This window comes from Shewanella sp. ISS20 (genome assembly GCF_056522965.1).
Genome location: NZ_JAWRZK010000003.1, coordinates 1 through 57,339 on the forward strand (window position 1 = coordinate 1; position 57,339 = coordinate 57,339).

General features: G+C 43.6%; 56 protein-coding genes and 3 pseudogenes. 38 read left to right on the forward strand and 21 right to left on the reverse strand.

What is annotated here, in order from left to right:
* Nucleotides 1-282, forward strand: a pseudogene (locus AC1HDP_RS18170) (restriction endonuclease-like protein); the annotation flags it as partial.
* 307 nt (nt 283-589) lie between these two features.
* Here AC1HDP_RS18170 and AC1HDP_RS18175 read toward each other — a convergent pair.
* Nucleotides 590-1,000, reverse strand: a pseudogene (locus tag AC1HDP_RS18175) (Tn3 family transposase); the annotation flags it as partial.
* A 2-nt stretch (nt 1,001-1,002) separates the two neighbouring features.
* Here AC1HDP_RS18175 and AC1HDP_RS18180 point away from each other — a divergent pair.
* Nucleotides 1,003-1,254: a helix-turn-helix domain-containing protein gene (locus tag AC1HDP_RS18180; RefSeq protein ID WP_479639981.1), complete on the forward strand. Its 252-nt coding sequence runs from the start codon at nt 1,003-1,005 to the stop codon at nt 1,252-1,254.
* Between the two features lie 3 nt (nt 1,255-1,257).
* Complete coding sequence (locus AC1HDP_RS18185; RefSeq protein ID WP_479639982.1) at nt 1,258-1,827, forward strand: hypothetical protein; 570 nt, start codon at nt 1,258-1,260, stop codon at nt 1,825-1,827.
* Nucleotides 1,828-2,011: 184 nt separating this feature from the next.
* Here AC1HDP_RS18185 and AC1HDP_RS18190 read toward each other — a convergent pair whose 3' ends face one another.
* From AC1HDP_RS18190 to AC1HDP_RS18200, 3 genes are all read right to left on the reverse strand, one after another.
* Nucleotides 2,012-2,509, reverse strand: coding sequence for a GNAT family N-acetyltransferase (locus tag AC1HDP_RS18190; RefSeq protein ID WP_479639983.1), 498 nt, complete (start codon nt 2,507-2,509; stop codon nt 2,012-2,014).
* Complete coding sequence (locus tag AC1HDP_RS18195) at nt 2,506-2,778, reverse strand: type II toxin-antitoxin system TacA family antitoxin (RefSeq protein ID WP_140933051.1); 273 nt, start codon at nt 2,776-2,778, stop codon at nt 2,506-2,508. Before AC1HDP_RS18195 ends, AC1HDP_RS18190 begins: the two co-directional genes overlap by 4 nt.
* A 199-nt stretch (nt 2,779-2,977) precedes the next feature.
* Nucleotides 2,978-3,163, reverse strand: a complete 186-nt coding sequence (locus tag AC1HDP_RS18200; protein ID WP_479640026.1) for a type II toxin-antitoxin system RelB/DinJ family antitoxin — start codon at nt 3,161-3,163, stop codon at nt 2,978-2,980.
* Here AC1HDP_RS18200 and AC1HDP_RS18205 point away from each other — a divergent pair.
* Nucleotides 3,156-3,329: a DUF4113 domain-containing protein gene (locus tag AC1HDP_RS18205; RefSeq protein ID WP_479639984.1), complete on the forward strand. Its 174-nt coding sequence runs from the start codon at nt 3,156-3,158 to the stop codon at nt 3,327-3,329. The genes AC1HDP_RS18200 and AC1HDP_RS18205 overlap by 8 nt on opposite strands.
* A 607-nt stretch (nt 3,330-3,936) precedes the next feature.
* On the opposite strand, the gene AC1HDP_RS18210 is transcribed toward AC1HDP_RS18205, so the two are convergent.
* Both AC1HDP_RS18210 and AC1HDP_RS18215 read right to left on the reverse strand, forming a co-directional pair.
* The gene (locus AC1HDP_RS18210) at nt 3,937-4,689 is read right to left on the reverse strand and encodes a hypothetical protein (protein WP_479639985.1); all 753 of its coding nucleotides are present in this window, start codon (nt 4,687-4,689) and stop codon (nt 3,937-3,939) included.
* Nucleotides 4,690-5,126: 437 nt separating this feature from the next.
* Nucleotides 5,127-5,765, reverse strand: coding sequence for an XRE family transcriptional regulator (locus tag AC1HDP_RS18215; RefSeq protein ID WP_479639986.1), 639 nt, complete (start codon nt 5,763-5,765; stop codon nt 5,127-5,129).
* 94 nt (nt 5,766-5,859) lie between these two features.
* On the opposite strand from AC1HDP_RS18215, the gene AC1HDP_RS18220 reads away from it, so the two are divergent.
* The 22 genes from AC1HDP_RS18220 (at nt 5,860) to traI (ending at nt 32,920) form a co-directional block, all read left to right on the forward strand.
* The gene (locus tag AC1HDP_RS18220) at nt 5,860-6,033 is read left to right on the forward strand and encodes a TraY domain-containing protein (RefSeq protein ID WP_479639987.1); all 174 of its coding nucleotides are present in this window, start codon (nt 5,860-5,862) and stop codon (nt 6,031-6,033) included.
* 84 nt (nt 6,034-6,117) lie between these two features.
* A complete protein-coding gene (locus AC1HDP_RS18225) occupies nt 6,118-6,513 on the forward strand; it encodes a hypothetical protein (RefSeq protein ID WP_479639988.1) in 396 nt (131 codons plus the stop codon).
* Nucleotides 6,513-6,815, forward strand: coding sequence for a type IV conjugative transfer system protein TraL (gene traL / locus AC1HDP_RS18230; RefSeq protein ID WP_479639989.1), 303 nt, complete (start codon nt 6,513-6,515; stop codon nt 6,813-6,815). Before AC1HDP_RS18225 ends, traL begins: the two co-directional genes overlap by 1 nt.
* Nucleotides 6,816-6,863: 48 nt before the next feature.
* Nucleotides 6,864-7,433, forward strand: coding sequence for a type IV conjugative transfer system protein TraE (traE, locus tag AC1HDP_RS18235; protein ID WP_479639990.1), 570 nt, complete (start codon nt 6,864-6,866; stop codon nt 7,431-7,433).
* Nucleotides 7,430-8,269, forward strand: a complete 840-nt coding sequence (gene traK / locus AC1HDP_RS18240; RefSeq protein ID WP_479639991.1) for a type-F conjugative transfer system secretin TraK — start codon at nt 7,430-7,432, stop codon at nt 8,267-8,269. The genes traE and traK overlap by 4 nt, the downstream gene beginning before the upstream one ends.
* The gene (locus tag AC1HDP_RS18245) at nt 8,266-9,768 is read left to right on the forward strand and encodes a TraB/TrbI/VirB10 family type IV secretion system protein (protein ID WP_479639992.1); all 1,503 of its coding nucleotides are present in this window, start codon (nt 8,266-8,268) and stop codon (nt 9,766-9,768) included. The genes traK and AC1HDP_RS18245 overlap by 4 nt, the downstream gene beginning before the upstream one ends.
* 15 nt (nt 9,769-9,783) lie before the next feature.
* Nucleotides 9,784-10,203: a type IV conjugative transfer system lipoprotein TraV gene (gene traV, locus AC1HDP_RS18250; RefSeq protein WP_479639993.1), complete on the forward strand. Its 420-nt coding sequence runs from the start codon at nt 9,784-9,786 to the stop codon at nt 10,201-10,203.
* A gap of 98 nt (nt 10,204-10,301) precedes the next feature.
* Nucleotides 10,302-12,911, forward strand: coding sequence for a type IV secretion system protein TraC (gene traC / locus AC1HDP_RS18255; RefSeq protein ID WP_479639994.1), 2,610 nt, complete (start codon nt 10,302-10,304; stop codon nt 12,909-12,911).
* On the forward strand, nt 12,911-13,273 hold the full coding sequence (locus AC1HDP_RS18260; protein ID WP_479639995.1) for a TrbI F-type domain-containing protein: 363 nt from the start codon (nt 12,911-12,913) through the stop codon (nt 13,271-13,273). Before traC ends, AC1HDP_RS18260 begins: the two co-directional genes overlap by 1 nt.
* A gap of 1 nt (nt 13,274) precedes the next feature.
* On the forward strand, nt 13,275-13,982 hold the full coding sequence (gene traW / locus AC1HDP_RS18265; RefSeq protein ID WP_479639996.1) for a type-F conjugative transfer system protein TraW: 708 nt from the start codon (nt 13,275-13,277) through the stop codon (nt 13,980-13,982).
* Nucleotides 13,969-14,385, forward strand: coding sequence for a hypothetical protein (locus tag AC1HDP_RS18270; protein ID WP_479639997.1), 417 nt, complete (start codon nt 13,969-13,971; stop codon nt 14,383-14,385). The genes traW and AC1HDP_RS18270 overlap by 14 nt, the downstream gene beginning before the upstream one ends.
* Complete coding sequence (gene traU, locus AC1HDP_RS18275; RefSeq protein WP_479639998.1) at nt 14,372-15,382, forward strand: conjugal transfer pilus assembly protein TraU; 1,011 nt, start codon at nt 14,372-14,374, stop codon at nt 15,380-15,382. Before AC1HDP_RS18270 ends, traU begins: the two co-directional genes overlap by 14 nt.
* Nucleotides 15,383-15,391: 9 nt before the next feature.
* Complete coding sequence (trbC, locus tag AC1HDP_RS18280) at nt 15,392-16,117, forward strand: type-F conjugative transfer system pilin assembly protein TrbC (RefSeq protein ID WP_479639999.1); 726 nt, start codon at nt 15,392-15,394, stop codon at nt 16,115-16,117.
* Between the two features lie 3 nt (nt 16,118-16,120).
* Nucleotides 16,121-17,899 carry a type-F conjugative transfer system mating-pair stabilization protein TraN gene (traN, locus tag AC1HDP_RS18285; RefSeq protein ID WP_479640000.1) on the forward strand — a complete coding sequence of 593 codons (1,779 nt, stop codon included), beginning with the start codon at nt 16,121-16,123 and terminating at the stop codon, nt 17,897-17,899.
* Between the two features lie 71 nt (nt 17,900-17,970).
* Nucleotides 17,971-18,783: a type-F conjugative transfer system pilin assembly protein TraF gene (gene traF, locus AC1HDP_RS18290; RefSeq protein ID WP_479640001.1), complete on the forward strand. Its 813-nt coding sequence runs from the start codon at nt 17,971-17,973 to the stop codon at nt 18,781-18,783.
* Between the two features lie 25 nt (nt 18,784-18,808).
* Complete coding sequence (trbB, locus tag AC1HDP_RS18295) at nt 18,809-19,273, forward strand: type-F conjugative transfer system pilin assembly thiol-disulfide isomerase TrbB (RefSeq protein WP_479640002.1); 465 nt, start codon at nt 18,809-18,811, stop codon at nt 19,271-19,273.
* 163 nt (nt 19,274-19,436) lie between these two features.
* A complete protein-coding gene (locus AC1HDP_RS18300) occupies nt 19,437-20,828 on the forward strand; it encodes a conjugal transfer protein TraH (RefSeq protein ID WP_479640003.1) in 1,392 nt (463 codons plus the stop codon).
* 2 nt (nt 20,829-20,830) lie between these two features.
* Complete coding sequence (gene traG, locus AC1HDP_RS18305; RefSeq protein ID WP_479640004.1) at nt 20,831-23,689, forward strand: conjugal transfer mating-pair stabilization protein TraG; 2,859 nt, start codon at nt 20,831-20,833, stop codon at nt 23,687-23,689.
* A gap of 20 nt (nt 23,690-23,709) precedes the next feature.
* Entirely contained in the window at nt 23,710-24,303 is a 594-nt protein-coding gene (locus AC1HDP_RS18310; protein ID WP_479640005.1) for a hypothetical protein, read from the forward strand.
* Between the two features lie 9 nt (nt 24,304-24,312).
* Entirely contained in the window at nt 24,313-26,457 is a 2,145-nt protein-coding gene (gene traD, locus AC1HDP_RS18315; RefSeq protein ID WP_479640006.1) for a type IV conjugative transfer system coupling protein TraD, read from the forward strand.
* A 12-nt stretch (nt 26,458-26,469) separates the two neighbouring features.
* Complete coding sequence (locus tag AC1HDP_RS18320; protein ID WP_479640007.1) at nt 26,470-26,865, forward strand: hypothetical protein; 396 nt, start codon at nt 26,470-26,472, stop codon at nt 26,863-26,865.
* Nucleotides 26,866-26,926: 61 nt separating this feature from the next.
* The gene (gene traI / locus AC1HDP_RS18325; RefSeq protein ID WP_479640008.1) at nt 26,927-32,920 is read left to right on the forward strand and encodes a conjugative transfer relaxase/helicase TraI; all 5,994 of its coding nucleotides are present in this window, start codon (nt 26,927-26,929) and stop codon (nt 32,918-32,920) included.
* Between the two features lie 31 nt (nt 32,921-32,951).
* On the opposite strand, the gene AC1HDP_RS18330 is transcribed toward traI, so the two are convergent.
* From AC1HDP_RS18330 to AC1HDP_RS18350, 5 genes are all read right to left on the reverse strand, one after another.
* Nucleotides 32,952-33,314: a hypothetical protein gene (locus tag AC1HDP_RS18330; protein ID WP_479640009.1), complete on the reverse strand. Its 363-nt coding sequence runs from the start codon at nt 33,312-33,314 to the stop codon at nt 32,952-32,954.
* Between the two features lie 622 nt (nt 33,315-33,936).
* Complete coding sequence (locus tag AC1HDP_RS18335) at nt 33,937-34,248, reverse strand: hypothetical protein (protein WP_479640010.1); 312 nt, start codon at nt 34,246-34,248, stop codon at nt 33,937-33,939.
* A gap of 57 nt (nt 34,249-34,305) precedes the next feature.
* Nucleotides 34,306-35,313 (reverse strand): ArdC family protein, encoded by a 1,008-nt coding sequence (locus tag AC1HDP_RS18340; RefSeq protein WP_479640011.1) that lies wholly within the window; start codon nt 35,311-35,313, stop codon nt 34,306-34,308.
* Nucleotides 35,314-35,900: 587 nt separating this feature from the next.
* Nucleotides 35,901-36,185: a hypothetical protein gene (locus AC1HDP_RS18345; protein ID WP_479640012.1), complete on the reverse strand. Its 285-nt coding sequence runs from the start codon at nt 36,183-36,185 to the stop codon at nt 35,901-35,903.
* 103 nt (nt 36,186-36,288) lie between these two features.
* Nucleotides 36,289-36,714, reverse strand: a complete 426-nt coding sequence (locus AC1HDP_RS18350) for a hypothetical protein (protein WP_479640013.1) — start codon at nt 36,712-36,714, stop codon at nt 36,289-36,291.
* A gap of 640 nt (nt 36,715-37,354) precedes the next feature.
* Between AC1HDP_RS18350 and AC1HDP_RS18355 the strand changes: the two genes are divergently transcribed.
* From AC1HDP_RS18355 to istB, 6 genes are all read left to right on the forward strand, one after another.
* Nucleotides 37,355-37,630, forward strand: coding sequence for an HU family DNA-binding protein (locus AC1HDP_RS18355; protein ID WP_479640027.1), 276 nt, complete (start codon nt 37,355-37,357; stop codon nt 37,628-37,630).
* A gap of 205 nt (nt 37,631-37,835) precedes the next feature.
* Nucleotides 37,836-38,234: an H-NS histone family protein gene (locus AC1HDP_RS18360; RefSeq protein ID WP_479640014.1), complete on the forward strand. Its 399-nt coding sequence runs from the start codon at nt 37,836-37,838 to the stop codon at nt 38,232-38,234.
* A gap of 346 nt (nt 38,235-38,580) precedes the next feature.
* Nucleotides 38,581-39,141: a hypothetical protein gene (locus tag AC1HDP_RS18365; RefSeq protein ID WP_011787542.1), complete on the forward strand. Its 561-nt coding sequence runs from the start codon at nt 38,581-38,583 to the stop codon at nt 39,139-39,141.
* 151 nt (nt 39,142-39,292) lie between these two features.
* Nucleotides 39,293-40,237 (forward strand): hypothetical protein, encoded by a 945-nt coding sequence (locus AC1HDP_RS18370; RefSeq protein WP_479640015.1) that lies wholly within the window; start codon nt 39,293-39,295, stop codon nt 40,235-40,237.
* 108 nt (nt 40,238-40,345) lie between these two features.
* The gene (gene istA / locus AC1HDP_RS18375; protein WP_479640016.1) at nt 40,346-41,848 is read left to right on the forward strand and encodes an IS21-like element ISSba11 family transposase; all 1,503 of its coding nucleotides are present in this window, start codon (nt 40,346-40,348) and stop codon (nt 41,846-41,848) included.
* Nucleotides 41,838-42,584, forward strand: a complete 747-nt coding sequence (istB, locus tag AC1HDP_RS18380) for an IS21-like element ISSba11 family helper ATPase IstB (protein WP_479640017.1) — start codon at nt 41,838-41,840, stop codon at nt 42,582-42,584. Before istA ends, istB begins: the two co-directional genes overlap by 11 nt.
* A gap of 431 nt (nt 42,585-43,015) precedes the next feature.
* Here istB and AC1HDP_RS18385 read toward each other — a convergent pair whose 3' ends face one another.
* The 6 genes from AC1HDP_RS18385 to AC1HDP_RS18410 all read right to left on the reverse strand — a co-directional run bounded on the left by AC1HDP_RS18385 (nt 43,016) and on the right by AC1HDP_RS18410 (nt 46,748).
* Entirely contained in the window at nt 43,016-43,354 is a 339-nt protein-coding gene (locus AC1HDP_RS18385; RefSeq protein WP_479640018.1) for a type II toxin-antitoxin system HicB family antitoxin, read from the reverse strand.
* Complete coding sequence (locus AC1HDP_RS18390; protein WP_140934227.1) at nt 43,351-43,596, reverse strand: type II toxin-antitoxin system HicA family toxin; 246 nt, start codon at nt 43,594-43,596, stop codon at nt 43,351-43,353. The genes AC1HDP_RS18385 and AC1HDP_RS18390 overlap by 4 nt, the downstream gene beginning before the upstream one ends.
* Before the next feature lie 483 nt (nt 43,597-44,079).
* Nucleotides 44,080-44,337 carry a hypothetical protein gene (locus AC1HDP_RS18395; RefSeq protein WP_140934226.1) on the reverse strand — a complete coding sequence of 86 codons (258 nt, stop codon included), beginning with the start codon at nt 44,335-44,337 and terminating at the stop codon, nt 44,080-44,082.
* 274 nt (nt 44,338-44,611) lie between these two features.
* Nucleotides 44,612-44,734, reverse strand: a complete 123-nt coding sequence (locus AC1HDP_RS18400) for a hypothetical protein (RefSeq protein ID WP_276613173.1) — start codon at nt 44,732-44,734, stop codon at nt 44,612-44,614.
* A gap of 974 nt (nt 44,735-45,708) precedes the next feature.
* Nucleotides 45,709-46,065 (reverse strand): hypothetical protein, encoded by a 357-nt coding sequence (locus AC1HDP_RS18405; RefSeq protein WP_479640019.1) that lies wholly within the window; start codon nt 46,063-46,065, stop codon nt 45,709-45,711.
* Nucleotides 46,065-46,748: a ParA family protein gene (locus AC1HDP_RS18410; RefSeq protein ID WP_140934224.1), complete on the reverse strand. Its 684-nt coding sequence runs from the start codon at nt 46,746-46,748 to the stop codon at nt 46,065-46,067. The genes AC1HDP_RS18405 and AC1HDP_RS18410 overlap by 1 nt, the downstream gene beginning before the upstream one ends.
* Before the next feature lie 236 nt (nt 46,749-46,984).
* Between AC1HDP_RS18410 and AC1HDP_RS18415 the strand changes: the two genes are divergently transcribed.
* Complete coding sequence (locus tag AC1HDP_RS18415; protein ID WP_479640020.1) at nt 46,985-47,551, forward strand: recombinase family protein; 567 nt, start codon at nt 46,985-46,987, stop codon at nt 47,549-47,551.
* A gap of 68 nt (nt 47,552-47,619) precedes the next feature.
* Nucleotides 47,620-47,817 (forward strand): hypothetical protein, encoded by a 198-nt coding sequence (locus AC1HDP_RS18420; protein ID WP_479640021.1) that lies wholly within the window; start codon nt 47,620-47,622, stop codon nt 47,815-47,817.
* Nucleotides 47,818-48,111: 294 nt separating this feature from the next.
* Here AC1HDP_RS18420 and tnpC read toward each other — a convergent pair whose 3' ends face one another.
* The 4 genes and pseudogenes from tnpC to AC1HDP_RS18440 form a co-directional block, all read right to left on the reverse strand.
* Nucleotides 48,112-49,593 (reverse strand): IS66 family transposase, encoded by a 1,482-nt coding sequence (gene tnpC, locus AC1HDP_RS18425; protein WP_140929968.1) that lies wholly within the window; start codon nt 49,591-49,593, stop codon nt 48,112-48,114.
* 80 nt (nt 49,594-49,673) lie between these two features.
* Nucleotides 49,674-50,024, reverse strand: coding sequence for an IS66 family insertion sequence element accessory protein TnpB (tnpB, locus tag AC1HDP_RS18430; RefSeq protein WP_140929967.1), 351 nt, complete (start codon nt 50,022-50,024; stop codon nt 49,674-49,676).
* Nucleotides 50,021-50,365 (reverse strand): IS66 family insertion sequence element accessory protein TnpB, encoded by a 345-nt coding sequence (locus AC1HDP_RS18435; RefSeq protein ID WP_140929966.1) that lies wholly within the window; start codon nt 50,363-50,365, stop codon nt 50,021-50,023. Before AC1HDP_RS18435 ends, tnpB begins: the two co-directional genes overlap by 4 nt.
* A gap of 78 nt (nt 50,366-50,443) precedes the next feature.
* A pseudogene (locus AC1HDP_RS18440) lies at nt 50,444-51,114 on the reverse strand (IS6 family transposase).
* Nucleotides 51,115-51,592: 478 nt separating this feature from the next.
* On the opposite strand from AC1HDP_RS18440, the gene AC1HDP_RS18445 reads away from it, so the two are divergent.
* The 4 genes from AC1HDP_RS18445 to AC1HDP_RS18460 form a co-directional block, all read left to right on the forward strand.
* Nucleotides 51,593-51,925 (forward strand): HVO_A0114 family putative DNA-binding protein, encoded by a 333-nt coding sequence (locus tag AC1HDP_RS18445; RefSeq protein ID WP_479640022.1) that lies wholly within the window; start codon nt 51,593-51,595, stop codon nt 51,923-51,925.
* Nucleotides 51,915-52,940, forward strand: a complete 1,026-nt coding sequence (locus tag AC1HDP_RS18450) for a DNA cytosine methyltransferase (protein WP_479640023.1) — start codon at nt 51,915-51,917, stop codon at nt 52,938-52,940. Before AC1HDP_RS18445 ends, AC1HDP_RS18450 begins: the two co-directional genes overlap by 11 nt.
* A gap of 18 nt (nt 52,941-52,958) precedes the next feature.
* Nucleotides 52,959-54,977 (forward strand): McrB family protein, encoded by a 2,019-nt coding sequence (locus AC1HDP_RS18455; RefSeq protein WP_479640024.1) that lies wholly within the window; start codon nt 52,959-52,961, stop codon nt 54,975-54,977.
* 85 nt (nt 54,978-55,062) lie between these two features.
* Nucleotides 55,063-57,339: DUF2357 domain-containing protein (locus tag AC1HDP_RS18460; protein WP_479640025.1), on the forward strand; the 2,277-nt coding region annotated here is incomplete at its 3' end.

Sequence of the window (57,339 nt, forward strand, 5' to 3'; positions counted from 1 at the left end):
ATCCAAAGTTCAACCAAGCAAATTGACAAGCTTTGGCCGGTTAAACGGGTCACTGTGTTACCACGCTACGCCATTACCGAAGATCAAGCGGGTAAGCAATCAGGCTCTGTTGATTTGTATTATTTATTTGAGCTAGGTAAACCGCTCTCGCTGCAAACGCCAGTGACCAATGTTCCGCATCGCCCAATGAAAAACTCGATGAAAATCACAACATTAACTCGCCTAGAGAACGTCACTAAGTTTGCTGAGGTTGACAAAGTGTACGAAGAGGCAATGGTGTGATTGTAACGTTAAGAAAAGGGGTATGAACACCAACGGTACGAAAACGTACGCTAAGCCTCACCGTTGCTAACATTTTGTTTATGATACGGCTAAAGTTACAAATTTTATGCCTGAAAATATTTTTTGAGAAGCAACACATATGACCGTTTGTTTGACATTAATCATAAGCCATTGAAATAGCAATTAACGTACGTTTTCGGTCGAGTGGACTTCAAACCCCCACATGAGGCTCTAGCTCAACTTAACCATGTTTTTTAATAGCAGAAACAGTAAAGGGGGACGCTTGGAAAACGGAAAATATCCCACGCTAAGACTGTTTTTTGTACAATTCAGTATTGACTGTACGTAATGGCCGATATTTTCCGTACCCCAGCTTTACATTATGGCGCCAAACGTAATTGCCACTCAGATTAATATGTTCCCAGCCCAGGGGAGAAAGATGAGCAACTAGTTGTTCATTAATAGGGACACCTTTTCGTTTCAGTGACTCAATGGCTCTTTCTATATATACCGTGTTCCATAACGTGATCGCCGCTGTCAGTAACGTCAGTCCGCTGGCACGGTAACTCTGATTTTCCAGCCCCCGATCTCTGATTTCACCCAGACGATGCATAAAAACCGCACGCGCAAGGGCATTACGGGCCTCATCCTTATTCAGCCCAGCCTGTACCCGTTGCCGCAGACCCGGATCTCGAAACCAGTCCAGCAGGAAAAATGACGATGCAGGTGATTTCTGCGGTTGCTGAGTTTGAACGGGACCTGCTTCTTGAACGCACTCATTCTGGTATTGCAAGGGCAAAGGCAGCAGGAAAACGCTTCGGGCGTCCGCCGGTGTTAAATGAAGAACAAAAACAGAGGGTACTCGAACGAATTCAGTCTGGTGTAAGTATAAGTGCTATTGCCCGGGAATTCAGAACCACACGGCAAACAATTCTGAGAGTTAAAGTAAAACAGCAAATACCTGCTGTTTAAAAAATGGTCTTAGCGTGGGATATTTTCCGTTTTCCAAGCGGACCCCATCTAGGGCAGACTCTAGAAAATGATGGTTATGTTAAAAGAACGGGAGACTTACTGTTTATTCATTTTTCTGGAACTAATGCGCACATCCTAGGTTTCTTTAACCATGGGGCGTGGGTTGATCTAGACCTCATCGAAATTCTCCACGAGAACTGGCCTCAGGAACTGGCTGTTTTTAAATCTGGAAGCAATGCAGCCCCTCTGACTGAGTTAGAATATAAAACACTAAGAAAGATACATGCTAATGCGAACGTAACAGTAAAAGATGGAACTGAATATCTTTGTCCCGGTATGGGGGTGACAGCAAATGGTGCTCCTATATTTGCAGTATTGAATTCGGACAAGGTAATTTTCATGTTTAACAGGGCATTTGAATTAATACGTGAAAATGTTGCCTTGATACTTGAATCAGATCCAGAGCAACGAACGAGTGAGACCATTACGATTGGTATGGAGATTGTTGATACAACGCGTTCATTTGTATATCACATCAAGGAAACAGGTTTTAAATTCACGCTGCCAAGCTAACAAAGCATTGCAGCGGATAAGCAGCTGAATGCGGCGTTAAACCCATAGAAATTTTAATCCGAAACTGACGAGTTAAAGCAACTGGTCTATCACGCTTTTGTCCCAAAAATTAGTTTGAGCGATCTAGTAATGACAACATTTGATAACAAACTGTGGGCTTAGTTAGCTAAAGGCTAGTGGTTATTTAGCCTAAACTTGCTCTGATATCATCGATGGTGATGAAGAGTTTTTTCTCTGAATGTTGAAACGCTTGAAATCCATAGCGTTCATAGAAGTATTTTGCACCATCTTTGGCGTCAACGATAACTACAGGAAAGGCGACGCTGTCACTAGCCGCTAATAGCTTTCGGAGTGCGTCGATAAGCACCCACTCGCCAAAGCCTTTCCCTTTATATCGGTCATCGACAGCTAAACGAGCAATGAGACCACCTGAAGTAGACGATTGGTGCTTCTTCTGTAACTTATCGGGCAATGCCTTTAAGTCAATTGGTGTCATTGTTAGCGTGTAAAAACCAATAATATGTGAGTTGTCGTGATCATCTTCCAAAACGAAAGTTCTGGTGTTGTCTTTCTTTGCTTGCTGACTAGCCATTACTTTTAAATAATTATTGAGAGCTTCGACTCCACAGTTGAATCGGTTTCTATCGTGCTTATCTTTATCTAGAAGCACCGTATTCATCATTGAATTTTACTCTCGTAGCGGTCAGAAGCTATTTTCAATTTAGGATTAGGTGTTGCAGGGCGGTCTAAGGCTTCCATTAACAACATAGCGTCAGCTTGGCTCAGTTTTAGAGCTTGCTCACGATCGATTACTTGTTTGGCTTTTTCAATTGCAGCACTTAAAACAAATGAATTAATACTGGACATGCCAGCAATAGCAGCAGCTTTTGTAAGTAAATCTTGTGTGTCGACATCAACTCTAGCGGTGATGCGAGGCAAAGTAGTAGCCATAATGTTATCTCCTGTTGTGTCAAAATGTCACATGGATATTATGGTCTTAAAGTGTGTAATAAGCAATCGTTGTGTCACTTTGGCACGCGAGCTAAATATTTAAGGTTTCAAGATACTTTTACTAATCTATTACGGTTGAGTTAGTGCAATAGCACGAAGCTTGTTCCATTCCTTTAATGCGCGGGGATCAAATACTAACTTATAGATCATCGAGCGAAACCTCTATCCCCTTTCGAGGGCTCGCTAAACGCTCTTTAACCAAGGAGATCAAGGCTTCATCCTCTGCTGTTAGCAGTACGGGATTAAATGGCATAGCGCCGCTTGTGGCGACATATTCAAGCATTTGCCGCAATGCCTCAGAGGGACTATGGTAATTTATGTCCAGAGTTGGTTATGTTCGAGTTAGTTACAACCAACTGAATAATAAATATGGTCGGGATGCAATATTTGTTGCCGCTCAAGGGATAGCACCAAAATGGGGGATGCGCAGAGACAGATTAACCCCACAATACACAACCAAGTGGAGTGACTTACCAAAAATAAAATGCTGAGTTACGTTAGCAGCCAATCCCCCTAGTCTTTCTCCTGTTTACTCCAAACCTCTATAAAGTGGTTAACCATTTTACTTGCTATCACATCTTGAAAACGTTACACAATCAAAGTTTTTAGCTTCGATTTCGACTCCTTTCCCTGCCAGACAGTCACGAAGTGACAAGCGCCGCAGGCTAACCATCTACACAGAAACACCAATAGCCTAACGGTCGATTAGACAAAATATTCTGTCAGCGCGGCTTTGCTGTTATCTAGCCCCTAGCGATAGCTAGGAAGTGGCTAGGCATTGTTATCCCCTGCTGTTGATGCCTTTCAATAATATTCTTTTATAGTATTTATTTTTTAAGCTCGTAAGAGCTAAAAGAAGGACTCCCTATTCTTACTCCTTTTTCTTACTCCCACTTTGTGTAGGTAATACAAGGCTTATCCACAAGACCATCAGGCCACACTAGAAAACTACGAAAAAGGGGTTATCTACTAAGAGTTGTCGGTCAAAAACAGGGCTGGTGTGAGCGTTTTACTGGTGATGATTGACATAATATGTCAAAAATAATCTGCGGACGTGACAATGCCTCGCGAGTTAACGCGATTAATTAAACAGATAAGTTATTGATGGTGGGGTGAATGATGCCCGTGTGATGCGAACATGTCGCGAGTAGGTCTATGTCCGATAGGGGCGTTATGTTCGCGCCACACGAAGCTCAGGCCGTTTTTAATCGCCTTTTGATAAGATGCTTTAATGCTTCCCAAGATGCTATCGGCAAACACGCCAATCGTCCGTAGAAAGCCTTTAGATAACCACTTATATGAAGGCTCTGAGCGAACGGTAACACCATCTTCAGCGTAAAGCTTAATCTCTTTACTGGTGAATATTTCCATGTTTTCTAATATGGCAATATAGCGATACCAGGTGCTGCTTGATATTGAGTCCCCAAAGCGCCGCGCATATTGCAACATCAACGCATCGTGGCCGGTCGTATCCATGTGGTCAAGTTTAGGCTTGCCCACTTGACCAGACATAAAGTCGCAATTGGTCAATAGCACTAGCAAGACGTTGAATAGCTTACGCCGCCCACGCAATGACAAGGTACGTAACTGTCCATGCTTATCGGTATGGCTGTGCGTAGAGAACACGAGTCTCTTACTGTTATTAATCAGTATTTTGAAGTGAGGTGGTAAACGATTTTTTTTAGTAAAGCCTTCATCAGACGCAATGTAATCCGCTGAACCAACAGCTTTCTTGGTAGATTTTACCAGATTAGCAGCATAGCGGCGCTTTTCACGCAGTTCTCGGCGCTTAGTACGTGCTTTTTCACGTATCGCCTGAATGTGCTTATTGGGAGTGCTAGTGGTTTTCATTAGACACACTCACAATATTCACTAATGATCGGGTTAGGATCGCAGTGCTGTATTGGATGTATCTAGGATTACAAAAGAATAGGTGCCGTTTTACGCAACAATAGCGCTGTTGATTTTTCATTATTAGATTCTCATATGTTTTAGGTTGCTTGGGTCTCACGCCAAGCATTGAAATCTAATGTAATCGAAACTCCAAAAAAGATCAACCAGTGTAATCTACTGAAATTCAGATACAAAAAAGCCGACCCATATGAGTAAGTCGGCTTCTTTGTCGAGTGCTATATAGTTAGATTGAGAGTCCAACACACTCTATGTTTTGAATAGGTAAAAATACACTACATAAAAACTTATGCAGTAAAGGCTCTATGTAGAGCACTTTATACTAAATCAAAACCTAGTCATATTATCTATATCAAATTACAAATTATCAAGTAAATTTATATTTCCAAAGAAATCCAAAAAACTCGACCTAAAACCTCAAACCCTTTGAACTCCTTAATTGAATAGAACTTGTCTGCATAAAAGTTATTACAACTCTTTACTAGCACTCCATCAGGCTGCCTTATAACAAACTTAACAGTAACAAAGTCTTGTTTTTTTAACACATAGACCTTGCCGTCTACGATTTTCGTGTCAGACCTATCAACCCCAACTATCGCCCCATTGGGAATTAAAGGTTCCATACTATTACCAGAAATTTGTAAGCAATAAATATCATCCGCTTTTTTATTAAATAACACGTTATTAGGAATGTTTATCACAGATTGTAGCTCAGAATTAAGCACACCACCACTAAGCGAAATCACCGATAAATCAGGGAAATACGGGACTAAGCAACCAAAACCATCTAGCGTGGATTGACCTGTCGAAGACGACAGAGCTCCATCAGTAAGCCACTCCAACGAGACATCAAAACACTTACTTATCTTTATTAAATGCTTTGATTTTGGCTCAGAAAACCCCCTTTCCCACTGAGAAATGGACGAATGAGTAACCGAAATCATACTAGCGAACTCCCTTAAAGTTAGATTGGAGTCCGAGCGTATCTTTCTTATTTTATCAGCAATTTTTTTCATGCTTTAAAGTATAAGAAAGTGAGCGGATTCTTTACTTTCCTTGTTGGAAAGTTTAACATCCAAAAATAACCACCATGAACTCAGAATTCGCTAAATGCCCAAAGTCACCCACGTAAACATCATATTGAGTGAACAAGAAAACAAGGTGTTGACGGCATCGGCAAGGAAAAACCAGCGAAGCAAAAGCAAAGAAGCTCAAATGCGCATCTCTGACCACTTGAGACGTTTTGAAGAAGCGGGCTTTGTTGAGAAGAAAGTAAAAACCTAATTTTTTTACTCAGTGCGATCAAAAAGCATGATCACACTAAAAAACATAAACGCGCATTGCAGCGCTTTCTAATAGGAAATGATGATGACACAACAACTAACCCAACAAGAACGTGATGATATTCGCCTCAAGGCAGACCTTGAAACCATTCGTTTAGCGGCGCTCATACCAAAATGCTACACCCCTGAGAATCGCAATCTCGCATTCAAAATTCTAGTAACGCTAATCATTGGCGTAATCTTATTTATCCTGTTTTCTTATCCAGGACTGGCCTATGCAGCAGACCCGTTTGCAGAAGCAAAAGATGAAATCACCTCCACGGTAGGCACAGGCTCAACCGTTCAGTTTGGCATCTTAGCTGCAGGCTTAGTGATTGCTGTAGTGACTGGTTTTGTGTCTAAAAACTGGCCTGCCGCTATCGGTGCTTTCGTTGTTGGCATGATTTTCGTGAATGCTGGCCTGAAAGTCGTAGGCATGTAATGGATAACCCACGGCAATTTTTCTCCATCCCTAAGCACCTTAACAACCAAATGACGTTGATAGGGTTTCCGATGGACGAATTAGCGCCAGCTCTTGCCATGTTCGGCCTGCTTTTCACCGCCAACCAAGCGCTTATCGGCATGGCGCTGGCGGCGGTTTGGTTCACGGGAATACGCCGTCTAAAACGTCAGTTTGGCATGAGCGTATTGCGATTATCAGCGTATTGGTACGCTCCGACTGAGTTCAGCAAACCTTTCTTAAAACGCACTCCTGCTGCGTGTCGCAGATATTGGCTGCGTTAAACCTCCTATGTTCGGAGTGCCGCAGTTAGGCGCTCCAAGGAAAACCTTATGCTTAACAGCAACAAATTAGACCTTCTATCTATTACTAAATCCCTTAACTCGCTGCTGCTCATTGGCTTCTGCATTGCCATGTTAAGCAACGCAATATTAGCCACTGTTGTGCTAAAGGCTTACACCAACAAAAGCCGCACGATTACCCCGCCAACAATTAGCCAGGCGTTCACTATCTCAGACACTGGGGTTGATAGCGCGTACTTGCAACAAATGGCGACTTACTTTGCCTTGCTCAAATTGAACGTCACACCTGGCTCAGTTGATTATCAATACAATCAGCTTGAAGGCTATGTGAATGAGCAACGCTGGCACCAAGTCCAACCACAACTCCTAGAAGAAAAAATCGCTATCAAGCGCCAGAACATCAGCAGTCATTTCACGATTACCAAGGCGCAAGTAGCCCTAGGTGACAACATGGTCAAGCTCACAGGCAACCTCAACAAGTATGTGGGCAAGCGTGCGTTACCTACTGAAACCGCCAGTTACATCGTATCAATGGATTACGACAACGGGCAGCTATCGCTACTCGCCATTCAGAAATTAACACCAGAGGAAAAACCATGAACGGTATAAAACGTCACAGACGCCCCTTGCTAGCACTCACAAGCGGCGCTTTATTACTCACTATCACACCTCTGCAAGCATTCGCCAAAAACACACCACCAACGCACTACACATTTAATGACAGTGAAACCGTTCATATTGAGCTTTCAAGCGTGGACATTAACCGCCTCATTGTTGCCAACGACAAAATCACCTCAATAGATTGCCCTCAAGGGTTTTGCGTCATCACGGGAGCAAAAGCCGATAGCTCTGGTGCAGCCAAAATCAATCTCAACTTAGCAGTACCATTCACTGCCTACGTTTCCACGCAAAAAAATCGCCACTTCGGCCTATTCATCACTCCGAAAGCCAAGCCTGCGGTAACGTCTATCTTTACGCCTGAGCATTATCGTGAAGAACAACCCTCTGTATTTGATAAGCAAACGCCTTACACCACTCAAATGACAGAGTTCATTACGCAAATGATGCGCTATCACGCCACTGGCGCACCTGTGAATGGCTACCGCATTCATCACATTGACACCACCAAAGAAGAATTAGCCTACCTAGCCCGTCACCACGGCGCAAAAGGGTTTTCCACTCGTGCAACTTACAAAACCAAGGAGCCAATCGAGCGCCCGACAGGGCTAAGCCAAGAGCCTGCGGTCATGTTTACTGGCAAGCACTTTAACGGGATTATTTATCGCCTCACTAATCATTCACCTGAAAAAATGACGCTCACCACAGCGCAGTTCTACGCGCCAACAGTTCGAGCATCAGCTCTATCCACTCACACACTGCTAACCCAACAAACTGGCTACCTCTTTGTGGTTTCAGGCGGGGAGGCAGGATTATGAGCAACCCACTCACTCAGTTAATGAATTATTTTAAAACCGACCCAACAGGCGACTTTGAGTCAGGGAATGCACTGAACGAAGATAACAAAAAACGCAATTGGTACATTTTCGGTGTTTTCGCAATTATTGCAGGCATTGCCTACCTTGGCCTTGAAGTGTATTTAGCAAGCGGCTCAAAGGCTGATACGACAACAAGAGCCGCCATTGATTTCGGCTCTGTTATCGACAAGGAATTTACAGAGCGCGACAATCAATCAGCATTGACTACGCAACAAAACACTATCGACAAACAACAGCAAATCATTGATAAGCTGGAAAAGTCATTAGCCGCAATAGAAAAGAATAACGCCGATAACGCTAAACAACTGCAACGCTCATTTGAGTCACTGCAACAAAATATGACGGACAGAATTGAGGAGCAACTTGAACAGCAAAATCAATTAGGTGTCATTAACCAGCCAAACAACACGGTCATTGCGCACCCCAATACCGCAGGGACACCCTCAAACGGCAATTTTTTGGGGCAATACCAGTTACCGCCTCGCCCCAGCACGGGTGAACGCTACGATGACGAGTTTAACTTTAGCCCTGACGTTGCGACCCACGCCACCCAAAACGGCATAGATTCAGTATCCCTCAACTGGGACAGCCCAGAGCAAAACCTACCTAAAAAACGCACCCCTGAAAATTATGTTCCAGCGGGTTCATTTGTGACAGCCGTAGTGACAGGCGGCGCAGACGCAAACGCTGGGGTTAATGGTCAAGGCGATACTGTGCCAATGACATTCCAAACCATTAACGCAGGCATCTTACCCAACGGCACACCATCAAAACTCAACAACTGCACCATCATAGGCGCGGCCTACGGTGAAATATCATCAAGTCGCGGCATAGTACGAACGCAACGCCTGAGCTGTGTTAACGATGATGAAATCATTGATATTCCTGTCGAGGGAACCGTCTTTAATTACGGTCGCAACGGCATTCGCGGCACCGCGATTATGAAGAACGGCAAAATTGTGCAAATGGCGGGCATATCGGGATTACTGACAGGACTAGGCGAAACAGGTAAAGCATTAAGCGAAACGACTTCTACCTCTGCGCTTGGCTCAACCACCAGTATTAGCGGTGGTGATGCACTACTAAACCTCGCAGGCTCCGCTACTGCAAGCGTAGGCAGCAAATTGGCCGATTACTACATCAAACTGGCCGAACAATACCATCCGATTATTGAACTCAATCCTGGCAATGTCGTAAATATCGTATTTCTAAAAGGCTTCCCACTTGACCCTGTAGGCATTGCGGAATACGAAGAAGCACTCGCAAACCAACAGCAAGCCCCGCAATCAGCCACCGCGCAAATCCTAAATACCATTAGTAATCCACTCATGGAAAACCTGCCGCCACACATTGCGCCGCCGACTAGCCAAGCCACCCTGAACTTTAACCAGCAAGGGCAGCAGCAACCGACCGTTTCAGCCTTTGGTCGCACGAACTAATTTGAGGAAATCAAAATGAGCACACCACTAACAACTGCCCGTAACTTTCTGAGCCTAACCATCATGGCGCTAACGCTCTCAGGCTGTGCTGCGGGTTTAGATAGCCAATACTCCTGTGACACCGTAGGCGGGATTGGCTGTACCAACATGCTAGAAGTGAGGGAACTCATTGACACTGGCGCATTCAACCCCTCAAACGCAAGCTCAGTCATTCACGCCTTGCCACCATTGCCAGGAAAAGCCCCCTTTGATAGCCCTCTGCCTCGCCGTGACCGTGACGGCTTCCCCCTGCGCACATCAGAAGTCATACAAAAAATCACTGTATTCCCTTTCATCAATGACAGCGGCAATTACGTGGACACGACTGACGTTTACATAGTGTTAGACAAAAGTCGCTGGACAGGTCGCCCTGCGCGCTTAATTAAGAAGGACTAAGCCATGTTAAACAATCTCAAGCGGGACATGTTAGGTGTCATTACATTGATACTTGAGGGCGCTCTCACGCACTCCAACCCCGCGAAGGAGCCGCACGAATGAAGAACATCAAGACTGATTTAGCGGGCTTGTTTGCAGCGAGCAAACACTCGAACAACCACATGCACCAGGAGCTGCCTTATCGCGTTTTTGATGATATAGAGGCAGTGTTTGAAAATGCCAATTCTTTCGGGTTTGGCTTTTCCATATCACTCTTTGGAGGCGCGAACGAAGAACTGATTGAGTCGTTTAATGCCATTATCAAAACCTTCCCAGAAGGGGATAAATGGAATTATCAGTTTGTCTTGGTTGGCAACAATCAGGTGGGTGGCATATTAGAGCAAAATCAAAACTTGCTCAGTGGCCGCAGTCCAATTTGCGACAAGTTCGCCGCCAACGAGACCATTTACGCCAAATACAGCGCAACCAACGGCTTCGCTACTCGACTCAATCGCACCTACCGTTATGACCTGAAAAATTACAACGGCTATTTCTTTGTGTCTACGACTGACTCCAAAGCCGCACTGTTAGATATGCGCCTAGATATTGAGTCAGAACTCACACAAACAGGCATGAGCATCAGCCGCTTGTCTGCGGCTGAATTAATTGAACATTGCCGTGAGCACCTGAATTTCAATCCTGCGCAAGATAGACCAATTAGCGCTAACTACAACGAATATCAACCGATTAATACTCAGGTGCTTAGCCCTGACAGTGAGTTCATTATTAACCGTGATTGCGTTAATTCACGCCATACGCCACTCAATAACGACAACGACACCAACACAACATTGGTCAATCTTGGCCTAAAGTTGTTGCCTAACGACTTTAGGCTGTACGCCTTCCCTAACTGCATAGCATCACTGCAAGCCACCATGAACAACTTACAGTGTCCTCACCGTATAAGCGTGAATTTTTTCATCAACAATACAGGCGAGCAAGAAACCAAGAACGACAGCAAAATCACGTCATTGAACAAAACCGTTAATTCACCAATGCGTCTATTAATGCCCCGCGCAGTGGATGAATTAGCCGAACGAAAAGAAATCCAACTGGGCTTAACCGCCCACGAATTTAAAATTTGCACAATGACTATGAATGTCACGCTGTACACAACGCCAGAGCAACAGCGCGACCATACCAAAAAGGCATTAAACACATTCCGCACAGCGGGACTTGATTTAATCCGCACTAACATGCTGCAAGGCTTAAACACCTTGGCTACGTTGCCGTTTGCCATGAGTGAGGGGTTTATGGGCGACACATTAAAAGCAGGTCTTGGCTTTATGATGAAAACCTCCAACTTAGTGAATTTTCTACCTATCGTAACCGACCCGCAACGCCTCTCAGGGGGCTTATTACTCCCAACCATGCGCCACCAGTTGAGCTTTTTTGACCCGTTCAATTGCGGCAGTGATAACTACAACATCACAGTTACTGGTGGTTCAGGGGCGGGAAAATCCTTTTTTACTCAAGCACTGGTTAAGTCCATTTTTTCCCGTGGCGGTAAAGTGTGGATTTTAGACAAAGGCGAAAGCTACAAGAAACTCACTCAAACCCTCGGCGGCGTGTACTTAAACAAGTCAAAAATATTTCTAAACCCCTTCACTCATTTGGGGAATGTCGTAGAAGTCAAAGAGTCTGGGACGTTTGGCACCATCACCGATGATGACGGCAACACGGTTGACCCTATTACCGTAGTGTTAAGCAACATCACTGCGTTACTGGCAACGATGGCATCACCCAATGAAACACTGTCAGGATTCCAAAGTGCCATGTTAGGGGACGCCATTTTGAACGCTTGGCGAGCCTGCGGCAACAATACGCTCATTGATGATGTGCAAGCTCATTTGTACCAAATTGCGGCAGAAAAAGGGAATGACCGCCGCATTAGCGACATTGCGGCGCAACTTAACAAATATTGCACGACTGGGATTTTTGGCGACTTATTTAATAAGCCCTCAATGTTAGATCCTAATTGCCATATCACCACATTAGAGCTGGACGGCTTTAAAGGTGAAGAGTTGCGCCCAGTAGTGTTTGCTCTGATGGTGGCAATTAACCAGCAAATGTTTTTAGCAGGACAACGCTCTATACCAAAAATCTGCATTATCGAAGAAGCCTGGTCATTAATGAGTGGCTCTAACGAGCAAAGCAAAGAATTTATCAACGAAGGCTACCGCACCGTGCGTAAGTTTGGCGGCAGCTTTACCACTGTAACTCAAGGCGAAAAAGACTTTTTTGCCAACGCCGAATCTGAAGCCGCTATGAATAGCTCAGACATTCATTTCACGTTACGCCAAGGGGATGGATTTAATGATTTTATCGCCTCACACCCTGACCATTTCACCCCCTTTGAGCAGCAAATGATTAAGTCATTCCCACGTGCCAGCGATGCAGGGCATTCGTGCGTCATGCTTAAAGCTGGGGGGCGGGCGTCATTTCATCGAGTCTTTAGCGACCCATGGACTCGCGCCATGCTATCCACTGAACCCAAAGAATTTGAGTGTTGCGAAAAATTGATTAATCAAGGTGTTCCGTTGCTTGAAGCTATTGAGCAAACCGCGCAACAGTTTTATCCCGAGGACATGGCGAAATTCGATGCCGTTTTAGCCGATGCCGCAGCGCAAGAACGCGCAAAACAGTCACCGTTAGAGGACGTTGCTTAATGAAGCCTATCCCCTTACTGGTTATCTTCACCACCCTGCTAAGCATGATTATTGTGTCTGTTATCACGGTATCCGTCATGCCTCCGCGCATTGTGGAGTTCGATATCTACGACACTATCCATACCTTTCAATCTGACTTAGCGCAAACCGATTTATCTGATGAAAAACGTGAACAGGAAATTAAGCGTTTTACTCAAACCTTAGATGTTGTTGTCGCTGAATATGCCAAGCAACACAGTGTCGTAGTTCTCGTAAGTCCTGCGGTGATTAGCGGCGTTAAGGACGCCACTCGTGACATTCAAGACGCGCTGTTGCAGGCACTAAAAGCACAAAACAACAAGCACGCTGGGGCGGCTCAATAACATGAATAAATTCGCGTTCTTATTGTTAGCGCTGTGTCCTTTGCTGCCATTAACTGCCAAACCGTTAGGCGTAGTAGGGCAAGTATTCCCGATTGGTGAAGTAGATATGTTGCAGTGGATTGAAAACCGCCTGCGCACATTGGAGCAAACGGGTGAGCTGGACAGTATGCGCGAACAATTTCAGGAAAATGTCAGGCAGGGCGTAAAGCGTCCGCGCCCCGTGGGATTAACGACAACAACATCGCCCACTACTTTTAGCGTTGACCCAACGCTAACGCTAGCTGCCGATATTACCGACCACAACGGCAAGGTGATGTACCCCAAAGGCACTCAAATTAATCCCTTTGACACTAAAACGTGGCCGTCAATGTCACAAGCGAACCAAGCACAGTTTCAGTTTAATAAAACCTTAGTGTTTTTTGATGGTGATGATCCACAACAAATCGCGTGGGCAAAACAATATCAAACCGCACAAGGGGAGTCACAACTCAATATCAAATGGATTTTAACGGGTGGTGAGCCAGAAGCGGCGCACCATCAACTTAATTCTCGCACGTACTTTGACCAACAAGGCAACCTGACCCGCGCCCTTACCATTAAGCACGTTCCCTCAGTCGTTAAGCAAGAGGGCATAGCATGGCAAGTCACTGAAATTGATGTGTCTCATTTTCCAACATTCATCAAGGAGGCAGGCAATGCTGACCAATGATTTTGAGCAGTCATATATTAATTCTATTCAAGTGATCCATAAGTTTCTAAGCCTGTGGCCTACAGAAAGGCACATTAAGAAACGGGTTCTTCCCAAATTAACGCAACTAAAAGCCGTTGAGCTGCCCTCGAAATTTGATGAACACAATGACGTAATAGATTTAGTTGTCGAGTGCATTAACGCCTTTGTTTATATCGGCAGCTACCACTACCAAACCGCCTTTACGCGCAGTGAATGCAATCGCTTACGGGATACGTCACACCAAAAACATGAGAACCCGTATTTACGCGAACAAGACATTACTCCGCGCTTGGACTACCAAGCCGCCTGCATTGAGCTACTGGAACTCAACAAGCTTGTGACTGCTGCGTATATAGAGGAAATGGATTATGCGGAATTTTAAGCGCGCAACACTAGCACTAGCTCTTAGCGTAATGGGTTCATTGCCTAATGCGAATGCAGGGGCAGCGTGTACGGGGTCATTTGTTAATCCTATTTCTGATATTTGCTGGTCGTGTATTTTCCCAATGAGTATTGGCAGTGTACCGATAATCCCTGGGGGATTGCCAGATACGCGAAACCCCACGTTACCAATTTCTATCTGCCCTAAGCCGCCGCCGATTTTCGTGCAGGTGGGGCTGAATATTGGTTATTGGGAGCCAGACACATTAGTAGATATTACTCGCGTACCGTACTGCATGGTAAACATGGGGCTAAGCCTGGGCAGCAGTAATAACCCTAATATCGGTGGCCGAGTAACCAGCAGGGAAGGGGACAGTTCTGACGCAGGTTTTTATCATGCGCATTGGTACAAGTACCCTGTCATGTTCTGGCTACAGCTCATTATGAGCGCGGCGTGCATGTCTATTGATCAGTTTGACATTGCTTACCTCACAGAAATCGATCCACTTTGGGATGACGATGAACTGTCATTTATCCTCAATCCTGAATCCATACTGTTCGGCAATGTAGCCGCGCAATTGGCCTGCGCGACAGAAGCCGTTGCGACTTCAACCAATAAAGTGCTGCCTTTTGACGCGCTGTTTTGGTGCATGGGTTCTCAAGGAAGTGCTTACCCGTTAACAGGCACCACCAATTACCGCGACACCCCAATTCAGGCCGCGACATTAATCATGGAACGCCTGAATTACAAACTCCACCGCCAAGGGATTGTGTGGGAGTCTCACGGCACTGACGGCGCGATTTGTTATCAAACCCCAATGCCAATTATGCCTAAATCTCGTTACCGCTATCAAATGACCAATGCCATATCTTCGGCAGGATGGGCGCATCCCTACACCACCACAACCGCGATTTGGGAAAGCGGCCATGACAACCCCGTGACCGGCGACAACTTCGGTTTTATTAACTTCAAAAAACGCAACTGCGTGTTCCTGTAGGTGGCGACCATGACAATCAACATTACCGATATTAACAACAAGTTATGCACAAATTTTGTGCATAACTCTGTTTTTTCACACGCTATCAATAGCTTGCTGAATATAGCGCTATTAGTGAGTGTGGTCGCATCGTCATTCACTTATGCCGCAGGTTATAGCGTTGAGGAGCTAAAAGCGCTGAGCGAAAGGGAGCGGCAAGTTCAGCCGATGCCTGAGATTAACCAAGAAGCCTTATTACAAAAAGCGCGGCAGTTTGAACAGCAAAGCAAAAACCAACTCACCGAGGCGTTAGCGACTCTAAAACTTGAAGGTGGCAATCCGCAAGAGAATGCCGCTGGCGTGATTGTCTTTGTGTCCTTGAGTATGCCAAAAACCAGTCTAACGCAGTTGCTCATGCAAAGTGAGCAACTGCAAATACCGCTCATTGTGCGCGGCGTTCAGCCTCACGGTTTTACTGCCACGGTGAAGCAAATGAATGCGCTGATTGATAATAAAAACAAACCGATTAATAGCGGCTTTGGCATTAACCCAAAGTGGTTTACGCAATTTGGGATAACACAAGTTCCCGCATTTGTAGCGATTAAGCCTGGCAAGTGCCAAATGAATGACCCGTGCAGCCCTAATGATTTTGATGTGGTTTACGGCAACGTCTCTATGTATGACGCCCTATCAATCTTAGCGCAATACGGTGAAGTTCCCGATGTTGCTGCCAATGCGTTAGCAAAGCGAGGTTAACCAATGCGTTTATTAACACTGAGCTGGCTCATGGTTGCCATGACTACGCAAGCCAGCACTGAGACTGACTACCGCAACAATGTGCAGTGGGCGAAAGACTCCATAGGTAACACTCAGAATAAAAGCGAGTTTCGCAATTTTGATGTTTATAGTTTTTGCGCGGATGAAACCTGTAAGCAACAAGTCGCCAATCCAAATGAAAAGCGCTATCAGGACAACCCGTCAGCATTAAGTGGTGATGCTGCGCGTGAGGCGGCAAGCAATGAACAATCACAGGCGGTCACCGCATCATTTAATAAAGGGCGACCTGCAATTGACCCTAACGACCCAGCGTACCGCGCCGCCATTGGCTACCAAGACGATGCTTACAATATCAGTCATGGCATTTCATCAAAATATCACGACTGCGAAAAGGGGTTGCGCTGCGATGTAGGTACTGTGGTCAAAACCTGCACCGTGCCGACTAATAACCCCGTGCAATGCTATCTCACGCCAGACGTGAGCGCGATTACTTCATCAAGAGTTGAGCACTCATTCGTATTGTCTGGGGAGTCGCCATTTACTATCAACTTGCCCAACACTAGCGCGGTGGTCACAGGGCTTCGTTTCGCGGGTACGTTCACAACATTTGGCTATCCAACCGCATTAACGGTTGCATTGAACGGCGTAAAGCTTGGCAGCGTTCCTGTCAGTAGCGTGGACAACACCTGCGAATCATTCTTTTGCCAATCGTCAATCAATGGCACGCTCAATGTTGACCATCACCAAAGCGGTCAAGCGGTGATAGTGCATTTAGGTGCCCGTTATCTTGGTGCCGAAGGGGATCACGCTTACGTCATAGACCTGCCTATCACCGTCATTACCGCAGAAAAAAACATTGAGATTGGCACCAGCAACAGTTGCGGCACATTACTGCCTGAATGCCAACAAGTTGCCAGCCAATGCACGGAGGGCAAAGAAACTCGCGTCATTAATGGCGTCAGCGTCACGCTTGATTGCTGGAAGGAGCAACTGACTTACCAATGCAACACCCCTAACACCTGCGCATCCTTGCCTGAGTGCATCAAACAATCGAGTACCTGCGATACGTTGATTGAGGGCGTCTGCATCACCCAAAAAGAGCAACGACAGTGCGAAGTTCAGCAATGCCAAGACGTAGGCTTAGTCTGCGGTGAAGATTCATTTGCACTAAGCGGCGACTTTTACGACCCCGATATACAAAAAAGCACTGACTTTAATAGCGCGGCGGCTGGATTAGCGGCGGTGGGCGAAGCGGGTCAAGATGTAGCGAATGCGGCAAACGTAACGGACGACTCACCTATCATCTTCAAAGGCACGGCCATGTCATGCACCGACAAACCTATTGGTATGAGTAACTGCTGCCAAGATGGTGGCTGGGGTACTGATATTGGCATTACTAAATGCAGTGAAGAAGAAAAAGCGCTAGGGGACGCCAAAGATAAAAAAATCACGGTGAGCCTTGGTCAGTATTGCGCTGAAAAAGTGCTAGGTGTCTGCATTCGCAAGAAGAAATCGTATTGCGCGTTTGACAGTATGCTTGCGCGTATCGTGCAAGAAGATGGACGCCATCAGTTGGGGCTAAATTTCGGCACCCCAAAGCACCCTAATTGTAGCGCTCTATCTCCCAAGCAATTGCAGCAAATCAACATGGATAACATGGATTTTTCAGACTTCTACAACGATATGCTAGAAGGAACAAACATACCCGACCCCAAGGAAATCATCGACAGATTAACGGAAAGTGTAGGAGGTAAACGGTGAGCACACGACTAATAAATGGAGCCTTGATTAAGCGGGTTTTTCGATGGGGAACACAGGCGCTTTTTGCCTGTTTGCCCACAAAAACACGCTTGATTGAGGCCAACAAACGAAGTGCGTTAGTGGTGTTATCGCTATTGCTATTGCTTTTGCCTGCATCATTACCAGTAAATGCTGCCACCAGTGCCGCCCCTGGCTGGCGCTGGTACAACGAGCCTGCGCCCGTAAAAAAACAACCTAAACCCACGCAAGCACCTGCGCCTAGCGTAACGATTACTCGCACTCAAACGCTATCACCTACAGAGCAAATGCAGTCATTCAAACGCTATTATGACGACACAGTGAATGACGCCGTGATTAATCCAAAGGATGCAAAAAAGGTTGAGCGCTCGATGCTGCTTAATCAGTTTGTTACCGAGCAATCATCACAATACGGTATGACCTTTAAAAAGGTGCTACTCGACAACCCGTCATTGTCGTACACCAAAGACCACCCAACAGAGCAAGCGGCAAGAAGCAGCTACCTCGCGCTTGAGCGCAACAAGAAAATCCGCGCAGTCAGAAGCCTTGCCAATGAAGGCTGGGGCTTGTTCTTTGTCTACAAAGGCAATGAGCCGATAGACAAAGCTCTTGCTCCTAGCGTCCAACAATTTGCCACAGAGCACGGCATTGAATTACTAGGCATCACCTTAGACGGCCAGCGACTCACAGCAATCAACAACACCCGTGAAAACAATCAGCATATTACCGTGCCATTTAGCCCCGCCTTGGTGTTAGTCAATCCCGCAACAGGGGTAATGAAACCATTGGCCTACGGCTTTATCGCACAAGAGGACTTGCTCGGACGATTCCTCAATGTAGCGACTGATTTTGCCCCTGATTTTTAATAACTATTTTGTAAAGGACGTTACGATGACATTCATTAAATACACTCTACTGGCAGCAATGGCGCTATTGCTATCGACCAGCAGCCACGCTCAATCTCGCACCTCAACGCACAATCAGCAGGCCGTAAATCCCGCAGATTATGCGTTGGTGTTTTTCTTTCGCTCTGATTGCCCCTACTGCCACCAGTTCGCCCCTAAATTACAGCAACTAGCCGCGCAAACAGGAACATTCACCTACGCATTTTCACTCGACAGCAAAGGCATCCCAGGCTTTGAAGTCCCTATTCCGCCAACGCCCGACATAGCGAGCACCTTTTTTGAAAACCCGCGAAACATTACCGTGCCAGCTACGTTTTTAATTAACGTCAACACTCGCAAATTTGTACGACTCAGTGTTGGTGATGTATCGGCGGCGCAACTGCAACAAAGCTACCAGCAAAGTTTGAATGACCCGCTCGTTGTCGCCAGCCTGCAAGGAGCACAGCCATGATAGATTTTTCCTTGGTACTGAGCTTGTTAACCGTGCTGATTATCTTTGAGTGGGTACTAAAGCCCATTCACGCGCTGCTTAGCCGTCAAATCCATCGCCACTTAACGAGGTGGTGCCAAACTCGTGCAACACTTTCACGCGCACACAAAGAAGGTGAGCACACATGCAATTAATCCAACAACGCACATTATTAGCCACGCTGGTATCAATGAGCCTACTTGCCAGCCCTATGGCGCATAGCGCTGGCGTATCAAGCTCACTAGACCAATTCTTTGATGGTCTTGGCTACGGAACAAACGTCACCAATCCTGGGGCATTTAAAGGCCAAAGTGCCAACTATTACAGCGGCGGCAACCTCTTTGTTCGTAGCACCATCAGGGACGCGCAACTGATTAGTGTTCAAGCGCCAAGCATTGCCGCAGGCTGCGGCGGCATTGATATGTTTATGGGCGGTTTTAGCCATATCAGCTCAGACGCACTGGTTCAGCAAGGGAAGGCCATTATTAGTAACGCCGTACCATTTGCCGTAGAGCTAGCATTACAAACATGGGCGCCACAACTCAAAGCCATTAAAGATAACCTAATTTCAATTGCTGATAAGTACCTTAATCAGTCAATCAATTCATGCGAAGCCGCGCAAGCGGGCGTGTCTGCTTTAGCGGGGTTTACGGGGGCTGGTAGTCAGAAATTTATTTGTTCAACAATGGGGACGCAAAACAACGCATTCGCGGATTGGGTAGCAGGACAACAACAGTGCGGCGCAGGCGGTCAAGCGGATAACCAACTCAATAATGCCAAAAATGACCCTGCCCTTAAAGATATGGTGCGCAAAAATACCAATCTCGTGTGGGCAGCCATTATGAAAAACTCATTCCTGGCAAGCGACCCAACACTGGCCGAATTTCTAATGTCCATTTCAGGCACCTATATTTACGATGCCGCAGGAAACAGCAAGCGTTACGGCTCATTGCTGGCCGACAATAACAACCTCATTAATAGTTTGCTTGAAGGTGGAAAAGCAGAAACATACGTCTGTGACAACAAGGCAGCAGAGCTGTGTATTTCACCCACGCAAGGGAAAATAACCATTTCCAGCACCAAAGGATTGCAGTATCGCGTTGAGACAATGCTCACGTCTATTGCTCAAAAAATGCAAAATGATGTTGCACTGACCAATAATGACAAGGCATTGTTGGAATACACCACGCTTCCCGTCATGGTGTTTTTACGCACGGAGTTAGAGGCAGGATTAGCCCCAGAAACCAAGGCTTACGCAAAAATTATCAGCGTTCAATTTGTCACTATCTACCTGCAAAATATGCTCTCTATTGTGAGAACGTCAATCACTGCCACCAATAACGACCCGAAAGATATTGAACTGATTGAACGCGACATTCTACGCGCGAATAAATTCTTAGATGGACTCACTCAAAAAGCCCAAACAGAAGCGATTGCAGCGCACCAACTCATTATGCAAAGCCAGAAAATCAGAACGCAAATCACTGGGGCTATGAGCGCTAAAGCCAAAAGTAATTTATCGTTTGGGGAGCAATAATCATGGTTGTAGAGATTTTCACATATACCAATGGTGATGTAGCCAAACAAGTAATGAATGCTATCGCCGTGCTGTTCAAATCAGATGGGTTCGCTAGCATAATCCAAGTCGCGGCCATGTTCTCACTGGTAGCAACTAGCTTTCATTACTTTATGAAGCAAGACCACAAAGATATTGGGAAATGGGCAGCCGTTTACTTTGCGGTACCGTTTTTATTCAATATCACGGCCACAGTACAAATCACCGACCTAACCGACCCTACAGGCAACTACCGTGTGGACAATGTACCTATCATTGTCGCCCTCCCTTCTTCGTGGGCTTCGCGCTATATGTATGCCGTCACCAAAACCGTTGAGGACGTGTTTCACGTTCCCAACGATGAACAGTACAGTAAAACAGGCATGATGTTCGGCGCTAAACTGTACCGTTTATCGTCCCACAATGAGATTGAGAACTCACAGTTAAAAAGCTACTGGCAGCACTACATGAGTAGCTGTATTCGCGGTGACATTTTGCTCAACAACAAATACACCTGGAAGCAACTAGCCAATGCTCCCGACATTTGGCAGTTCTTAGCGGAGAATAACCCGTCACCACTGCGAGCAATAAAGATGGGTAACGATTATCCCGTTTGCAAAGATGCGCTACCACGACTGAAAAGAATGTTTGAAGCTGAAAGCGCCCAAAACATTAAACTATTAGGCAGTTGGGTCTATGGCAATAAGGCGACATCAAACGAAGCATTTTTAACATCAAGTATGCAAAACGGTTATCAGAAGTACGCCAATATCAGTAAAAGCGCGTCTCAAATCACATTGCAAAATATGACCATTAACGCACTGCGCAATGGCCTGGCCGATGACGCTGCTATGACCAATAACACAGCAGCGGCCTTTAACTACGCCTATACACAAAACAAAATGCAAACCACCTCAATGTGGGCAGGCATGGCACTGCAAGCCAGGGAGTTTTTGCCGATGCTGCAATCCATCTTGTTCTTATTGTTTAGCTGTGTGGCGTTCTTAGTCGTGGCATTGGCTATGATCCCTCAATTTACCGCGCTGGTGCTCGGTAACTATATTAAGGGCTTTATTTACTTAGGCACATGGCCTGTCATGTTTGCACTAATCAACTTCATTATGACGACACGCTTATCACTGAATACCTCCGCTGTTGCTGATATTTATCACGGCATTACATTAAGCAACACTGACGCCCTGCAAGAAATGCACTCTCGCTATGCGGCCATGACAGGCTTCTTAATGATGAGTGTGCCTGTTCTGATTGTGCCGTTGTTGATGAAAGGCGGCGCGGCAGTAATGAGCAGTATGTCGCACCAATTTGCGGGCATGATGAATAGCGTCAATTCACGCACGTCTGCCAGTGCCGCCAGTGGGGATATAAACCTTGGCAACGCGCAAGTGGATAACTACAGCTACAACAACACTCACGCCAACAAACTGGATACCACATCACTCGACCGCTCTTACGGCAACACGGTACAAAGTGCGAATGGTTATGAGACCACAACCTTCGACTCAGGCAAGCAAGTCATTAACGGCCAGAATGCGATAAGTAGTGGCCTTGAGGCCAATATCAGCGGCAGCAATGTTATGTCCCAATCGCTGTCACAATCAGCCAGCCAAATGACAACCGCCAGTTTAAATGCTGGGGAACAAACCAGCCAGAACATAAGAGCAGCAGCCAATAGCGCTATGTCACTCACGTCTGGAACAAACGAAAATCAAACTTACGGCAGTAACGCCTCAGCAGGTGATAGCGGCACAAGCAACAAAGGTGTGTCTGACTTATCAAGTGTCGTATCGTCTTATGCCAAAGAGTTCGGAGTGAGCAAAGAGGAAGCCATTAACGACCTAACCAGCAGATATGTGGGTGCTGAAGCGGGGATTAAGGTTGGCACACCAGGATCGGGCATACTTGGGTTTGGTGCGTCTGGCTCAGCGACTGTTGGAATGAAAGGCTCAACGGATGAATCAGATTCTACACGACTCAGTGACTCAGAACGTGAAAGCAAGCAGCAATCATACAGCGATCAATTTACCTCTGCGATAAACACCGTAAAATCATTTAACACGGGTGAGCAAGTCGGTGAAACGAATAACAAATCACAAGGTGAAACTACATCATTCTTACGCAGTCTTGACCAGAGTGTAGATAGCGCAAAGACACAGCAATCATTGCTAGCACAAGCGCAACAATACAGTGAAGCGGCTAACCGTGTTGAAAGTGGCGACTTGGCTGTCAATCGCAATCTTAACCAAGATTTCGTAGATCATGTGCAGAAGGATCGACAGAATAAAGGCAAGGGAGATTTTGAGGCCATCGTTCACGGTGATACCGCCGAAACACGCGCCATGCGTGAGCAATACATACAGGAATTTACCCAAAGCGACCAAGTTAAATCCTATGCGGCTCAATTAGTCAGTGGTGATTTACCGCAAAGTCACAACGATGTAAAAAACAGCTACCAAGCACCGCCGCCTGTGGATTTCAACAAAGTGCAGCAAGACAATATCAGTCACCAAGCGTCCATTGATATTTTAGGCCGAAACAGTAACGAACCTATCCAAGATTATTACGCCCAAGCCCAATATGACCGCATTAACGGCACAGCACAACAAGGCGTCAACGAGATAAGAACTGACGTTTACAAAGATGAACCGCAACACATTCACAGCCAAGTGACCAGCATTGACCGTGAGCAGGCACTTGCCGATGCGCAAAAAGAGTACGAATTAGTGCCTTCCGACCCAATACTAGGAAATGCCATGACAGAACAAGAAAAAATGGACAAAAACCAGCGTGTATCTAACCCGTTTAATCCAGGCTCAAAATTATGATTAACCAAATGAGAAACCCAATGAAAACATTAACAACCTTATTCTTATCTCTGTGCTTACTGAGCAGCAGCGCCTTTGCTGAGATTGATATTCTTGGTTTTACTACGGGAAAAACTACCCTTACAGAAATAAGAGAAAAATATACATTTAAAGACCCTGATGAACCAATCACAAGATTAGGTTATCCGAAAAACGGAGTTATAAATCGATTGTCTGGCAAACAACTCAACCAACCTGGATTATATTACGCCACCTTATTTTTTGACGACAAACAAAAGTTAGGCAAACTATTACTCTCATACCCGTCTAATAAAAATACATTTCATTCATTACTAAATGCTTTCAAAGAGCGGTATCCAGAACAAATCAAGATATTGTTTCAGTCTCCATTTTTCGATGATAAGGATTCCAGTGGGGCGATTTATATGAATACAAATAATTCCGCACAAATTATTTATATAAGTGAGAATCCAATGGCAACTATCACTACCGATAAGATGCTAATCAAAATTGAACAGACACCTCACGGCACCTACCTAACAAGTATAAGTGCTGATTACTACAACGCCATAGAACAGGCTCGTAATCCATTCAGAACAACCTCAGCGCAATAGGGGATGAACATGAATAAACGGGCAAAAGGCAGTAACTATACTCGCGGCGGTCAAATTCTATTTCATAACCTGCGCATGTTTGTACAGGTTAATGCCGTACTTATTCGCTGGACGTGTTACGGAGTATTAGCGTTAACAGCCCTGTTATGTTTCTTGTTTTTAGGACAAGAAACTTTAGCAGGAGCCTATCAATACTGGATTAACCAAGCGGTGAGTTTAGTTAAACCGTCAAGTCATGTGGTTCACACCGAATGGCAAGGGGTTACTTATACCAGTACGCTCGGTCAACAACTGCAAAATGCGGTATTAATCCAAGCAAATGAGCAGTTTTTACTGTGGACACAGATTTACTTCTTAATTAGCGCAACGATGGGCTTTATCTTTCTAATGCTCGCCATGTTCTACTTTAAGCGAACTGGTGACGAGCAGACCGAAGATTACTTTATTCGTGGCATGGAAAAAGGCACTCCCGAAGAACTGGCTAAGGCGCTCAAAAAAGCCAAGAAGCGATCAGAGTTCAAATTCGATGGACTCCATATTTTCAAAAAGAATTTTGAAGTCCAACACCTCTTGATTGACGGCACCACTGGCGCTGGAAAATCCGTTGCCCTGCGTAAATTGTTAACTCAAATTCGCGCAAAAGGTGACAAGGCCATTATTTATGACAAGGGTTGTACCTTTGTCAGTAAGTTTTATGACCCAAAGCGTGATGTGATCTTAAACCCCTTTGATGAACGCTGTGCTTTTTGGGATATTTGGTGTGATGCAAAAGAAGCTTCTGACTTTGAAAACATGGCCTCGGCATTAATCCCTATGCACGGGGAAGGTGATCCTTTTTGGGTGCAATCAGCCAGAACTATTTTATCTAGTACAGCCTTTAAGCTCATGGGTGAAAACGAGAAAACCCGCACAACTGAACGCCTGTTAGAACTCATGCTAACGTCTGAACTTGAGTCATTAAGCGAATATTTAAAAGGCACGGAGTCAGCTTCTTTAGTCTCTGACAAAATCCAAAAAACGGCGATTTCGATTAAGTCCGTGCTAGCGGCCTATATCAAATCATTGCGTTTTTTAGAAAATTTGGATGCCAGGAATGAAAACGGCAAGCTGGTACGCCGCAGGTTTTCTATTCGTGATTGGGTTAAGGATGACAGCCAAAAAGGGTTTCTATTCCTATCAAGCAATGCACAACAACATGCGTCATTGCGACCATTGATCTCAATGTGGTTATCCATTGCATCAACGGCCATTTTAGAAATGCAAGAAAACCCAGACCGCCGTATTTGGGTGATCATGGATGAAGCCGCGAGCTTGCATAAACTGCCAGAATTGGGTGAAACCATTGCGGAGGTTCGCAAGTTTGGCGGCTGTTATGTGATTGGTTTTCAGTCGTTTGCACAGCTCAAAAAAATCTATGGCGACAATGCCGCGAAAGAAATCTTCGACTTACTCAACACTCGCCTGTATTTCCGTTCACCGTCTAGGGAAATGGCAAAAATATCGTCTGCGGATTTAGGCGATCAAGAAGTTGATATTTCACGAGAGCAATATAGCTATGGCGCACATGAGCTAAGGGATGGTGTATCTCTTGGGCATAACACGATCACCCGTCCGATTGTGATGGATTCAGAAATCATGCAGCTTGAAGATTTACAATTCTGGTTACGCACACCTGGGAAATACCCAGTTGTGCAGGTTGATCTTGTTTTCGACAAGATGAAGTCACTTTGCCCACCCTTCATCAAACGCGACTACACCCAATCAGCTCGCATGAAACAGATTGAATGGAACCTTAATTATCATCAATACAGTGCAACAGCTAGCCTCGATAAAAATGATAAAACTTCGTTACAAGGGCTACATGAAAAAATGTATGAAGGTGATGATAACGATGATGAACGCAAGGCAGAAGTTCAGCGCATGACAGCGCTCAATGATAAAACCAATGCGGCAGCACAAGACTTATTGGATAAGCGTAAACAGGCCAACGCACAAGCTAATTTACCCACTGAAACAGCGAGCGAAACCAAGGCCAAGAAAAAAGAAAGTGATGTAAAAAAGAAAGCCAATCTTGAGGCGCAAAACCAAACTATCGAAGATGCGCAAAACCTAGAAGAACAGATCATTGGTCTGCATGATGACATTGAGCTGTAGGAGTACAAAACAATGAATTTAGTTAATTGCGAACCTCTAGCACTACGGATAGGTAAATTTTTTTTGGCATTTAGTTGTTTAGAACGAAACCTCAGATTTAAGGCTAATAATATATTGGCTCGTGAGGGCATTCATTATGATGAAGCAGAACGCTTGATACAGAAAATGCCGTTTTCAGAATTATTTTTCAAAGTAAAAATTGAATTAACCGATGAATATATAAAGGCTATATCAGAGCTTAAAACGACCCGCAATCTGCTTGCTCACGGCAGGATTGGATACGATAGAGCGAATGAATCGTTTCAATTTATGAACATGAGCGGCAGCGCTATAACATCTTATTCATTGTGTGAATTGAATGCTTTAACTACGAAAACAATTAAGTATTCTAACTTAGAGTACAAGTAACCCCTCCTATCAATTTATCAACCATTAACGAATAGCCATAGGGCTATTCGAGAGGCAACCTATGCTTTCCATTAGCCCTATCGCATCAAGTGCAAGCGGCGCAGCCGCTTACTATTTGAGTGAAGAAAAAGACCTTAACTTGCCTGACGTTTCACTAGAAAAAGACGAAGCAGACCAAAACGGCAATACCAATTATTACCTCAAAGAACAAAGCGCAGAACCTAATACCCAGTGGTTTGGCAAATTAGCGCAGCAAGAAGGAATGCTCGGCAAGCCAGTAGAAGAACAGCAGCTTACGAATGTTTTAGCTGGCGAATTAAATGGTGATTCACTAAAGGTCAAAAACGACAACGCGAGAAACGGCTTTGATTTTACGTTTTCCGCGCCAAAGTCTGTTAGCTTGTTAGCGCTGGTTGGGGGCGATAAACGCTTAATTACCGCACATGATGAAGCGGTAAAGTTTGCGCTAACGCACATAGAAAAAGATGCTGCCCAGGCGAGACAAACCGACCCCACCACTAAAGCGACATCATTTGAAAATACGGGTAACTTACTGTTTGCAATGGTGCGACATAAAACCAGCCGCGAAAGCGACCCGCAACTACATACCCACTCATTAACCGCTAACATGACCCGTGATAGCCAGGGCGCATTAAGGGCGCTTGCTAGTAGCTTCAAGCAAAAGGGCGGCATCATTAACGGGACGGGTGAGCGGGTTTATAACCATCAAAAATATTACACGTCACTGTATCAAAGCGCCCTAGCTCGTAGTGTTGAACAAATGGGCTACCAGACTCGCCCAATGGGTAATAATTTGTTTGAGGTGCAAGGTGTACCGCAAGACTTAATAGATTCGTTCTCAACCCGCAGCCAGCAAATCAAAGAACAAACCCAAAGCATGGGGTTGGACTCCCAAGCGGCCAAAGATGTGGCGGCGAAAGATACGCGCAAAGCCAAGGAATATACCGCTGAATCCACACTTATTAGCCAGTGGACAAGTAAGGCCACGCAAGGCGATTTTAGCCTAACTGAGTTTGCTGCAAACAGCATGAGTAAGGCACAATCAGAGCCGCAACACGATACCGTATTACCAGCAGCCCTAGATGCGGTTAATCGCGCCATTAGCCACAGCAGTAACACACAAAATATATTAAGTTACGCCAAGCTTATTGAAGCGGCCACCACCCACTTTACCCAAGGGGAAAAGCTCGATGCAATCAGTATTAAGCTTGCTCTTGATTTACAAATTCAACAAGGCGCACTCATACCGCTAGATAAAGAGGCGTCCATATTTACCACGCAAGCGCAGATAGACTCTGAGGCTAAGCTGCTTAAAAGCATTGAACCGAAAACAGTTAAGATGCGCCAAGTCATAGACTCGGCGCACCTACAAGGTAAAGGGTTAAATAGCGACAATCAGAAAAAAATCGTTGAGTTGTTTGCCAGCACCAAGCAAGTGAACTTAGTCAATGTGTTTGGTAGCAGCAAACAACTGGCAACGGCATTACTGCATGTAGGTGAAGCCAATGGTAAACACGTCCATATAGTCACCCCTGACCAAAACACAGAGCAACAGACTCAGAAAGCCGTGAGTCGAGATTCCTCAAGCATTGTGAAGTGGATTGCAAACCACTTTAAACCTAGCTATACCCACACGTTAGCCAACTTCAATAACAACGTAACCAATACTAACCGTGACTTAATTGTGGTTGAGAACGCCAACAAACTGGGCACGTCAGAGCTGCAAACCCTTATCACTCAAGCGCAGCAAGGTAACAGTAAATTGGTACTGCTTAACCACGCTAATGCCAAGCAAGGCATGAAAGCAGGCAATGCTATTGAAGTGTTGAAAAAGGGCAATATCCATCAAAGCAATTGGGTGGCAACCAAGCAAAGTGATACCCAGTTAACACTAAGAGAACGCAGTGATGTAGAGCGGGTTAGTGCTATTGCTAAGGCTTATGCAGATTTACCACACAAACACCAAACTCAAGTTGTCGCTTCAACACATAAAGACGTTAAACAGCTCAACACTGCCATACGCACAGAACTACAAAACAGAGGGGACGTGTCGCGCTTAGGCGTAAATATACCAACGCTAAACCCTGTCTTTATGAGTAATGAGCAGCGAGAAGTTGTAACCCAATACAGCAAAGGCATGGTGTTAACGTCATGGGGGAAAGTGGCGGGACGCAACCAGAAACAAACCTTAACCATTGATAAGGTTAATCGCGAAAATAACACGTTAACTGTCGTCAATATCAACGGCGAAAAATCAGAGCTTAACCCCAACACAAAGGCGTTCAAAACCGCCCAGTATAGCGTTAGCAGACCCGACACATTGCACATAGCTAAGGGTGATAGCTTGTATATGACAAGTAATCACCATGATAGTGGCCTTAATAAACAGCATTACACGGTCACTGAACTAACCCCTAAAATCGTCACTGTAGTGGATGGTGAGGGCAAATTTCGCACGGTCAAGGCACATGAATTACATAATGCTCCGCTCAATCATGGTTACGCCGCCACGCCGACCAATATCAACGCTAACGCCACGCACCATATCGTTAATATCAAAGCCTACAGCGCATCAAAAGAATGGCTACACGAGACTCTAACCCAAGGCGTAAAGCGTATTGATGTATACACCGATAAGCTTCAACAATTTGATGACCGATTAGAAAAAAGCGAAATCAAACCATCCAGCATTAACCGCATCATGCAGTCTACCGATGCACCAGAAAAGTTCGTTAATAGTCAAACCAGCGCCCTATTACTACAAGACGTTAGCCAATCCCTTGCCGTGATTAGTGACCAACACACAGACAAAGGGTTAGTACACAATGCGGTAGAATTTGCACTCAACCATATCAGTGAAAAAGAAGCAGGATTTACCCACAAAGAACTGGTATCAACAGCCATTCGTTACGCTTTTGAAGAAAAGAACACCAGCATTACCAAGGCCGAAATTGAAACCAAACTACAGCAGTTTGCGCAAACTCAATCAAAACATACCCCGCAACCATTGAGCGCGGAATACCATGACGGCACACGCTGGACAACCCAAGCCGCTATTGATACCGAAACCAGAATTTTAGACCGCTTCAACGCAGGTAAAGGCCAAGTTTCGCCACTAATCAGCAGCGAGTTGGCAACTCAAGCCCTCAATGAGAATACCCGTCTGACTGACGGCCAAAAGGACGCAACGCTACTCATTACCACAACCAAAGACCGCTTTGTTGCTATTCAAGGGCTTGCAGGTACAGGCAAGTCAACCATGCTCGAAACAGGAATAACACTGGTTCATCACAGCGAAGCATTGCTTGATAAGCAACAGGCTCAAACTGGAAAAAACACACCAAAAACAACCTTTATCGGCCTGGCACCAACTCATGCCGCAGTAAACGAACTCAAAGATAAAAATGTAGCAAGCCAAACAGTGCAATCACTATTAAGCAATTTCCTTAGCCAAGAACCAACGCCGAATCAATACGCCAACACCGTGTTTTTACTCGATGAAAGCTCAATGACGGGCAACGCCCAAATGGATAAGTTCACTCAACTAATTGAGTCCACTGGCGCTCGTGCCGTGTTCATTGGTGATAAGTTTCAGCTCACTGCACAAGAGGCAGGAAAACCTTTTGAACTAGCCATGAGCAAGGGCGCAATTGATAGCGTCATTATGAAAGATATAAAAAGACAACAAAACGACACCCTGCTAGGTGCTGTACACAACATTATTGACCGACAAGGTGAAAGCGCCATTGATAAAATTCAGCAGCAATCAAGCGAGTATCAAATCAGCCAAACGAGTAACTACAAAAGTGACCCCGTAGAAAGCAGCCAACAACAGGACAAAAACCCACCATCCGACAATCAACATGACAAACAAACGCAAAATATTATCTCCACACTCAAGCCCATCACAGGCGACACAAAGAAAGACCAACAATTAGCAACCGAAGCACTACCCACCACCGTAGCGCTCGAATATTTATCTCGAACCCCAGCGGCACGAGAAAACACCCTAATCATTGCTTATACCAATAAAGAGCGGGACGATATCACCCACGAAATTAGACCTGGACTACAACAACAAGGCACCCTCAGCGAACAAGAGCGAATTGTCACACGCTTGCGCGGCGTTCATGCCAGCAAAGACGAACTCGCTACCATGATGCCATACCAACAAGGGCTGATCCTCTCAACCAGTAAAGACAACTATTTTGAAATTACGAACGTAGATAAGCGCCACAACATGCTCACGCTGGCAGACATGACAACTGGCGAAGAAAAGTTTTTTTACCCGAAAAACCACGGCCATAAGTTCACGAACCTATGGACTAAATCAGAGCAACCATTAGCCGCAGGTGACAAAATCATGCTGCGAAAAAGTGATATTGAGCGCGAAATGGAAGGAAACAAGACCTACAGTATCACCACCATTGATGATAAGAGTATGAAGCTAACGTCAAGCGACAACCATACTCTGACGCTATCGACTACACAACTCAAAGATGCGCACTGGGATTACGCCTACACTCGAACGGCAGACATGGCTCAAGGGGCAACCTACAATAACGTCATAACCTCAATCAAAGGCAATGCCAAGCTAACCAATATTCGCCGCGCTATGATTGACATAACTCGCGCCAGCCAGCATGTAAAAATCATTACAGACAATCCCAAGAAAATGATGCTGTCTTGGATAAATAACGATCCGAATAAAGCCTCAGCACTAGAAACACGAGACAAGCACTACCCTGAACATTCACCATTGTTTAATGACAAACCATTGCCACAAGAAAACCCTAAGTACCAGGACATAAACGGCAACCTCGACATTAAGCAAATGACAGCAATCATCAATGAGAAGCTACCCGCTTATACTGAATCATTGGCTGCACGTTTACTGGGTGACATAAACAAAGACAAATCAGACAAGGACGCTCTAGCTTTTGAAAAGGACGGCAACATCAAAGTTACCACCACAGGCCAATATCGTGGTTACTTCAAAGATTGGAAAACAGGCGATAAAGGATCATTAATCAATTTAATTATGTTGAAGGAAAACTGCAATTTCAAAGAAGCACTATTTAAAGCTGACGCCATGTTAGCGGAACCAGAGAAGTTCGACTTAACCAAAAACGATAAGCATCAGCAGCTCAAAGACACGACCCCAATTAAGCAAAGCCAACTCGAAGCTAGAGCGCTGCAATATTTCAATGAATCAAAACCATTAAGTAACACACCAGCAGAACTCTATTTAAAACAATTGGGAATAGTAGCCAACGACAATAACAACATACGTTTCCACAATGATGTTTATTCATCAGAAACTCGCAAAACTTACCCTGCGCTCATTGCCAATATAACCAATAACAAGGGTGAAACTAAAGCCGTAGAAATTACATACTTAGATAACAATGGTAATCAACAAACTAATTTAAAAGTAGCCAAACGAATATTAGGCTCGAAGTCTGGCAACCACACCTGCATAAACAAAGCGAACAACACCAACTACAGCATAATTGCCGTAGGCGTAGAAAACGCATTAACCATCAACAGCCAAAATAAAGATAACGCTGATATTATCGCACTAACCAACAATAATGATGCAAAAACTATCAAGCCAACTGAACTAAGAGATAATGTAATTGTAGTCTTAGATAAAAACATCACTCAAGACACAACTCAACTGGCCACTGATATAACAAGCAAGCTGGCTAACGCTAATAAACACGCCATAATTATTGAGACAAGCAAAATACCAGAAGGACTCAACAAGGGCGAAATAACGAATCAGTTAGTCAATGAAGCCATTGATTCCATCACTACAAAAAACAAGGTTATGGCAAATTCAATCAAGTCGCTAAGCAATGACATTACAAATGTAATCCCGACAAACAACAATCAACAAGAAGGTAGGTTAGCAAGCTTATCCAATGATAAATTTATGGAGATAGCAATAGATAATCACCAAGCAATATCACCTCGAAGCACTCCAAATATCGAACTGCCAAAATTCGATATTGGAGAAAAAACAATATAACCAATAAATAGAAAAAGAGGCTAATTTATTATTAGCCTCTTTCTTGGCCTGCCAATATTTCAGCAATCTTCTTCTGCGCGTTATCCTGATTTATACTTCTATGCTGCTTTCGCACCGACATATCACCACCTAACCTTTCTTCGTCAAAGGTTTGATAGAACGTCAACCCACCTTGATAGAATCCTTTGACAGTGTACTCAAGAATAGCCTCCATCAATTCACGGGTAGACAACACCTCTTTATCTTCTGAGTGTTCCAAGATCCTCAACGCCAGTGCGATCAACTCTCGTGCTGCGGCGGCATCCTTCGTCAAACCTTTCTTATCCCGATAAGCAGCTAGCTTCTCATATAAATCAGCATCACAAGGAACTTGCACAACCTTACTTCTACTCATAGCAATCAAACCCCACTGTATTAAGTTGTATTAAAACTGATTATCAGGTGTATTACTTTATATTAATTCATAACTATGAAGTGTATTAAATCGTATTACCTCATGTATTAAACTTTAATACACAATGAAAATAAAAACCACTGACAACCCTCACATACCAACGGTTTAATACGAAATAATACAATTATTATTAAAAGTGTATTAAAACAGCATTTCATTTGTGATTACAGCAACTTAATACAATAATATTATTTTTGTATTAGTTTTTTAATACGATTTAAGATAAATTTCAAATGGATTTCAATAAAATAGTTTTTATATACAAATAGTTTTATATGCTTTTGCTTCAATGACTTACACCACAGACAACCATGAGAATCAATTTATTGATTCTTGCGTGGGGTGTGGTCTCTAATTGGTGAATTTTAACTATTACTTTTTCGGTCAGCTTTGTTTGCTTTTTTTACTTCGGATTCGATGGGATTTATAGACAAGGCCGCTGCCATTTGAAGCAGTACCAGGGCATAAGTATCGCGAGAAAACTTGAAAGAGTTACATTTTCAAGTTGAAATTCAGGCACAAAAAAACCGCTTGCGCGGCTTAATCATCTTGCTGTGGGGTATTAGTATTCGCTAGGCAATAACGCTGTAGTTCGCGTTCTATCGGCTTCGGTAATAATCCAAATATTAACCCCTGAAAATAAATACACGGATATTACTCGTTCACCGTTAGCAAGCGCATAATTATTAGATTGCCAATCATCATCACACGCTAACCCCCAATCTCCTAAAGCATGACGGTAAAATATCTCTGCAAGCATTTTATTATTATCGCCATTGAGTAACGCATTAACCCCACGACTCAGATTAGTCACACCAAGCCATGCTATTCCCCTTGCATCTCTTGCTGCTTTTTCTTCTTTGGTTTCGTTCATATTACCCTCTTAATTCTTAGGGGCTTAATCGTTACTTATCATTAAGCCCGTTATCTTCTATGCTGCTATTTGCTTCTCGCTAGTAAGTTCCATTAAATACTGGTGAGCTTTTGATGCTGCGCTAGCCGCTTTAAAAATATAACGCTTGTCATTTCTCAACCTTTCTAACCAACTGGCGATATATGATTCATGTTGAACGTCACCGCTAATATTCAACCCCGCCATTAAAAAACTAGCGCCTAACTCTGCGATCAATTCTTCAAACGCATAATCCTCAGAACCGAAACGACTCCCTTTAATTCTATCGAGTCGATGCTTTGCCCCCGTCCAGTGAGTTAACTCATGTAAAGCGGTGGCATAAAAATCAGCGCCATTAGTGAAGCGTTCGCGACTGGGCAAAACAATTTCATCGGTTGAGGGTCTAAAATAAGCGTTTGCGCCACTTTCTTTAATATTCGCGGCTGTAGCACTTAAAAACATTTCCGCTCGTTCAATGGCTTCAAATGAAGTTGATTCATCATCAACGGTCACAACCTCAAGCTTTAATCCATCTATTTGACTAGCATTAAATACAACGAAGGATTTAAGCATAGGAATATTATCTTTTTCACCTGTGGCTTTATCTTCAACCTCAAGCATTTTATAAAAAACTATTCGAGTGCCTTTTTCACCTTTGCGAACACAGCCACCCAGCTCTGAGGCTTGCTTAAATGTGAGCCAGTAATTAGATGGAAAATTTAATTTAGTTGCAGAAACCCAAAGCAATAAAATATTAATGCCGCTATATGCTTTCTTACTCTGAAAATTCACAGGTAAACCACCAAAGCCGCCAGTTGTTTTCCAAGGACACACCCAAGGCTTAACTCCATTATCTAACGCCTCAATTATTTGATTAGTCACTTCTTGATACATATCAAATACAGGCTTGACTACTTTTTTGCCTTTGCTTTTATTCTTGCCGCTTTTAGAAATATCGAGCTTGGGAGAGCCTGCTTGTGTCTTGAGGCTAACAGTTGATTGACTGGTATTAGTGTGAGTTGCTTGAGTTGGGAGTGAGTTAGTCATGGCTTGCTTTCCTGTGTGGTTGAATATCGATCTCGTCTGCGCCTGACTTCCTGTTCTCACACCATCGTTCTGATTTTCAAGGGCGCGAAGCGGCGCAGCTTCCCTTGAAAATTAGGTTGTGGCGTGAGACAGATTAGAAGTCAAAGCGCGGCGTGATTGATATTCGCTTTGCACAGGAAAGCCATGACTGGCGAAGGACAAGCGCGAGCTTACTCACACTTAACCAGGCAAGGGGCTGTTAGTGCTTTAGTCTTTGGCTTTTGCGTTAGGGATTGGCAAGCAGGAATGATTAGCCAGTGCTGCAACTTGTTGCGCTTTGCACCGGCTAATTATTATCGCGGGGCGCGAAGCGCAAAGCCCGCCCGAAGGAACGCCCAGTTCAATCTATGATGACGGAGCCAGTAACATCCCCAACTCATAATCTTGAAAAAGTTACGTTATCAAGAGGAGATAGGATATACACGATGCACCAGAGAACAACGAGAGGGCGGCGAAGCCGCTGCGTTAACTCGCTTTGGCCGCAACTGATAGGAGAGTAGAAACAAAAACAGCCCTAAAAAGGGCTGTATTAAATGCGAAACCAATAATTATTGCGGTGGCAACCTATCAACAAGAAAGGCCGTAGCTGCTGCCACGGTAACGATCATTGTAAACGCAGTCGCAAGCATCCAATTTTTCAGGGAATCAATTTTACTATCAGTTCGAGTGGCTACGCGCTCAATTTTGGCATCTAACTCACTAGCAACACGTTCAATTTTAGTGTCAAGCTCACGCCTTACGTTGTCTAACTGCTCTTGCGTAGCAGCATGACCAACGATATTAATCAGTTGCTCGGCAGTGAGTATAATTTGATTAGTTTGATTTGCGTTCATTTTATCACCTGTCAGTATTAAAGTTATTGTATTGTGTTTACATGAATTTGTCGTTTAAATTTTCAGGCGCCCTGTCAACGCCTGTTCACCCGCTATTTGTTTTTCACATGTATGGGCAATTCATTTCATCGTGGCCTAGCCAAAATTCAGACTGTAGAATTTCAGGCATTTTTGAAATCAGGCTTCGTATGTTGTTAACAATTGGCTGTATTTTGAGATTTTCGCGGCTGCATCTGGCGTAATCCAAAAACTCATTCATCAAAACGCAAAACTTAACACCTTCAGAAAATGAATCTTGACACGCGCCGCCAAGAATATAGTCATCTTCTTCAGAATAAATTAACGCAAACTTTGCTTTAACAACGGCCAGCGTTAGCTCTATTTCGGTAAATGCGATTAATAACTCAGTTGTGGTTGTGGTTTTGCTTTCAGAAATATCGAGCTTGGGAGAGCCTGCTTGTGTCTTGAGGCTAACAGTAGATTGACTGGTATTAGTGTGAGTTGCTTGTGCTGGGAGTGAGTTAGTCATGGCTTGTTTTCCTGTGTGGTTGAATATCGATCTCGTCTGCGCCTGACTTCCTGTTCTCACACCATCGTTCTGATTTTCAAGGGCGCGAAGCGGCGCAGCTTCCCTTGAAAATTAGGTCGTGGCGTGAGACAGATTAGAAGTCAAAGCGCGGCGTGATTGATATTCGCTTTGCACAGGAAAACCATGACTGGCGAAGGACAAGCGCGAGCTTACTCACACTTAACCAGGCAAGGGGCTGTTAGTGCTTTAGTCTTTGGCTTTGTCTTTGGCTTTGTCTTTGGCTTTTGCGTTAGGGATTGGCAAGCAGGAATGATTAGCCAGTGCTGCAACTTGTTGCGCTTTGCACCGGCTAATCATTATCGCGGGGCGCGAAGCGCAAAGCCCGCCCGAAGGGAACGCCCAGCTCAAGCCATGATGACGGATTGAGTAACAGCCCCAACTCACAATCTTGAAAAAGTTACGTTATCAAAAGGAGATAGGATATACACGATGCACCAGTGAGCAATCAGAGGGCGGCGCAGCCGCTGCTTGTCATCACGCATGAAGCTTTCACCGTAAGACGCCCAACGCTTTAATATTGCGACAATTTAAAAAAGCAGGCATGTTACCAGCGAAATTTTTATTCACTGGATACAAAACAATGACAAAGACAGAACTCATAGCAAAAATCGCCATCAACAGTGACATCACCAAGAAAGAAGCGGATGCAGCATTAAAAACTCTTATCGCAACGATTACTGAAACCCTAAAGACTGATGTAGAAGTTGTGCTCACAGGCTTTGGCACCTTTAAATCAACAATTCGCGCCGAGCGTGTAGGACGTAATCCTCAAACAGGTGAACCTATGACCATCGCAGCCAAACGCATCCCTAGCTTTAAGGCTGGTAAAACGCTGAAAGAAGCCATGAATGCTTAATACCACAAGAAAAGCGTCTCTAATGACGCTCTTCTTCTCTTAGCCACACGCATTTTTGTGCTTAGATAGTGTTATTTGCCGTTAATTAACGTGATAAGCAAACAAGTATAATCTCAAGGCTTACTCGCTAACACCGCTATGCGCTTGATATTTAGCGCTAACTTTTTATACTCCCTGACCACGTTTATATTAAAGAAAACCATTTATGACCGATTTCCTTAAAAAGTTAACGCATTTCCGCAAGTTGAAAGCCGAAGCCAAAGCGTTAACCTTGCCAGAACTCCACGCCGTTCAAAAACAGTTAACCGCAATCATGGACGCCAGAGAACAAGAACAAGCAGAAGCGGAAATTCACAATGCCGAACGAAACGCCCGCCTCAATGCCATTAAAAAGCAAATGGCTGAATTAGGATTAACTCCAGCAGATCTAGGCACCGTTTCAGTCGCAATAACCAAGAAGCCACGCCAGCCTAGACCGCCGAAATATCAGATAGAAGTGAACGGCGAAATGATCACCTGGACAGGCCAAGGCCGCACTCCCAAGGTGTTTCAAAAAGAATTAAATGAAGGCTTCGAGCTACAGGATTTTCTTATCATAGCGTAACGCTATCTCGGCCTTGAGCCGCAGCAGAAGATACGCCGTGAATCAGACTTACCTAGTCTGGTTCACGCACTGAATACGATCATTTTTCACAGTTTCTGGATAACTAATTTTTGTTATCACTTGTTGAGTGAATCGAAAACTGACGAACGAGTTGTCCGACAAAATCTCATCTGTGTGCCTAATGTTTGGCTCTATCGTAAAGCGACTAACAATGCATGGATATACAGTCGTATTTAAATGTCGATGCTTTTGAGTGTTTTTAACTCTTTAGCTTGCGCGTTTTTACTGGCCTAATGAGGGAGAAACGCATGCTAACCGATAAACTTTATGAAAATCAGAAGGTTGTATGGAATTAAAAGAAGCATTCTTAACAATATTAGCTGCGGCTGGTAGTTCTGCTGCGATAGGCTTTCTTGCTATGTTGTTTGCTAACTCATTAGCGTCAGCTGCAATAAAAAGGTATGAACTAGTAAATGCCCAAGCGTTGGAAGATCAGCGGTTAAGTCATCAAAAAGAGCTAGAAGATGTTAAATCACAGTTAGCTAAAATCCAAAAAGAGCACGAAGTTGTGTTCAGTAACCTTTATGTGAAGCGAGAGACAGTAGTAATTAACCTCTACAAACTTATGAGTGAACTTGCGCTTTTAGCGGATCACAAGCTCCGAGATTCCAGTATCGAAATTGACGACAAATGTAAGGCATTAATTGATTACTTTGAATTAAATCGTTTGTACTTCCCTTGCGATGTGGCGCTTGATATTAACAATGTAATAAACACGGTATTCTTCCTAAGTAACGATCCAGGTAAAACTGAATACGAGCAGTTAGTTTTCAAGTTAAAAATACAGGTATATGACGAAATGGAGTCTACGTTCAGGGAGTTTCTCAAAATTGAAGATTATCGATAGTCTGTTTCATAACAAACGCTTCAAGAGGTACGGCCAACGCGCGGCATTTTTACTATGCTTTGGTTTGTGTGATTACGGTATTATGCTGTAAGTAGCGTTGGCTGCTCCTTAAGCGGGCGTTATGCATTTTTCTTGAGAGTGGAGAGCTCGTTTGAGAGTTAGAAAACAAAACCGTCACGACTTTAAGCGTATGAATGATGGTTACCCTTTATACGCGAGGTTACTTGCCAAAGATATTTATAAGATCCCTGAACTACCTGACTTTAGCGCTGATGATGGGCTATTTATAATGTCTGATTTTGGTGGTGAGCATAAAGGTTCCGATTTCTCTACTTACGCATTCCTTATTCTTTCTGCTGATAAACGCTTTGTATTTGAAAGATATATAAAAGAACTTCGGGGGAAACACTCTTTGAATGAGCCATTCAAAGAGCTCAACTATAAAGACTTGAGATATGGTCCAATCAAAAGGGCATTATCTGAATATCTCGACTTAGTAGATAAGTACATACATGGAGCGCTGGTAACGGTTTCAATTGATCGGAGTATTGAAACTGTTTTTGGATTAGATGCAAAAGCATCTCATAAGCAACTAGTGGAACAACTGTCTAATCATGGCTTTTCTGGTTGGAAAGGAAAGGATGCAGAGAAGCTTTTAAGGGTATTGCATCCACTATGTATGTTTTTAAGCTTGCTTGGTCATCAAGGACAAAAAACCTTGTGGCTTTGCGACAATGACGCCATTAATGAAGATGGTAATGAACGCTCTTTTGAAGATACTCAAAAGATATACGGCAATATCTTAAAAATGTACTGCGATTATGAATTTGAGATTCTTGGTTTTGCTAAACCTTTTAAGGATGATCCCTTAACAAGTGACTTGTTAAGTGTTACAGACTTCGCCGCAGGCACGATACAAGATATTTTGCAGTCACATGTAAAAAAGAAAGATTACAAGGGTAACGATTCCAAGATTAAGTTGGTCAAGTGGATGGCTAAAGAGAGTAGGTTCCTAACAAAAATAAACCTTTTTATAACTAAGCAAGATGACGGTAACTGGGGATGTGGGATAGTGCAGTTGGGTGAAAAAATATAACAAACGGCTCAAGAGTATTGCGCGACAATTACCCTGACCGGTTCAGCGACAATTAGAATGGCCGGTTGATCTGATACATTCTGGACAAAGATTCTAAGGGAGTTCTTTGTGCCAGGTCATCGAATTACAGATCAACAAATAAGGCTATTTATGTCTAAACGAAAAGATCACCTTCAAGTTACTGCAGCGAGCAAAGCTGGCATTTCGGAACGCTCTGCAAGACGGATTGAATCCGGCAAGCGACAATTAGGCCCATCAAAACCTCGAAACTACCGTACTCGTACCGACCCCCTAGAACTTGTATGGGACCCCGTCGTTTTACCACTCCTACAACTTTCTGACACTATTACTCCTGTTGGCGTGTTTGATTATCTTTGCGAAGAATATTCAGATGTTTTCGCTGTAACGCTAAGGCGAACCCTTGAGCGACGTATTCAAAAATGGCGACAGATAAATGGCCAAGATAAAGAGGTTATTTTTCGCCAAGTTAAAGAATTCGGTCAGTTGGGGATCATGGATTTCACTTGGGCGGATTTCATTGTCACGATTAGAGGAACAACTCTTAAGCATCGATTTTTTAACTATCGATTACCTGCAAGTGGTTGGAGTTACGTTCAAGTCGTATACGGCGGAGAAAGCTTCGTAGCTGTTGCTACAGGCTTACAAAATGCCTTTGAACAATCAAATGGTGTTCCACAGGAAGTCAGAACGGATAGCTTGAGCGCTGCTTATAAAAACCATTCCAACGAAACATTATTTACTGAACGATTTTCAGAATTATCGATTCATTATGGTTTCAAACCTTCTAAAAATAACACCGGCATTGCCCATGAAAATGGTGCCATTGAAAGCGCCAACAATCATCTAAAAAACCAAATCCGACAAGCTTTGGCTATTCGTGGTTCAAGTGACTTTGATAGCATTGACGAGTATGAAACATTTATTGATGACGTCGTCCAAAGACGTAATCGCCGTATTATGGCACTTCTCATCGATGAGCAACGACAATTACAACCCTTACCTAAATTTGAAAGTGTTAATTACGAAATTTACCCAGTAAAAGTATCGAGCACCAGTACGTTTCAGTTAAAACGAGTGACTTATTCAGTACCATCCAGACTCGTCGGTGCAACATTGCGCGTGCATCTTTTCGATAAAAAATTAGATATCTATTGCCATGGAGTGCACACCGCCACGCTCACTCGCGTACATACGTCAGCAAATAATCGCGGTCATCAAATTAATTATCGTCACTTAATCGGTGCACTGATGAAAAAACCTCGAGCATTCAGGGGGTGCCAATGGCGAGACCAACTGCTTCCAAATGAAGACTATCGCCAAATATGGAAGAATGTCGATGCTCTACTAAGTGCTGATGAAGCAAGTCTTTATATGGTTAGGTTACTCAATATCGCCAGTAAATCAGATCGTGAAGAAGCGGTAGGAAGATTCGTTCTCGAAGGGATAAACCTAGGGCAACGGCCAAACATAATTGACTGTGAAGAACGTTTTTTAAAAGACGAAGAGTGGGAATTTAACCCTAAAGTACAACAACATAGCTTAGCGTCTTATCAGCAAATTCTTGACGAGGTGAATGAATATGTCAGTTGAAACGTTGCCTATTATTCTCAAAGAGCTTCGGCTAGTGAGCTTACTTCCACATTGGCAACCGTTGGCTGAGAAAGCACGAGAGCAGCATTGGCCGGTGGAGCGTTACTTAGCTGAATTATGCCAATTAGAACTCAGTTGCAGAGAACAAAAGCGATTGCAGCGAGGCTTAAAAGAAGCAACGTTACCAATAGGTAAATATCTTGATACCTATGATTTTAGCGAAGTTGAAGGCTTATCCAAGAAGCAAGTCTGGCATTTAGCCGATAATGCTGAGTGGTTGAAAACAGGAGATAATATCTTGCTGTTCGGTGCCAGTGGTTTAGGTAAAACACATATTGCCGCTGGACTTGGTTATCGTCTTGTAGAGCAAGGGCATAGAGTTAAATTTATGAGTGCGAGCCTACTTGTGCAGCACCTGCAAAAAGCGAAAGAAGAGCTGAGATTGCCAGAAGCCCTAGTCAAATTGGACAGATTTGCAGTGTTAATCTTAGACGATCTAGGCTACGTGCAAAAAAGTACAGAAGAAACTAGCGTCTTGTTCGAGCTTATCGCGCATCGTTATGAAAGATATAGCCTAATAATAACCTCAAACCAATCATTCGAAGATTGGGATAAGTTATTCAGTGACACCGTGATGACCGTAGCTGCAATCGATAGGCTGATCCACCACGCGAAAATTTTGCAATGCAAAGGAGAAAGCTACAGGCGAAAAGAAGCCCAAAACAAACTAAATTAAACCGAGTCTCAACCGGCCAAGTTAATTGTCGCTGGATCGGCCAAGCTAATTGACGCGCTATACAAGAGGGATTGCCAACGTATGGCGACTTTACTGTAAACCTGAAGTTCAGTGTTTACAGTGTGTTTTTGAGTTCGGCGGTGTGTTGTCAACCCCTTAGGTGGGCGTCAAAATGAGCCAGTGAATCACTCTACACCAGAGTGATTCACGCCAGGCACAACAGCGCCCGATTTCACCCCGCTTTTACCTTCCAGCGGGGCTTTTTTTGCCTTACGATGAATCAAATCTCTAGAGAACTGATTCACGCCTCATTTAAAGACGCTTTTCTACTGTTGAATCTAAAGCTAGCGGTTCAGGATCAACACATCATATTCTTGCTCTTGATCATCTATTTGGGTTCTATGCTGAAACCCTAGAAATTCCATCAAGGCTTATAATCCAACACTTTTTTGTACAGCCCTTTTGATAAATTCATTCGTGCTAGTCGATGCCTGAAATGCAGCGATAGACGCAGCTAAATGTAAGTCATGTCCTAACCTAACATTAAGCGATCCCTTACAAGGCTTCTCTGGCTGAATGTCTTGTTGTGCGCAATCAACAAGATAAGCGTTAATTGCCTCTTGAAATGCTTGCTCTAACCCTTTGGCTGTTTCGGCCTCATAGTTGATCAACGGTGAAATGAATAATACTTGCCCAAACAGAATATTATCGCCAGGGCTGATTTCTACAGAGCCGTGATATCCCTTATATGTCATTGAATTTTGCATCATAGTTTCCCCCATTCGGTTAATTTGTCTCTGACTTGGCGTAATGCGTAAGCCTTTAATTCATTTCTAGGGTGCGGTTTATGCAGGTTAATTAACTCTTTCGGAATGCCATTATCAAACTTAACCCTTGAACCATCGCCTTCTACTTGTTGATAACCTAGCATTTTTAACGCACCAGCTAATTCATGCCACGTTAGTGTTTTGGACGACTTGAGTTTTGCTAATAATTTATCCGTTTTCGTCATTATACCTCCTGCTATATAGGAGGTGATTATACCAAACCAACAGAACACCACGCAACTATATATAGTCGCATTGTATGTATTCTGCCATACCGAATAGTTTCAGCAGTTTTATTATTTTGAGCCGTTGATGGCTATTTTCGGGCGAACTATCAAAGTGGTGAAATTGACCAATTATTGAGAATTGTTTTTTTGTGTTTTTGGCAGAGGTTTAGTGGTGATTTTGAGGCGTTCGGCACTGATATTGAATGAGTGGCAAAGTCGTTATGCGCACAATATTCATAATGGTAAATCGATCATCAAAAGCGAAAATTTCGCCTTGTCTTGTAAAGACAAAAATAAAAGAACTTATTGAGCGCAGAGCGCAAACCATTAGGCAGCACAAACGCTAACCAGACTGATTGTGGTAAAGCTGGGGGCAGCTCTTTTCTGTCCCTAGCTTTTCCACATGAGGGCAATCACAAGACTTGAATTTGAAATTGTAACTTAATCATTTTTCTTAATCGCTGAAACAGTAAACGTCACTTGCTGAGGTTTGTCTTTGAGTGAACGTAAAAACACTGGGGCTGATACAGCGTCATTGTAATTTTTATCTACCAACTCACATTCATCTAGGTGCCGAATGAGAGCTGCTATCACATCGTGATATTTTTCAGGCACTCGCGTAACAACCGTTTTTTCATATTTAGTTTTGCGACCAGCACCAGTACGAGCGCCGCCATGTTTATTTTTAACCTCAGTCATATCCACCCCTTGATTAAGTTACAAATTCAAGTTAAACATGAAAAAGTTACAAAATCAACTATCTAAGGTGTTCATTCTTTCAAATTGGGCAAAGATGCCTTGCCAGTATTGTTGTTTGTTAATCAAAGATAAAGTCATAAGTACCTCTTAAAGTTTGAGGTAGCTTGGCAAAAGCGCAATGCTATTGGAATGTGGGGTTAATTAGGCGCTTACTAATAGGCTACACAATAAATTCTTAGCGCATAAAAAACCCGTCACGAAGACGGGAAAAATTTTACTTTTTGTTGGTGTCATCTTTACGTGTATTACCAATATTGATATCGCCGACAGTGATTTTCACACCACCTGCTGCAACAATAATGGATATAACAAGAATGACCAATTCAAAAATAGACATTGGTATTTTGCTCCAAACAAGGAGCCGTGGTTCCATTTGCTTCTGGTCAACACATGAAACAAGACGCATCAAATTAGGAGATCTGACACATCAACACGACTAAGGTTCATGGACTTGTTCTAAGACCAGATGCTGGGTACCACCCCAGAGAACAAGAGCATAAAGGGCAGAACATAGTCCCACCCTAAGCATTTATACTGTACATAAATGATTAGGGTGCCTTTATCGTGTCTAGCAGATAAACCTAGCAGACGTGATTAATTATATGATTTTTTGGTTCAATAAAGTATAACTTTTTAAAATTTGGACACAAAAAAACCGCCATAGGCGGTTTTTTTGTAGCCCTTTAAGGCTAGTAGCTTCTAGAAATTTCGCTGGTACAAAATTTCTCACATGCTGATGTGTCAGATCTCCTGCGGTAACTATATGACAACCTCGTCAATATAGCAATACTGCGTTTTTGTGTTTCAATTGCCTTGTTTTGTGCAATGATTCCATTAATTTGTTCCGTTATTCTATTAGAGTTTGCTCCATTACAACTATCAAGACGTAAAGTATTAACTGTCTACCCCTCATTCTTACCAACAAGAATGCAACAAAAGCCAACCGATGACTTCGTTCGATTAGTACAATATCAGCGGAAATTTTTCATTCTTACATGCTTAATGCATCAATGTAAGCTGTTTAATCACGCGTTCTTGCATCCACATTGGTTTGGTTGCCAACCACTTAATGAGTAAACCAGAGGGCAACAGTGGTATGTCAATTAGACGAACTTTACCGATATCGTTATACTGTATTTGTAACATGAATTTAGATTCCTCATTTCTTAATTCTTGGCACAGGCCAGTAATGATCTGAACCATCATTACTGGCCAATATAAGATCGTATGAAAACAGACAAATTAGATATATAAAACGATGGCTAGCCACCAAAAATATAGCTAGCTATATATCCAAAAACTAGCTAGCTATCACTTTGTGATTTCGTCTAACATGTTCGAAAGCCGCACGGAACCGAGACTTTCAATCAGTTTAGCAATAGCAATATCAAATGTTTCCTGATCACTCCTAGAGCCCACTGCCACACCTAATTCGCTTAAAAGTTCATCCATTCCAACACGAATTTTGATGTTTTTTTGAATGACATATGGCGATCGTTTACGTTTTTCGCGGCGCGTGAAGCCCAATGTGGCACTTTGAGCTTCAACTTCCTTCAATTGCCTATCTGTCAAAGGTTCAGCTTTATTACTTGTTGCGGCTAACACTTTTAAAAGCGAAATATCTTCATCACTTTCATCAATGACGATCTTAGTACGTGTGTTATCCATTATTTATTAGCCTCCAACAGCATACGTTTTACATCATTGGCATAAGCTTTAGCATTTATGGCTGCTTTATCTGTTCCAGAGACTACCGCAGGGTTTAAACTGTTTACCGTCCCACCATAGCTACGAACAGCTCTAAATGCTTCGCGATCGATCAAGCTTGAACTAAGAATATGAACACCACTATCAATAAAATCCTGTTTAATCAATTTCAATAATCGAGTTTGTATCGCTGCACTTGTGCGAGTGAGTAAAACACAGCAGGGAATTTTCCGACCCAGCAAGCGACCTTGCTTGCGGATTAATCCGATAGTTCTTGCCGCTTCGGTAGCATCATCTTCAGATCCCTGACATGGAACAATAACCAAATCAGCACGACTAATTGCCTGCGTCACAGCAAAGTTAGCTGAACCTTCAAGATCTACTAAAACAAATTGAGTTAGAGAGGTCGCAGTTTCAATATCATCCAGAACGGTATCTTCGGTTGATTTTTCTATCAGAACCAGATTTGATGGACAGCCATCTTTCTTAGCCCAACCAGCGCTATGTTGATTAGGGTCGGTATCAATCAGAGTAATTTGTATTCCACTATCATATGCTTGACGACACAGCTCACCGGCTAATGTAACGCAAGCGGTTGTCTTTCCAGCGCCACCCTTACTTTGTGCAAATGCTATAACTGCCATTATTCAGTTCTCCATATAGCAAAAGATAGCTAGCTATCAGTTATAAGCTAGCGACATTCAAATCAAACTACTAGCTAGCTATCTTAAATCATAATAGCTAGCTATACAAACAAAAGATAGCTAGCTATATAGAAACACCCACTCAAAAAGTATACTATTTGATAGCCCTAGTTATTGTCTATCAAAACTACTATCATAAATGAATTATCAAAACATTTAATGAGAAATGATAATTTATGTCCAGAGTTGGTTATGCCAGGGTAAGCTCCAGAGGTCAAAGCTTAGAGGTGCAACTCAGCAAGTTACACCAAGCTGAGTGCAACAAGATATATCAAGAAAAACGCAGTGGTAGGACAACTGAACGGTCGGAATTTCAATCTTGCATGAGTTATTTGCGTGAAGGGGATACCTTGGTGGTAACTCGACTAGATCGCCTTGCTCGCTCAGTTGTTCACTTAGCCCAGATTGCTTCGCGTTTCCAAAGTGAAGGTATTGATTTACTCGTTATCGATCAGAACATTGATACGAGCACTTCGACTGGGAGACTCATGTTCAATATGTTGGCTGCGATTGCAGAGTTTGAAAATGACTTACGAACAGAAAGGCAGGCTGAAGGCATAGCAAAAGCCCATGAAAATGGTGTCAAATTTGGTAGACCTGTAAAACTCACAAACATCTTAAAACAAGCAATTTATGATAAAAGAGCTGAAGGGGCGACCATTGGTCAACTTGCCAAGGAGTATCAGCTCGGCGAAGCATCTATTTATCGCGCCATTAATTCTGTGAAAAAGACGATAACATAGCCTTCCGAAACATGTTGATATCGGTATAACTCTTCGAATACAAACCAAACACAACAAAAGGTCTTACATTGAACTCACGTGATTTTGTTGCCATTGAAGATAATGGCTCATTTAAAGCAACGAAAAATAATAATTACTGGATTGTAGAAAAAGGGGCGATGTTAGTGATAGGCACCTTTGAAGGACGTGAGCTACTTGAGTTCACATCCCGACCGATCCAAACGAAATCAGCCCTGGTTGATTGGATTTTACGAGTCTATTTTTAAGATAAAACATCCCATGACGAAAAAACGCACAACAATAGAAGATGAATGCATTAAGGCTACTCTCGCGCAACAACGGATGTTCACATCAGAACATCACTGTGACGGCTGCCATAGTGAATCACCTAAGCGTTACAGCGTAAGTGGCAAGTGCGTTAGCTGTAAGGGGTTCTGTCGCAAACTGAGATCTTGCTGTTATATTTTAAGGGCGCAGGATCTCTCAGATACAATTATGCAGCTAAAGAATAAAATTGTTCCCATGGTGTCATCTTTTCGTAAGCGTCTGGGCAACTACACCTATCTTTTAAAGTTCCATGGTAACAGGCTGTCGATATCCGGTGCTGGTTGGCACAGTTCATTAAGACAAGCCATGATGTAATCAAATGGTACTAAGCCATTGACCTTTGCCGTTTCGACAATACTGTAAAGCGTGGCACTGGCATGGGCCCCATTAGCTGTCTGACTGAATAACCAATTTTTTCGGCCAATCACAAACGGTTTTACGGCTCGCTCTGCACGATTGTTATCAATACTCAATCTGCCATCATCAACATAACGAATGAGTTTGTGCCATTGATTAGCCAGGTAATTAGCTGCCTCCATCAGTTTGGTATTACCCACTAAATTGGGCTGGTTTTGCTCAAGCCATGCTTTTAGCTTGCCTAGGATAGGCAGGCTAGCCTCTTGTCTGGCAATGTACTTTTCATCAGGACTTTTATCGTTGATGCGTGACTCTACACCGTACAGTTTTTGGATAAGGCTTAATACCATATCCGCTTTGCCGGTTTTATTTTTGCCTTGCAGCTTTTTTGCCTCGATAAATTTACGACGAGCGTGTGCCCAGCATCCCACTAGGGTTGCCTGTGTTTTTTCATAAGCTTGATATCCATCTACGTGCAAATAGCCTTGATATCCATCAAGATAATTGACCACGCAGGCGGCAGCCCGACTGTTATGGAAGTCGTAAAGCACAATATTAGGGATAGGATTATTCGGGGCTGGTGAATCTCGACCTGAGCAATAGACCCACATGTAGCTGTTTACTTTATCGGATTTCACCACTTTTAATGGCGTTTCATCCGCAAACAACGTGGGCTGTTTTAACAACTCTGTTTTAAGCCGTTCAACTAATGGTGCGAAGAGGGTGGCTGATTTGTCTATCCAGCTGCTCATTGTCTGGCGACTGAGCTCAATGCCATATTGCTTAAACATCGCTTCCTGGCGATAAAGCGGTAACCCGTATTGATATTTACTGGTGATAAGCTGACTGAGTAAACTGCTTGTAGCAATGCCTTTATTGATTGGCATCGCTGGCATTGAGGCTTGTTTAATCGGCGTTTGAGTCGAGGATTTATCACAGTGGCGGCAAGCGTATTTAGGCCTAATGTGCTCAATCACTTTGATTTTGGCTGGAATAAACTCAAGCTTTTCTGATTTATCCTCGCCCATTTTATGTAACTCACCGCCACAGCAATCACAGGTCTTATCGGTGATATCATGGATAACTTGCTCGCGAGGTAAGTCTTTTGGCAGTGGCTTACGCACAGGCTTTTTGCGGGTATAGCTAATGGTTTGTTGCTCGGCCTCAATGGCTTCAACAATCTCTTCCACTTCATTGAATAACTCGCCTTGCCCAACAAAGCCTTCAGCACTTTTGCCGAATTGTTTTTGTTGAGCCAAGCGCCAGCGCTCTTCCAAGGCTGCGATGAGTGCATCCTTCTGCGCTAACAGTTTTTCAAGTTCAGCAATGCGCTGTGTAAGGGCGAGTTCATTTTTCATGACGCCTATGTTAAGGCATATCGAAAGGCTTTGTAGTGCTAATTGACCTTGTTTTGATGATCATCAATTGATCGCAAATATTAAAGTAGTTGCTTACCCGTCACATCAATTTTACTGTGGCCAATGACATCATAACCCCCTAATAACCAGTGTAATTGCTGCTCGGTTAATGTCATTGTGGGTGACATGAGTTTGGGCCATTTGAACTTATGCTTATCTAATCGCTTATACCACAGCGCAAAGCCAGTGTTATCCCAATAAAGTAATTTGAGTTTGTCACGGCCTTTATTACAAAATACAAATAGCGCACCACTGAGCACCGGTAGTTCAAGCTCGGCTTCGACTAAGGCGGCTAATCCATTAATCGATTTACGAAAATCGACAGCATCGGCACATAAATAGACGGAAGGCACATCAACAAACATCCTCATGCCATTAGCCCCTTAATGATGGTAAGGATATCCGTTGTTGCTAAATCCGCTGAAAGAGTGAGTTGGCCAGTTCGGGTATCAAACAGCACTGGGTGTTGATGAGTTTGCGTGCAGACTTCAGTGGTGGTTTGTTTTAGTTGTATAAAGCGTGATTGAGTAACGTGAGATGTTTGCTCTGACACGCTTGGCTGGTACTGTTGCTTACCCAGTAAAGCGCGCTGTTTATAATAGGTGGTAATCGAGACATTATGTTGCTGGCAAAATTCGATATTAGTGCCACTAAAAGTATTGCGTTGTAAAAGTAACTGTCGCCACTGCTGACTTGTTTTGTGAGTTGTCATCACCTGCTCCAAATTTATCAATGAGCAGATATTTTCAAATAATCAGATTAACGATGCGAGGTGTGGTTCGCTGGACGGTTACATCTTTTCGGTGGTGTTCATTTGCCCTTGCTTTATCATGGACCAAAGTTCTACGCCAGCAAGCGTTGATTTGGCACCTTCCCAAGACTTCCAACCCAAACATTGATGCATTTTACCCTTCACTTTCCGATGGCTTTGCTCAACAATATTATTCAGATATTTTATGGCTAAAACCTCAATCATAAACAACATGCAACCAGACAGCCAAAGACGAATATTAATGGACTCTAATGCCGCAGCATTCGCCCCACTTTGATCAATGACGACCTTTTCAGGTAAGCCATGTTGGTTGATAGCTTTATTGAAAAATGCCCGAGCTGCAGGTTCATCATGGGTCTCACTCAAATAAAAATCAATAATAGCGCTGTATTTATCCACGGCGCGATAATAGTAAACCCAGCGCCCAGCGACCTTTAATCTTTATGTAGGTTTCGTCCATTCTCCACGACCCTGATACTCGACGCTTTCTCTTCCTGAATATGGCTTCGAGTTGCGGCGCATATTTGATAACCCAACGGTCGGTTCAGTGTTGAGTGGTCAAAATGGATATTACGTTCAGCGAACATCTCCTCAATTTCCCGGTAACTCAGTTTATAGGCCAGGTAATATCGTAGGGCTTGCATGATGATATCTGTTGGAAAATGACGTCCAGAAAAGTTAAGTGACATTGATGATGTTAGTTAAGAGAGTATCGCTCATGATAAACCTGTTCCTCAGTTTGCGACAGAACCGGACAATCTGGATTGCTGCACTGGTAATGACGACCACCTATCAGGCTCGTCCCACAGGTCAGCATTTTTGCTAAGTTTTCTAACTCCACTGGTCTAAATGGATAACCTTCATCCAGTAGCGTTGATAATAGTTTGTCTTTGGTAAACAGATGTTTTATCGCCCGAAAGAGCATCAAGATTAGCTCGGCAAAAACTCGGTTAGGTGCAGAATAACTTCATGCCATACCGAAAACTAGCCCCGCCGAAGGCGGTTTTGTTCTAAACGGAAAATATCCTTGCGATATTATCAGCAGTTGATAAGATGCGCGGCTTATGTTGTATAAGTGTGCTGTCTTTTTATTGGCCAAGCGCTGCTTTATCTACTTGCTGGGAAGTTAGTGAGCAAACGATTTGAGTAAGCTATGAGGGTAAAGCAATGAAAAACGCAAAACAATCGCGCTGCGTGATTGGGATTAAAGGCCAAACGCCGGACCCTGGTTACCCCATTGATATCTGGTTCGACTCGCTGAAATCGGTGGCCAATGTGCTGTCGAAAGAAAATCAGCAATTGTTAAACATAATCGCCGAGCAACAGCCGCAATCGGTAACCGAGCTGGCAGCGCTTACCGGTAGAGCGGTCAGTAATGTGTCGAGAACATTGAAAACATTGGGCAAGTACAACTTGGTTGAAATGCAAAGTACAAAAACCATGCTTCGCCCTACAGTCATTCATAAAGAATTTTTAGTAGTAGTTAATAATGATAAATAGCAGTGCATCAATAAAACCTAGAACTATCTCCTTATTCTCAGGTTGTGGAGGCTTAGATCTTGGCTTTCATCAAGCGGGATTTGATATTGTTTTTTCAAATGACATTGAGAAAACTGTTGAGGCAACCTATCGGCATAATTTAGGTGAGATATTAATAAAAGACATTACGGAAGTCGATATAGATTCTGAAATCCCTAATGATATCGATGTAATACTTGCAGGTATACCTTGCCAGCCGTTTTCTAGTGCAGGAAATCGAAAAAGCATGGATGATCATCGTGGTGGTCTTTTTGAAAGTGTTATGAATATTGTAGATAAAAAAAAGCCGAAGGTTGTGCTTTTTGAAAACGTTAGAGGCTTTATTTCATCAAAAGATGACAAAGGCATGCCAATGCCACAACGTATTGAAAATGAATTATTTGAGCATGGCTATCGTACATATTGGAAATTGCTAAAAGCGTCTGATTTTGAAGTCCCTCAAAATCGTCACAGGGTGATAATAATAGGAGTTAGAAATGATGTTAAAGGTGATTTTGTTTTCCCTTCTCCTATAATCTCACCAGATTTAACAGTCAGTACAGTTATCAACAATAGTATATTGGATGATGAAAAGTTTCAGATTTGGCCATTGTCACCACAGGCACAGCTTCTATCATCGTACATCCCTGCTGGAGGTTCATGGAAAAATATTCCTGATGATGTTTTACCAGAACGCTTGAAACGTATTCGGAAAGAAATAAAAAGGTATCGATCTCCTAATTTTTATCGAAAGTTCAATCTAGATGAAATAATGGGGACTATTACAGCGGCTGCTACACCTGAAAACTCTGGAATATTACACCCGCTTGAAAACAGAAGATATTCTGTTAGAGAGATCGCTAGGTTTCAATCATTTCCTGATGACTTTAAATTCATTGGTGATAGTATTCCAAGCAAATACAAGATGATAGGGAATGCTGTTCCACCGAAGCTAGCTTATCACATAGCTAAGAGTGTTTTAGAGCAAGCATTTTAATTGCGAAAGGATCTTTTTATGGACTTATATTTATCACGAGACTTGCTTCTTTTAGCTGTTAATGGTTTTAAGTTGTTGGCAAATGGCGAAGAAGTTAAACAAGGAGTTACTCAAGATGTTAGTGCTATTCGACATTGTTTAGCATTATCTCGCCTGCTTAATAAAGAATCGGTAACTTTAGTAAAACTTAAGCACAAAACAGATCCTTACTTGGATGACTTTATTGCCTATGTTGGTGATGTTGTTAAGTTAGATCAAGATGGAAGCTACACAACTAACTTCATTAATGACATAAAGCAGAAATCTGACTTTGGTGTTGGCAGTAATTTATTAAGTGCTGGCGTGGCTACTCATTCAACTCAAAGTGTTCAAAAATATCCTAAAAAAGCCAATAAGGGTTTAATCGTAATTGACGATTATAAATTCTCATTGGCCAATGATTATTTGAATAAATTAAAAGAAAAGTATGACTTTTCTCGAGTCGGTTTTTCATTTTTAATTTGGTTGAATAGATTTAATAAATTTAGTGAAAATGACCGTGAGCCAAGAGCCCTCTTTAATAAGCTTATTGAGTATGTGAAGCAAGAATACTCTTCAGGTCTGGCTGATTTAATAGCCTACTCCGATAGCAATGATTTTGTGGAATATTCAAAAGACTTGAGCTCTTTATTATCTGAAAGCGAAGTTGAGTTAACATCGCTCTTTGAAGTAAAAAAACAAGATCATGAAACTATACTGAGAAGCTCTAATTCAAGCTCTGTTGTTGTTCTGTCCAAACCTTTCCTCCTTCTCGCTGGCATCTCAGGTACAGGTAAAACGCGTTTTGTGCGCGAGCAGGCTAAAACCTCGGGGCAGTTTGCTGAAACCTATTGTTTAACCTCGGTGCGTCCAGACTGGCATGAGCCGAGTGATTTGCTGGGTTATATTTCTCGCCTAGCAAAAGACGGAAATGCCGAATACATCACTACCGATGTATTGCAATTTATCGCTAAAGCTTGGCGTGCGATTGCTGATAGTGGCTTAACCATCGAAGTTCAAGAAAGCGAAGACCAAGGCGAGCGTTTAGTAGTGGCAGGCGAACGCGATGAGTTAGATAAGGTATTGCCTTACTGGCTGTGTTTAGATGAAATGAACCTTGCCCCTGTTGAGCAGTATTTTGCCGATTACTTGTCGGTGCTAGAAACCCGCGAATGGTGTTGGACAGGTGACAGCTTTACCTACAGCAGTGATGCCCTATTAAAGCCTGCCACCATTAAAGAAATAGCTGATAAAGAAAGGCTACGTGAAGCGCTAGGCTTTGATAATTGTGAAAATAAAAATTATGACGAGCTGTGGCAGTTAATTTGCGAATACGGTTTAGGCATTCCGTTCAGCTTAATCGTTGCAGGCACGGTTAATATGGATGAAACCACTCACGGCTTTTCGCGCAAGGTGATTGACCGAGCGCTGAGCTTTGATTTTGGTGCGTTTTTCCCGAACGACTATAACGATTTTTTCACCCCAACCAGTTGCAATAAGCGCCTTAGTTACCCCGTTTGGTCACACGCCAGTAAAGCGGATTTAGCTGATACTTTTGATGCGGATGGCTCTAAAACCCTAGCGTTTTTATCGGCCGTTAATGCAGGGCTAAAAAATACGCCATTTGAATTAGCGTTTCGTGCTTTAAATGAACTTCTTCTCGCTGTGGCCAGCAGCCAGCCACAAGATGACTTGACTCTAAAAGCCGTATGGGACGACTTTATGATGTGTAAGGTTCTGCCGCGAGTCGAGGGTGATACCGATAAACTCACTACATCCGATGGTAAGGCCTTGTTAGTCGAACTGGGCACTGTACTAGCAGTCCAGTTAGCCCCAATTTGGTTAGCGTCTGAAACGGACGAAGCTAATCAACGCCCTGACTTGTATCGCGAAAAAATCGTGGTCGATGACGCTACTGATGAGGAAAAAGTACTTCGCATACCTTGCCGTTCAAAAGCGAAGTTGCAGTGGATGAGCGAGCGATTAGCCAGCGCCACCTTTACTAGTTTCTGGCCTTAATGAGTCGGTGCTGTTTGATGCCTTCTGTAATGAATGCAACCCATAAGCAGAACCCGTACAGTGATGGTGTAAGGAGTGGTAGGGAATGCCTGAGTTAATACGATTACAAGCCCCCGACTTTGAGTTTTCGGTTTGGGCGAATGATATTAGCCAGCGGTTGAGCGTGTACCAGAATACAATGGCGCACAGGGCGAACGTTAATGATATACAACCTAGTTACGAATTGCGCTTTGCACCTGCGGCTGAACTGATCAATGCTATTGAACCGCAAGGTCTGGTTGCAGATGGTTTAGTACAAAGTGGGTTAGATGAAAGTGGTCTTGTTACCAATGGTTTAGCGAAACACACAGAACTGACATTAAACTCGCCTTTGTTTTTTGAGAATACTCAGTACCAATTCGAGTGGGTCTTTTTTAGTGAAGTGTCTAATGCGCGGTTAACCCACCGCAGCCAAAGTGTGAATAAGGCATTTCGTTTTGTCCCCGAAGTAAAAACCGCAAGGGGCGTAGTGCCTGCACGTTTAACCGGCACTATCAATACCGGCAATGATGTGGGGTGGTTACGTTTGCCACTTACCTTTGAGCTGAATGGCAAAACACAGACTCAGCATATTGCCTTTGAAGTGCTGCCAACCAAAATGGCACTGCACCAAGACTTGCCCGCCATGTACCACGCCATTGATAAGGTTTACCCCCTTTGGCGCTTTAGTTTGGTAGAAAAAACCGAGCAAGACGCAGCGACTAGCCAGCAACGCGGGCATTTTCCTCTGATGTGGTTGGCTAATTTTACCGCGTTAAGGGAGCGTTTTGAGCAAGGCTTAAAAGTGATTAGTGCCGCACCCCATAGCCGTTTGCAACCGACGGTTGCTAATATCAAAGCGGCCAAATTAAAAGGCCGTTTGCCTCATAAGTTAGCGGAGCAAGTCAAGCAAGGCTTTGCTAGTGGCCAGTACGATAAACGCTACGCGGTCGAAAAAAAGCAACTGAGTGTTGATACCCCTGAAAATCGCTTTATCAAAATGACGGTGAGCAAAAGCAAGCGGCAATTAGCGGAGTTTGAACAAAAGCTTAGGCAAAGTAACCAAGCGCCAGAACGGCAACGGTTGTCAGATTCATTTTTAAATGAGTTACATAGTTGGCAGCAGCCACTACAAAAAGTGTCAGGGCAAAGTTTTTTAAAAGAGGTTGGCGCATACACGGGGTTAAGTCGTGAGTCGTTAGTGCTACAGCAAAAAACGGGTTACAGCGCGGTGTATCGTATTTGGCAAGAGCTGAAATTTTATTTAGATGTGTTTGGCAATCAGTCGAGTATTTCGATGAAGTCAGTGGCCGAGATTTATGAAGTATGGTGCTTTTTGTGTTTGAAACAGATTTTAGAGCAAGATCTCGGTTTTGAATTGGTGGAAAACAGTGCAACGAAGCTCGCTCAAAATGAGTTTTTTGAGTACCAACTAACAGATGGTTTTGCCGGTGCCTTTCGTTTTAAACGCAGCGATGGTGTGACCGCTAGGCTGGCACACGAGCCGAAATTTACCAAAAAGGGCCAATCAATACGCTCGTATTTAGTTAACCAAGAGCCGGATATTGTCTTGGAAGTGACATTGCCTAAAAGCGTAAGTTCAGACTCGGGCTCATCAGAAGAGAAGCAGTTTATTTGGCTGTTTGATGCTAAATACCGCATTAAAACCGATAAAAACCACTTTGATGACAGCAATGAAGATATTGAAAGTACGGATTACGTACCAGACGATGCCATCAACCAAATGCACCGTTATCGGGATGCACTCATTCGTTTATCAGAGCCGCGCTTGTCTGAGTCTCCATCCAGTTTAATCGCAGGTCAATCCGCCAAAAAAAGCCGCCCTGTTTTTGGTGCGTTTGCTTTATACCCAGGCTTTTTTGACCAAGCCACAAAATCCAACCCCTACGCAGCCGCGATAGAAGAAGTGGGTATTGGCGCGTTTGCCCTTTTACCGAGTCAAACTGATCCTACCCAGACTAAGAGCAGTTATTCTGGTCACCAGTGGTTGCTAACGTTCTTGCAAGCGCAAATTGGCACAGCACCGAATGTACAAGCAGGGCAAAACAATGAAGCCATGTATCCCGTTGCTGGCATGGCGGAAAGGCTCTACGTACAAGAAGCAGCACGCATACCGTATTATGGCATGCGCCAAGTGCTGTACCCTGATTTGACGATGACAGTGGCATTAGGTGGGCAACGTGGTCGTGATGATGGCTATTTTGAACAATTTGAGCAAGGTACTGCGCGGTGGTATCACCTGCCGCAAAGCACGTTTTTGCAGAAATTTAAGCAACATATTGCCGAGGAAATTCGCTATTTAGCGTTAGCGTCTACCTCTGAC

What these genes read in the sequence shown, in the direction of transcription:
- AC1HDP_RS18310 (WP_479640005.1), top strand. Translation starts at nt 23,710, where the DNA reads ATGAAAACATTAACAACCTTATTCTTATCTCTGTGCTTACTGAGCAGC.
- tnpC (WP_140929968.1), bottom strand. Translation starts at nt 49,593, where the DNA reads ATGAAAAATGAACTCGCCCTTACACAGCGCATTGCTGAACTTGAAAAA.
- traU (WP_479639998.1), top strand. Translation starts at nt 14,372, where the DNA reads ATGCGGAATTTTAAGCGCGCAACACTAGCACTAGCTCTTAGCGTAATG.
- AC1HDP_RS18385 (WP_479640018.1), bottom strand. Translation starts at nt 43,354, where the DNA reads ATGATGCAAAATTCAATGACATATAAGGGATATCACGGCTCTGTAGAA.
- AC1HDP_RS18445 (WP_479640022.1), top strand. Translation starts at nt 51,593, where the DNA reads ATGAAAAACGCAAAACAATCGCGCTGCGTGATTGGGATTAAAGGCCAA.
- AC1HDP_RS18185 (WP_479639982.1), top strand. Translation starts at nt 1,258, where the DNA reads ATGGTCTTAGCGTGGGATATTTTCCGTTTTCCAAGCGGACCCCATCTA.
- AC1HDP_RS18320 (WP_479640007.1), top strand. Translation starts at nt 26,470, where the DNA reads ATGAATTTAGTTAATTGCGAACCTCTAGCACTACGGATAGGTAAATTT.
- AC1HDP_RS18395 (WP_140934226.1), bottom strand. Translation starts at nt 44,337, where the DNA reads ATGACTGAGGTTAAAAATAAACATGGCGGCGCTCGTACTGGTGCTGGT.
- trbC (WP_479639999.1), top strand. Translation starts at nt 15,392, where the DNA reads ATGACAATCAACATTACCGATATTAACAACAAGTTATGCACAAATTTT.
- AC1HDP_RS18335 (WP_479640010.1), bottom strand. Translation starts at nt 34,248, where the DNA reads ATGAACGAAACCAAAGAAGAAAAAGCAGCAAGAGATGCAAGGGGAATA.
- AC1HDP_RS18355 (WP_479640027.1), top strand. Translation starts at nt 37,355, where the DNA reads ATGACAAAGACAGAACTCATAGCAAAAATCGCCATCAACAGTGACATC.
- AC1HDP_RS18205 (WP_479639984.1), top strand. Translation starts at nt 3,156, where the DNA reads ATGTCCAGAGTTGGTTATGTTCGAGTTAGTTACAACCAACTGAATAAT.
- AC1HDP_RS18220 (WP_479639987.1), top strand. Translation starts at nt 5,860, where the DNA reads ATGCCCAAAGTCACCCACGTAAACATCATATTGAGTGAACAAGAAAAC.
- AC1HDP_RS18345 (WP_479640012.1), bottom strand. Translation starts at nt 36,185, where the DNA reads ATGAACGCAAATCAAACTAATCAAATTATACTCACTGCCGAGCAACTG.
- traI (WP_479640008.1), top strand. Translation starts at nt 26,927, where the DNA reads ATGCTTTCCATTAGCCCTATCGCATCAAGTGCAAGCGGCGCAGCCGCT.
- AC1HDP_RS18190 (WP_479639983.1), bottom strand. Translation starts at nt 2,509, where the DNA reads ATGATGAATACGGTGCTTCTAGATAAAGATAAGCACGATAGAAACCGA.
- traG (WP_479640004.1), top strand. Translation starts at nt 20,831, where the DNA reads ATGGTTGTAGAGATTTTCACATATACCAATGGTGATGTAGCCAAACAA.
- tnpB (WP_140929967.1), bottom strand. Translation starts at nt 50,024, where the DNA reads ATGAGGATGTTTGTTGATGTGCCTTCCGTCTATTTATGTGCCGATGCT.
- AC1HDP_RS18450 (WP_479640023.1), top strand. Translation starts at nt 51,915, where the DNA reads ATGATAAATAGCAGTGCATCAATAAAACCTAGAACTATCTCCTTATTC.
- istB (WP_479640017.1), top strand. Translation starts at nt 41,838, where the DNA reads ATGTCAGTTGAAACGTTGCCTATTATTCTCAAAGAGCTTCGGCTAGTG.
- traE (WP_479639990.1), top strand. Translation starts at nt 6,864, where the DNA reads ATGCTTAACAGCAACAAATTAGACCTTCTATCTATTACTAAATCCCTT.
- AC1HDP_RS18455 (WP_479640024.1), top strand. Translation starts at nt 52,959, where the DNA reads ATGGACTTATATTTATCACGAGACTTGCTTCTTTTAGCTGTTAATGGT.
- AC1HDP_RS18340 (WP_479640011.1), bottom strand. Translation starts at nt 35,313, where the DNA reads ATGACTAACTCACTCCCAACTCAAGCAACTCACACTAATACCAGTCAA.
- AC1HDP_RS18225 (WP_479639988.1), top strand. Translation starts at nt 6,118, where the DNA reads ATGACACAACAACTAACCCAACAAGAACGTGATGATATTCGCCTCAAG.
- AC1HDP_RS18180 (WP_479639981.1), top strand. Translation starts at nt 1,003, where the DNA reads ATGCAGGTGATTTCTGCGGTTGCTGAGTTTGAACGGGACCTGCTTCTT.
- traL (WP_479639989.1), top strand. Translation starts at nt 6,513, where the DNA reads ATGGATAACCCACGGCAATTTTTCTCCATCCCTAAGCACCTTAACAAC.
- AC1HDP_RS18435 (WP_140929966.1), bottom strand. Translation starts at nt 50,365, where the DNA reads ATGACAACTCACAAAACAAGTCAGCAGTGGCGACAGTTACTTTTACAA.
- traK (WP_479639991.1), top strand. Translation starts at nt 7,430, where the DNA reads ATGAACGGTATAAAACGTCACAGACGCCCCTTGCTAGCACTCACAAGC.
- traV (WP_479639993.1), top strand. Translation starts at nt 9,784, where the DNA reads ATGAGCACACCACTAACAACTGCCCGTAACTTTCTGAGCCTAACCATC.
- AC1HDP_RS18300 (WP_479640003.1), top strand. Translation starts at nt 19,437, where the DNA reads ATGCAATTAATCCAACAACGCACATTATTAGCCACGCTGGTATCAATG.
- traC (WP_479639994.1), top strand. Translation starts at nt 10,302, where the DNA reads ATGAAGAACATCAAGACTGATTTAGCGGGCTTGTTTGCAGCGAGCAAA.
- trbB (WP_479640002.1), top strand. Translation starts at nt 18,809, where the DNA reads ATGACATTCATTAAATACACTCTACTGGCAGCAATGGCGCTATTGCTA.
- AC1HDP_RS18270 (WP_479639997.1), top strand. Translation starts at nt 13,969, where the DNA reads ATGCTGACCAATGATTTTGAGCAGTCATATATTAATTCTATTCAAGTG.
- AC1HDP_RS18410 (WP_140934224.1), bottom strand. Translation starts at nt 46,748, where the DNA reads ATGGCAGTTATAGCATTTGCACAAAGTAAGGGTGGCGCTGGAAAGACA.
- AC1HDP_RS18405 (WP_479640019.1), bottom strand. Translation starts at nt 46,065, where the DNA reads ATGGATAACACACGTACTAAGATCGTCATTGATGAAAGTGATGAAGAT.
- traW (WP_479639996.1), top strand. Translation starts at nt 13,275, where the DNA reads ATGAATAAATTCGCGTTCTTATTGTTAGCGCTGTGTCCTTTGCTGCCA.
- AC1HDP_RS18330 (WP_479640009.1), bottom strand. Translation starts at nt 33,314, where the DNA reads ATGAGTAGAAGTAAGGTTGTGCAAGTTCCTTGTGATGCTGATTTATAT.
- AC1HDP_RS18365 (WP_011787542.1), top strand. Translation starts at nt 38,581, where the DNA reads ATGGAATTAAAAGAAGCATTCTTAACAATATTAGCTGCGGCTGGTAGT.
- AC1HDP_RS18245 (WP_479639992.1), top strand. Translation starts at nt 8,266, where the DNA reads ATGAGCAACCCACTCACTCAGTTAATGAATTATTTTAAAACCGACCCA.
- AC1HDP_RS18350 (WP_479640013.1), bottom strand. Translation starts at nt 36,714, where the DNA reads ATGACTAACTCACTCCCAGCACAAGCAACTCACACTAATACCAGTCAA.
- AC1HDP_RS18390 (WP_140934227.1), bottom strand. Translation starts at nt 43,596, where the DNA reads ATGACGAAAACGGATAAATTATTAGCAAAACTCAAGTCGTCCAAAACA.
- AC1HDP_RS18360 (WP_479640014.1), top strand. Translation starts at nt 37,836, where the DNA reads ATGACCGATTTCCTTAAAAAGTTAACGCATTTCCGCAAGTTGAAAGCC.
- AC1HDP_RS18400 (WP_276613173.1), bottom strand. Translation starts at nt 44,734, where the DNA reads ATGTCTATTTTTGAATTGGTCATTCTTGTTATATCCATTATTGTTGCA.
- AC1HDP_RS18215 (WP_479639986.1), bottom strand. Translation starts at nt 5,765, where the DNA reads ATGAAAAAAATTGCTGATAAAATAAGAAAGATACGCTCGGACTCCAAT.
- AC1HDP_RS18195 (WP_140933051.1), bottom strand. Translation starts at nt 2,778, where the DNA reads ATGGCTACTACTTTGCCTCGCATCACCGCTAGAGTTGATGTCGACACA.
- traD (WP_479640006.1), top strand. Translation starts at nt 24,313, where the DNA reads ATGAATAAACGGGCAAAAGGCAGTAACTATACTCGCGGCGGTCAAATT.
- AC1HDP_RS18260 (WP_479639995.1), top strand. Translation starts at nt 12,911, where the DNA reads ATGAAGCCTATCCCCTTACTGGTTATCTTCACCACCCTGCTAAGCATG.
- traN (WP_479640000.1), top strand. Translation starts at nt 16,121, where the DNA reads ATGCGTTTATTAACACTGAGCTGGCTCATGGTTGCCATGACTACGCAA.
- AC1HDP_RS18210 (WP_479639985.1), bottom strand. Translation starts at nt 4,689, where the DNA reads ATGAAAACCACTAGCACTCCCAATAAGCACATTCAGGCGATACGTGAA.
- AC1HDP_RS18415 (WP_479640020.1), top strand. Translation starts at nt 46,985, where the DNA reads ATGTCCAGAGTTGGTTATGCCAGGGTAAGCTCCAGAGGTCAAAGCTTA.